The 57671-nt window shown below is 61.0% G+C and carries 53 protein-coding genes (1 of these 53 running past the window's edge); 12 read left to right on the top strand and 41 right to left on the bottom strand.

What is annotated here, in order from left to right; translation table 11 throughout:
* The 5 genes from speA to DFR38_RS12800 form a co-directional block, all read right to left on the bottom strand.
* On the bottom strand, window positions 1-385 hold the beginning of the coding sequence (speA, locus tag DFR38_RS12815; RefSeq protein WP_059285854.1) for an arginine decarboxylase. Its footprint begins 1496 nt before the window's first position; the window shows 385 of its 1881 coding nt (coding positions 1-385); it begins with the start codon at window positions 383-385; the stop codon falls past the left edge of the window.
* Window positions 386-847: 462 nt separating this feature from the next.
* Window positions 848-2137, bottom strand: coding sequence for an NAD(P)/FAD-dependent oxidoreductase (locus DFR38_RS12810; RefSeq protein WP_110313495.1), 1290 nt, complete (start codon window positions 2135-2137; stop codon window positions 848-850).
* Window positions 2138-2325: 188 nt separating this feature from the next.
* A complete protein-coding gene (locus DFR38_RS12805) occupies window positions 2326-3507 on the bottom strand; it encodes an ABC transporter ATP-binding protein (protein ID WP_110313494.1) in 1182 nt (393 codons plus the stop codon).
* A 112-nt stretch (window positions 3508-3619) separates the two neighbouring features.
* On the bottom strand, window positions 3620-3793 hold the full coding sequence (locus DFR38_RS21250) for a hypothetical protein (RefSeq protein ID WP_158527737.1): 174 nt from the start codon (window positions 3791-3793) through the stop codon (window positions 3620-3622).
* A gap of 307 nt (window positions 3794-4100) precedes the next feature.
* Entirely contained in the window at window positions 4101-5915 is a 1815-nt protein-coding gene (locus DFR38_RS12800) for a GGDEF domain-containing protein (protein ID WP_059285855.1), read from the bottom strand.
* 198 nt (window positions 5916-6113) lie between these two features.
* Here DFR38_RS12800 and DFR38_RS12795 point away from each other — a divergent pair, with 198 nt between their 5' ends.
* From DFR38_RS12795 to astE, 3 genes are all read left to right on the top strand, one after another.
* Entirely contained in the window at window positions 6114-6902 is a 789-nt protein-coding gene (locus DFR38_RS12795; protein WP_059285856.1) for an alpha/beta fold hydrolase, read from the top strand.
* Between the two features lie 43 nt (window positions 6903-6945).
* Window positions 6946-7731, top strand: a complete 786-nt coding sequence (locus DFR38_RS12790; RefSeq protein WP_059285857.1) for an enoyl-CoA hydratase-related protein — start codon at window positions 6946-6948, stop codon at window positions 7729-7731.
* A 100-nt stretch (window positions 7732-7831) separates the two neighbouring features.
* On the top strand, window positions 7832-8845 hold the full coding sequence (gene astE, locus DFR38_RS12785; protein WP_110313493.1) for a succinylglutamate desuccinylase: 1014 nt from the start codon (window positions 7832-7834) through the stop codon (window positions 8843-8845).
* Window positions 8846-8920: 75 nt separating this feature from the next.
* Here astE and flgL read toward each other — a convergent pair whose 3' ends face one another.
* From flgL to DFR38_RS12725, 12 genes are all read right to left on the bottom strand, one after another.
* Window positions 8921-9835, bottom strand: a complete 915-nt coding sequence (gene flgL, locus DFR38_RS12780) for a flagellar hook-associated protein FlgL (RefSeq protein ID WP_059285858.1) — start codon at window positions 9833-9835, stop codon at window positions 8921-8923.
* Between the two features lie 15 nt (window positions 9836-9850).
* Entirely contained in the window at window positions 9851-11650 is a 1800-nt protein-coding gene (flgK, locus tag DFR38_RS12775) for a flagellar hook-associated protein FlgK (RefSeq protein ID WP_110313492.1), read from the bottom strand.
* A 46-nt stretch (window positions 11651-11696) separates the two neighbouring features.
* On the bottom strand, window positions 11697-12656 hold the full coding sequence (flgJ, locus tag DFR38_RS12770; protein ID WP_059285859.1) for a flagellar assembly peptidoglycan hydrolase FlgJ: 960 nt from the start codon (window positions 12654-12656) through the stop codon (window positions 11697-11699).
* Between the two features lie 89 nt (window positions 12657-12745).
* On the bottom strand, window positions 12746-13843 hold the full coding sequence (locus DFR38_RS12765; RefSeq protein WP_110313491.1) for a flagellar basal body P-ring protein FlgI: 1098 nt from the start codon (window positions 13841-13843) through the stop codon (window positions 12746-12748).
* A 21-nt stretch (window positions 13844-13864) separates the two neighbouring features.
* Window positions 13865-14548, bottom strand: coding sequence for a flagellar basal body L-ring protein FlgH (locus tag DFR38_RS12760; protein ID WP_059285861.1), 684 nt, complete (start codon window positions 14546-14548; stop codon window positions 13865-13867).
* 80 nt (window positions 14549-14628) lie between these two features.
* Complete coding sequence (gene flgG, locus DFR38_RS12755) at window positions 14629-15411, bottom strand: flagellar basal-body rod protein FlgG (protein ID WP_059285862.1); 783 nt, start codon at window positions 15409-15411, stop codon at window positions 14629-14631.
* 53 nt (window positions 15412-15464) lie between these two features.
* Window positions 15465-16205 (bottom strand): flagellar basal body rod protein FlgF, encoded by a 741-nt coding sequence (locus DFR38_RS12750; protein ID WP_059285863.1) that lies wholly within the window; start codon window positions 16203-16205, stop codon window positions 15465-15467.
* 39 nt (window positions 16206-16244) lie between these two features.
* Window positions 16245-17510: a flagellar hook protein FlgE gene (flgE, locus tag DFR38_RS12745; RefSeq protein WP_059285864.1), complete on the bottom strand. Its 1266-nt coding sequence runs from the start codon at window positions 17508-17510 to the stop codon at window positions 16245-16247.
* A 41-nt stretch (window positions 17511-17551) separates the two neighbouring features.
* Window positions 17552-18256: a flagellar hook assembly protein FlgD gene (locus tag DFR38_RS12740; RefSeq protein ID WP_082693428.1), complete on the bottom strand. Its 705-nt coding sequence runs from the start codon at window positions 18254-18256 to the stop codon at window positions 17552-17554.
* A gap of 15 nt (window positions 18257-18271) precedes the next feature.
* Window positions 18272-18682 carry a flagellar basal body rod protein FlgC gene (flgC, locus tag DFR38_RS12735; RefSeq protein ID WP_059285866.1) on the bottom strand — a complete coding sequence of 137 codons (411 nt, stop codon included), beginning with the start codon at window positions 18680-18682 and terminating at the stop codon, window positions 18272-18274.
* A gap of 2 nt (window positions 18683-18684) precedes the next feature.
* Window positions 18685-19095, bottom strand: a complete 411-nt coding sequence (gene flgB / locus DFR38_RS12730; RefSeq protein WP_059285867.1) for a flagellar basal body rod protein FlgB — start codon at window positions 19093-19095, stop codon at window positions 18685-18687.
* A gap of 258 nt (window positions 19096-19353) precedes the next feature.
* Window positions 19354-19770, bottom strand: a complete 417-nt coding sequence (locus tag DFR38_RS12725; protein ID WP_059285868.1) for an OsmC family protein — start codon at window positions 19768-19770, stop codon at window positions 19354-19356.
* A 122-nt stretch (window positions 19771-19892) separates the two neighbouring features.
* Between DFR38_RS12725 and tsaD the strand changes: the two genes are divergently transcribed.
* The 3 genes from tsaD to DFR38_RS12710 all read left to right on the top strand — a co-directional run bounded on the left by tsaD (window position 19893) and on the right by DFR38_RS12710 (window position 24034).
* Entirely contained in the window at window positions 19893-20918 is a 1026-nt protein-coding gene (tsaD, locus tag DFR38_RS12720; RefSeq protein WP_059285869.1) for a tRNA (adenosine(37)-N6)-threonylcarbamoyltransferase complex transferase subunit TsaD, read from the top strand.
* Between the two features lie 43 nt (window positions 20919-20961).
* Window positions 20962-22878, top strand: a complete 1917-nt coding sequence (locus tag DFR38_RS12715) for an ATP-binding cassette domain-containing protein (RefSeq protein WP_110313490.1) — start codon at window positions 20962-20964, stop codon at window positions 22876-22878.
* Between the two features lie 430 nt (window positions 22879-23308).
* Window positions 23309-24034 carry an SDR family oxidoreductase gene (locus DFR38_RS12710; protein ID WP_059287191.1) on the top strand — a complete coding sequence of 242 codons (726 nt, stop codon included), beginning with the start codon at window positions 23309-23311 and terminating at the stop codon, window positions 24032-24034.
* 73 nt (window positions 24035-24107) lie between these two features.
* Here the strand turns inward: DFR38_RS12710 and DFR38_RS12705 are convergent, their stop codons facing one another.
* From DFR38_RS12705 to leuC, 16 genes are all read right to left on the bottom strand, one after another.
* On the bottom strand, window positions 24108-25499 hold the full coding sequence (locus tag DFR38_RS12705; RefSeq protein WP_110313489.1) for an FAD-binding oxidoreductase: 1392 nt from the start codon (window positions 25497-25499) through the stop codon (window positions 24108-24110).
* A 119-nt stretch (window positions 25500-25618) separates the two neighbouring features.
* The gene (gene accD, locus DFR38_RS12700) at window positions 25619-26488 is read right to left on the bottom strand and encodes an acetyl-CoA carboxylase, carboxyltransferase subunit beta (RefSeq protein ID WP_059287192.1); all 870 of its coding nucleotides are present in this window, start codon (window positions 26486-26488) and stop codon (window positions 25619-25621) included.
* 82 nt (window positions 26489-26570) lie between these two features.
* A complete protein-coding gene (trpA, locus tag DFR38_RS12695; RefSeq protein WP_059287193.1) occupies window positions 26571-27359 on the bottom strand; it encodes a tryptophan synthase subunit alpha in 789 nt (262 codons plus the stop codon).
* A gap of 18 nt (window positions 27360-27377) precedes the next feature.
* Window positions 27378-28580: a tryptophan synthase subunit beta gene (gene trpB, locus DFR38_RS12690; protein ID WP_110313488.1), complete on the bottom strand. Its 1203-nt coding sequence runs from the start codon at window positions 28578-28580 to the stop codon at window positions 27378-27380.
* Window positions 28567-29190 carry a phosphoribosylanthranilate isomerase gene (locus tag DFR38_RS12685; protein WP_110313487.1) on the bottom strand — a complete coding sequence of 208 codons (624 nt, stop codon included), beginning with the start codon at window positions 29188-29190 and terminating at the stop codon, window positions 28567-28569. The genes trpB and DFR38_RS12685 overlap by 14 nt, the downstream gene beginning before the upstream one ends.
* 1 nt (window position 29191) lies before the next feature.
* Window positions 29192-29980 carry a tRNA pseudouridine(38-40) synthase TruA gene (truA, locus tag DFR38_RS12680; RefSeq protein ID WP_059287194.1) on the bottom strand — a complete coding sequence of 263 codons (789 nt, stop codon included), beginning with the start codon at window positions 29978-29980 and terminating at the stop codon, window positions 29192-29194.
* 225 nt (window positions 29981-30205) lie between these two features.
* Complete coding sequence (locus DFR38_RS12675; RefSeq protein WP_146215977.1) at window positions 30206-32866, bottom strand: FimV/HubP-related protein; 2661 nt, start codon at window positions 32864-32866, stop codon at window positions 30206-30208.
* A 149-nt stretch (window positions 32867-33015) separates the two neighbouring features.
* A complete protein-coding gene (locus tag DFR38_RS12670; protein WP_110313485.1) occupies window positions 33016-35361 on the bottom strand; it encodes a motility hub landmark protein FimV in 2346 nt (781 codons plus the stop codon).
* Between the two features lie 158 nt (window positions 35362-35519).
* Complete coding sequence (locus tag DFR38_RS12665) at window positions 35520-36521, bottom strand: aspartate-semialdehyde dehydrogenase (protein ID WP_059285086.1); 1002 nt, start codon at window positions 36519-36521, stop codon at window positions 35520-35522.
* 136 nt (window positions 36522-36657) lie between these two features.
* A complete protein-coding gene (asd, locus tag DFR38_RS12660; protein ID WP_082693311.1) occupies window positions 36658-37764 on the bottom strand; it encodes an aspartate-semialdehyde dehydrogenase in 1107 nt (368 codons plus the stop codon).
* Between the two features lie 142 nt (window positions 37765-37906).
* Window positions 37907-38971, bottom strand: coding sequence for a 3-isopropylmalate dehydrogenase (leuB, locus tag DFR38_RS12655; protein WP_059285085.1), 1065 nt, complete (start codon window positions 38969-38971; stop codon window positions 37907-37909).
* Window positions 38972-39041: 70 nt separating this feature from the next.
* Window positions 39042-39326: a hypothetical protein gene (locus DFR38_RS12650; protein WP_059285084.1), complete on the bottom strand. Its 285-nt coding sequence runs from the start codon at window positions 39324-39326 to the stop codon at window positions 39042-39044.
* A 19-nt stretch (window positions 39327-39345) separates the two neighbouring features.
* Window positions 39346-39906: a pyridoxamine 5'-phosphate oxidase family protein gene (locus tag DFR38_RS12645; protein ID WP_059285083.1), complete on the bottom strand. Its 561-nt coding sequence runs from the start codon at window positions 39904-39906 to the stop codon at window positions 39346-39348.
* Between the two features lie 15 nt (window positions 39907-39921).
* The gene (leuD, locus tag DFR38_RS12640) at window positions 39922-40560 is read right to left on the bottom strand and encodes a 3-isopropylmalate dehydratase small subunit (RefSeq protein ID WP_110313483.1); all 639 of its coding nucleotides are present in this window, start codon (window positions 40558-40560) and stop codon (window positions 39922-39924) included.
* Between the two features lie 83 nt (window positions 40561-40643).
* Window positions 40644-40781 (bottom strand): entericidin A/B family lipoprotein, encoded by a 138-nt coding sequence (locus DFR38_RS12635; RefSeq protein ID WP_059285082.1) that lies wholly within the window; start codon window positions 40779-40781, stop codon window positions 40644-40646.
* 19 nt (window positions 40782-40800) lie between these two features.
* Complete coding sequence (gene leuC / locus DFR38_RS12630) at window positions 40801-42207, bottom strand: 3-isopropylmalate dehydratase large subunit (protein WP_059285081.1); 1407 nt, start codon at window positions 42205-42207, stop codon at window positions 40801-40803.
* Window positions 42208-42439: 232 nt separating this feature from the next.
* Between leuC and DFR38_RS12625 the strand changes: the two genes are divergently transcribed.
* Window positions 42440-43222 carry a helix-turn-helix transcriptional regulator gene (locus DFR38_RS12625; protein ID WP_110313482.1) on the top strand — a complete coding sequence of 261 codons (783 nt, stop codon included), beginning with the start codon at window positions 42440-42442 and terminating at the stop codon, window positions 43220-43222.
* Here DFR38_RS12625 and DFR38_RS12620 read toward each other — a convergent pair.
* From DFR38_RS12620 to DFR38_RS12610, 3 genes are read right to left on the bottom strand one after another with little or no spacing between them, the layout of a single operon-like run.
* A complete protein-coding gene (locus DFR38_RS12620; RefSeq protein WP_059285080.1) occupies window positions 43206-44396 on the bottom strand; it encodes an MFS transporter in 1191 nt (396 codons plus the stop codon). The two genes, DFR38_RS12625 and DFR38_RS12620, sit on opposite strands and share 17 nt — an antisense overlap.
* Before the next feature lie 56 nt (window positions 44397-44452).
* Window positions 44453-44860, bottom strand: a complete 408-nt coding sequence (locus tag DFR38_RS12615; RefSeq protein WP_059285079.1) for an RNA-binding S4 domain-containing protein — start codon at window positions 44858-44860, stop codon at window positions 44453-44455.
* Window positions 44857-45510 (bottom strand): fumarylacetoacetate hydrolase family protein, encoded by a 654-nt coding sequence (locus DFR38_RS12610; RefSeq protein WP_059285078.1) that lies wholly within the window; start codon window positions 45508-45510, stop codon window positions 44857-44859. Before DFR38_RS12610 ends, DFR38_RS12615 begins: the two co-directional genes overlap by 4 nt.
* Before the next feature lie 446 nt (window positions 45511-45956).
* Between DFR38_RS12610 and DFR38_RS12605 the strand changes: the two genes are divergently transcribed.
* Both DFR38_RS12605 and DFR38_RS12600 read left to right on the top strand, forming a co-directional pair.
* Entirely contained in the window at window positions 45957-47660 is a 1704-nt protein-coding gene (locus DFR38_RS12605; RefSeq protein ID WP_370540953.1) for a PHA/PHB synthase family protein, read from the top strand.
* 84 nt (window positions 47661-47744) lie between these two features.
* Window positions 47745-48926, top strand: a complete 1182-nt coding sequence (locus tag DFR38_RS12600; RefSeq protein ID WP_059285076.1) for an acetyl-CoA C-acetyltransferase — start codon at window positions 47745-47747, stop codon at window positions 48924-48926.
* 229 nt (window positions 48927-49155) lie between these two features.
* On the opposite strand, the gene DFR38_RS12595 is transcribed toward DFR38_RS12600, so the two are convergent.
* On the bottom strand, window positions 49156-49503 hold the full coding sequence (locus DFR38_RS12595) for a YkgJ family cysteine cluster protein (RefSeq protein WP_059285096.1): 348 nt from the start codon (window positions 49501-49503) through the stop codon (window positions 49156-49158).
* Between the two features lie 76 nt (window positions 49504-49579).
* Here DFR38_RS12595 and DFR38_RS12590 point away from each other — a divergent pair, with 76 nt between their 5' ends.
* Window positions 49580-50797, top strand: a complete 1218-nt coding sequence (locus DFR38_RS12590; RefSeq protein ID WP_059285075.1) for an alkaline phosphatase family protein — start codon at window positions 49580-49582, stop codon at window positions 50795-50797.
* 56 nt (window positions 50798-50853) lie between these two features.
* The gene (locus DFR38_RS12585) at window positions 50854-51234 is read left to right on the top strand and encodes a putative zinc-binding protein (protein ID WP_059285095.1); all 381 of its coding nucleotides are present in this window, start codon (window positions 50854-50856) and stop codon (window positions 51232-51234) included.
* On the opposite strand, the gene DFR38_RS12580 is transcribed toward DFR38_RS12585, so the two are convergent.
* The 4 genes from DFR38_RS12580 to DFR38_RS12565 form a co-directional block, all read right to left on the bottom strand.
* On the bottom strand, window positions 51226-52284 hold the full coding sequence (locus DFR38_RS12580) for a hypothetical protein (protein ID WP_059285074.1): 1059 nt from the start codon (window positions 52282-52284) through the stop codon (window positions 51226-51228). The genes DFR38_RS12585 and DFR38_RS12580 overlap by 9 nt on opposite strands.
* A 377-nt stretch (window positions 52285-52661) precedes the next feature.
* Entirely contained in the window at window positions 52662-53600 is a 939-nt protein-coding gene (locus tag DFR38_RS12575) for an alpha/beta fold hydrolase (protein ID WP_158527736.1), read from the bottom strand.
* Window positions 53601-53700: 100 nt separating this feature from the next.
* Window positions 53701-54429, bottom strand: a complete 729-nt coding sequence (locus tag DFR38_RS12570) for a pseudouridine synthase (RefSeq protein ID WP_059285072.1) — start codon at window positions 54427-54429, stop codon at window positions 53701-53703.
* A 459-nt stretch (window positions 54430-54888) separates the two neighbouring features.
* A complete protein-coding gene (locus tag DFR38_RS12565; protein WP_059285071.1) occupies window positions 54889-55836 on the bottom strand; it encodes a DMT family transporter in 948 nt (315 codons plus the stop codon).
* Window positions 55837-56057: 221 nt separating this feature from the next.
* Between DFR38_RS12565 and DFR38_RS12560 the strand changes: the two genes are divergently transcribed.
* On the top strand, window positions 56058-57563 hold the full coding sequence (locus DFR38_RS12560) for an amidase (RefSeq protein ID WP_110313481.1): 1506 nt from the start codon (window positions 56058-56060) through the stop codon (window positions 57561-57563).
* Window positions 57564-57671 lie beyond the last annotated feature (108 nt).

Below are 57671 nucleotides of genomic sequence, written 5' to 3'. Positions count from 1 at the left end.
TCAGTTCCGGCTTGGAGCCGGCTTCCAGGCCGATGGACACGTCGCGGGTGGCGATGATGCTTTTCACCACCGCTTCTTGCTGGTTGACCTTGATCGGATAGATGGCCGTGTAGCGGTTGCCGTAATTCTGCGTGGCAATCGCGCTGTCGAAAGCGCGGCACAGGCGTGTCACGCGGTCCTGCAGGATGTCGGGAAAACGCACCAGCAGCGGCAGGTCCAGTCCCTTGGCGCCCAGCTGGCGGCTCAATTCGTGCAAATCGATACGCGTGTCGTGGCGCACATTGGGTTGCACCTGAATGCAGCCATTGTCGCCCACGTCAAAATAACCCGCCCCCCAATGCCGGATGCCGTACAGGCTCCGGCTATCAGCCACAGTCCAAGCCATGAGATTTTCCCTCAATGATTCGATGGATAACCCCGCTCCTTAGTGCGCGGCTTTCGGGCTACAAAGCTTTTATGTGGGCCTGGGATGTCGGAGCGAAACAATTGATTGTCAGTGTTTTGCATTGCAAAACGAGCGCGGATTTTAACAACATCACGCTGCTTGACAAGTAAAAGTTTGATGACGCGGCGCTACGTGCATTTTTTTGGACAAGGCGCATGGCATGACGGCCTTTTATGGCCGGCAATAAATGGCAGATGTGCTGCTGGCAGGCCGCATGGATGGCATATCTTCCATTCTGCGCCGGCAAGCAGGCCGTGGCCGCACTGTGCAAGATTTTCAACATTCAGCGCCCTGCCGCGCAGCCTTGCCAGACGCGGCACAATGCGTCAGCAGGCCGGCAACAAGCGGCCTGGGGCAGGCAGCGGGAAGGCCAGGACAAGGCCAAGGGGCCTACCGCGCTCCTTATAGCGCATCCAGCATGCGGTAATAGGCCATGCCCAGCACCAGTGCCGGGGTGCGCAACAGCTTGCCGCCAGGAAAATCACGGTGCTGCAGCCGGGCAAACAGGTCGAGCCGCCCGGCCGTGCCGGCAATGGCTTCGGCAATCACTTTGCCGGCGATGCCGGTGACATTGACGCCGTGGCCGGAAAAGCCCTGCATATAGTAGATATTGCCATCCAGCCGGCCCAGGTCCGGCGCCCGGTTGACGGTGATGTCGCAGAAGCCGCCCCAGGCATAGTCCACTTTCACATCGGCCAGCTGCGGAAACACGCGCAGCATGTCCTGGCGCATGGCCGCCGCCAGATTGTGCGGCTGCTTGCCGGAATAGCTGACCTTGCCGCCAAACAGCAAACGGTGATCGGCCGACAGGCGATAGTAGTCGAGCACGAAATTGGTGTCGCACACCGCCATATTGTTGGCGATCAGGCTGGCCGCGCGCTCGCGCCCCAGCGCTTCGGTGGCAATGACATAGGTGCCGGCCGGCATGATCTTGCGCTCCAGCTGCGGCACCAGCTGGCCGATATAGGCATTGCAGGCCAGCACCACATGGTCGCAGCTGATGGTGCCATGCTCGGCATGCACCTTGGGGCGGCTGCCGTGCTCCAGCCGCAGGACCGGTGTCTGCTCGTAAATGCGCACTCCGGCGGCCTGGGCGGCCCGCGCCAGCCCCAGCGCATAATTCAGCGGGTGCAGATGCCCGGAGCGCGGATCATACAGACCACCCAGATAACGCTCGCTGCCCAGCTGCTGCGCCAGCCTGGCCTTGTCCCACAGTTCCATGCCGCCATAGCCGTATTCTTCCTCGGCTTCCTGCTGCCACTCTGCCAGCTCCTGCATGTGGCGTGGCTTGAGCGCGGCATTGCAAAAGCCGCGGGTCCAGTCGCAGTCTATGCCATGGCGCCGGACACGGTCGTCGATGATGTCGACCGCTTCCACCGACATATCCCACATCACCCGTGCCAGCTCAGCGCCCAGCTGCTCGCGCAGGGTATCGATGCCGCAGGCATAGCCGGCAATCACCTGCCCACCATTGCGGCCGGAAGCGCCAAAGCCGATGGCGCTGCCTTCCAGCAAGGCCACCGACAAGCCGCGTTCGGCCAGGTTGAGCGCCGCCGACAAGCCGGCCAGCCCGCCGCCCACCACGCAGACATCAACGCTGGCCGAACCCTGCAGCTCGGGGCAGGCCTGCCAGGCATGGGCAGTGGCGCAATAGTAGGAAGGTGCGTGCGGCTGTCGGGCAAAGCGGAGCATAAGGACCTCGCGAACAAGGAAAGGGAAGGATGAATCTGGCGATCTCTGGCCGGATGATGACCGGTGCGGACGGAAAAAGAGCGGACACTCTTGCGAGTCATCCGCTCCTGGCCTGTGCGGGAGCCATTGCCTCCCACTCACAACACCCCGGCAGCCGCGGTGCAGCCGCCCGGTTCAGTGGGGGCCGCTTACTGGGTCAGCACCACCGGCACATCGGCACGCCAGCTGACAAACACCGGATCACCCCAGGTCGGGGCGGTTTCATCGGCATCGTACCAGCGCGAGGACGGCACCACGCTCTTGATGATCTTGCCGCTGGCCAGCTTGACGTGGAAGATGGAATAGCTGCCCATGTAGGCGATGTTTTCCACCACACCGGCGGCCATGTTCGGGCCGGCAGTCACCGGCTTGCGATCCAGGCGGACATCTTCCGGGCGCACACTGGCCCAGACATGCATGCCCTTGGGGCCGGTAATGCCGTGGTCGATACGCACCACGCCACCCAGTTCCTGCGAGGTGATTTCCACGCGGTCGGCCTCATCCACCGTCACCGCGCCTTCGAACATATTGGTTTCACCGATGAATTCGGCGGTGAAACGACAGTTCGGGTAGTCGTAGATCTCGGTCGGCGTGCCCACTTGCAGCAGCTTGCCTTCGCTCATGATGCCGATGCGGTCGGCCATGGTCATGGCTTCTTCCTGGTCATGGGTCACCATGATGCAGGTCACGCCCACTTTTTCGATGGTGTTGGCCAGTTCCAGCTGGGTTTGCTGGCGCAGCTTCTTGTCCAGTGCGCCCAGCGGTTCATCCAGCAGCAACAGTTTCGGACGCTTGGCCAGACTGCGCGCCAGCGCCACACGCTGTTGCTGGCCGCCGGACAGCTGGTGCGGCTTGCGGTTGGCGTACTTGCGCATCTGTACCAGATCGAGCATTTCATCGACACGGGCACTGATTTCAGCCTTGGGCAGCTTGTCCTGCTTCAGACCAAAGGCGATGTTCTCGGCCACGGTCATGTGCGGAAACAGGGCATAGCTCTGGAACATCATGTTGACCGGGCGCTCATAGGGCTCCAGACCGATGATGTCTTCGCCATCCAGAACGATCTTGCCCGAGGTCGGGGAATCCATGCCCGCCAGCATGCGCAGCAGGGTGGACTTGCCGCAGCCGGAACTACCCAGCAGGGCGAAAATTTCGTGCTGTCGAATATCCAGATCGACATGGTCAACGGCAACGTTGTCGCCAAACTTCTTTACCACTCCGCTGATGCGCAGATAAGGTTTGTCATTGGCTTGCACGCTCTGAACCTGCTTGGCAGCCTGTGCGCCCGCAACTGATTGAACCGGCTTATTGGCCGCTACAGCATCCGTCATGATTTTGCTCCCTCCAACTATTCCAGCCTTGGCGGCTGATTTCGCGTGTTCGCGACCTGATTATCGGGTCAGCTTCCAGAAAGGGCAGCCGGGCTGCTCTTTCCACTCGCACCTAATCCGCTTTCAAAACAATACCAGCACCCAACCCGGATGGGCAGTAGCCAGCAAGGAAAAAAGCGGGAAAAACGATCAAATCGGAAACGATATCATTTCGAGGAGGCTGGCAGAAACAGGCGTGGCCTGTGCTGTCGTCACGGACGGCAATATCTGGTGTCGCGTATTTCATGCTGGCTCCTCCCCTACTCTCCCGTACGTGGTGGGGTGGACAGGCTTTCCCGGCCAGGGGCAAATCGCTTGCGCCCTGCAGGAGTGCCTGCACCGTCACCCAGAGCAGTCTTTGCCGCTGCTCTTTTGCTGGAGAGAAGCCTAGCTTACGTTTAATAAATTTGACAAGCCTCAAAACGAAACTTGATCAAAAGTGACACTGCAATGTGGCTTCCCAGCCTCACAGCGCCTTTGTTTTGGTAAAAAACCCGCTATGGCAAAAAATATTTGATACAAAACAGGCAAATTTCTGCTGTTTGTTTAATTGATCAAACGCCCGCTGGCCGTGAGTCGTGCGGAACAGGCAGCAGATGCCGCCGCTCGACGAACAAGGAGCTGCCGGGCTGCTTTTTGGCCTGTTTCTTGGCCTCGGCGGTGGCCGAGCCGACTTCATAGTGAGTGGGGTACTGACCCGGACTCACCCGCACCACGCCCACCGACAGGCTGGTGAGCGGAAAACTCATCTGCTCGCCGTTGCGCCCGGTCATTTCAAAACCGCCGGCGGCCAGATGCGCGGGATCAAAAAAACTGCGCACACTGTGGTCGAAAGCCTGCAGCATGCCCTGCAATTTTTCTTGCCAGTCTGCCGACTGGAATAACAGCGCAAAATCATCGCCACCGACATGGCCGACGAAATCACGGTCCGGGTCGGCGCACTCCACCAGCAAACGCCCCACCAGCTGAATCATTTCATCACCAGCCGCATAACCGTACAGGTCATTGAAGGGCTTGAAATTGTCCAGATCGGCATACGCCACCACGAAAGGCAGCCGGGCTTCCAGCAGGCGGTCGATGGCCTCGGACAAGGGCACATTGCCGGGCAGCCCGGTCAGGGGATTGGCATAGCGGGCGGCGGAAATCTGCAGCTCGGTCATCTTGCGCATCAGGGCAAAACCGGTGCCCATGCCCAGATAACGGCCGTTTTCGGTAATGATGAAGCCATCCACCAGGTAGCGCTGCTCGGAAGCCACCACCAGCGCCGACAGCTCATGCACATTGATGTCGGCACTGACGATCAGCGGCTGCTTGTCCATCATCATGGTGCAGGGCTTTTTACCGTACAACTCACGATTGAAAGGCTTGGCAAAACTTTCCAGCAGATGATGGCGGCGCAGCAGGCCGATGGGCACGCCATTCTCCACCACCGGAATGGCAAAGCGTGCCGGGTCGCTGGCAAAAATCCGGTAAGCCGCCTCATTGGGCAGCTTGGGCTCCAGATAGGGCACCTCCTGCAGCAGGTCACGCGCTACGGCAGGCACTTGCCATGGCAGCCGCGGCCGGCTGCCCGACCAGGCTACTCCCTTGACATGAATTTGCAGATCCAGTGCGGGCGCGGCATTGGGGCGGGCCAGCAGATAGCCCTGGCCGTAACGCACGCCCAGCCGCTGCAGGGTGCGCAGCTCGGCCACGGTTTCGATGCCCTCGGCCACCAGCATGGCGCCCGACTGGCGTGCGATATCCACCATGGAGCGCACGAACTGCTCCTTGAGCGGATCCAGATGCAGCTGCTGGACAAAGTGTTTGTCCAGCTTGACGAAGTCCGGCCGCAGCTCCGACCACAGTCTCAAATTGGAAAAACCTTCACCCAGATCATCCAGCGCAATACGGAAGCCGTGTTCGCGGTAATGCTCGGTGGCACAGCGCAAGGCGGTATAGCAGCCACTGGGGGTGGTTTCGGTGACTTCGATGATGATGCGCTCGGCTGCCAGTCCAATCTTTTCCAGAAAGGCCAGCGTTTCGCCATGGCGGTGCTCCGGTGCCAGCAACGTGGCGGGGCAGATATTCAGGAACAGCAAACCGGACAGCGCCAGCTCGACAAAGCGCTCCATGGTGACCTGGCGGCAGGTACGATCCAGCATCACCGTCATATTGCAACGCTCGGCCTGGTCAAACAGGCTGACCGGTGCATGCAGCGGGCTGTTGGACGGGCCACGGATCAGCCCCTCGTAACCGAGGATGACGCCGCTTTCCAGATCAACAATGGGCTGAAACACCGGCTGCAATCGCCGTTCATTGATGATCAGCTCCAGCTCCTGACAGCGGGAGGCAAATTGCTCCAGCTCCGCCACTTCCGTCTGAGACATACAGTTCATACCCGATTATCAAGCTATCCCGCCATGAGGCCAGCCAGCACTTTAAACTGCGCAAATGACAGTCTGGTTACCCGGATCACCAACGGCAACGCAAAATAACCCTGCCAACTGGCCTGCCAGACACAATGCAGCCTAGAATGAAGCAGAGTCGACGCCATCCGGCCGCACTCATGCCAGCGGGAGTCGCCCATGCCACATATCACGCTCAACGGACATTCACTGTTCTACGAACTGACCGGACAAGGCCAGCACACCCTGCTGCTGTTCAATGGCATCACCATGTCCACCCCCGGCTGGACCTTGATGACACCGGCACTGGAAAGCCAGTACCGGCTGTTGCGGCTGGATTTTCTCGGCCAGGGCCAAAGCGACAAGCCTGTGGCAGAAAAGTACACACTGACCGAGCAGGCCGACCTGGCGGCCGCCCTGCTGGATGCCTTGCAGCTGGAAAAAGTCTATCTGGTGGGCCTGTCCTATGGCGGCATGGTGGCGCAGCACTTTGCCCACCGCCATGGCCAGCGCCTGCACAAGCTGCTGCTGGCCGCCACCCTGGCCTGGTCGGACGAAGTCAACAACCGCATCAGCCAGAGCTGGATCGAGTCCAATGCCATCGGCGGCCTCGACTTGCGTTACAGCGCCAGCGTGCCCTGGCTGTTTTCCAGCCGTTTTCTGGCAGCCAATGCCGCCATGCTGGACGACATGAAGCTAATGGCCGGCATGGTGGACTGGGATGCCGTGATCCGGCTGATCAATGGCGTCAGGGAACACGATGCGCGCAACTGGTTGCAGCAGATCAGGCTGCCCTGCCACATCCTGCTGGGCGAAGAAGACCGCCTGACGCCGCTTTACCAGGCACGACTGCTGCAAGAACGCATCAGCGGTGCCACGCTGGAGCTGCTGCCGCATGCCGCCCATGTGCTGCATATCGAAGCGGCCGAAGCCTTTGTGCGCAGCATTTTCCGTTTTTGCCAGCCCTAGAGCGCCCTGCGCCACAACAACAAGAAATACCGAGGAGAACCTGATGGAAGAAGCCGTACTGCTCAAGGTCAGCCCGCAGGGCATTGCGACCGTTACCCTGAATCGCGGCGAATTGCACAATGCCCTGGATGACAAGATGGTGGAATTGCTGACCGCCACCCTGCAAACCCTGGCCGAAGACGACAGCATCCGCGCCGTCATCCTGACCGGCGAAGGCATCAGCTTTTCCGCCGGCCACGACAGTGCCTGGATGCGTCGCCTGACCGACTTCGACGAAGCCCAGCTGCGGCGTGATGCCCAGCGCCTGTCCACCCTGCTGGAAACACTGGACCACCTGCCCAAACCCACCATCGCGCGGGTACAGGGCTCGGCCTTCGGCATTGGCGCGGCACTGGTCGCCTGCTGCGATGTGTCCATCAGCGTCGCCGAGGCGCTGTTCTGCTTTTCCGACGTCAAGCTGGGCATCATTCCGGCACTGGCCGCACCCTATATCGTGCGCGCCATCGGCCCACGCGCGGCGCGGCGCTACTTTGTTACCGCCGAGCGCATCAATGCCGGCAAGGCGCGCCGGCTGGGACTCATCCACCAGACCGTGGAAAACGACGAGCTGGATGACGCGGTCGCTCACATGTGCCGCCAGCTGCTGCTGAACGGCCCGCATGCCATGATTGCCGCCAAACAGCTGATCCGTGACATCGAACACCACGACATCGGCCCGGAAGTGATCGCGCTGACAGTGGACCGCATCGTCGCCCTGCGGCGCAGCGAGGAAGGCCAGGAAGGGGTAAAGGCTTTTCTGGAAATGCGCAAACCCGGCTGGATAGACTGAGTTTGCCCAGATACGGCATCCGCGTTCAAATGCGCGGCATGCCGGCTGCAAGCCATGCGGGAATGGTTACAATCAGCCCTTCCCTCCGCACGGATAGCCCATGACCACCTCGCATTCTCGTTTTCTGCAGCATGTGCTGCAACCGGCAGCGCTGGCGGAAACCAGCTGGACTCTGGCGCACGGTGTCACCGCCTGCTGGCATGATGACAGCGCGGTCGAACTACGCCCGGCCACACCCGCTGCCAACTGCAGCTACATCCTGCTGTCCTGCGGCATACACGGCAATGAAACCGCACCGGTGGAAGTGGTGGACGGCATCCTGTCCGACATCGCCAGCGGCCGGCTGCACTTGCACCACCCCTTGCTGGTGCTGTTCGGCAATCCGCAAGCCATGCGCTGCGGTGAACGCTACCTGGATTACGATCTGAATCGCCTGTTCAATGGTGCCCATCAGCCACACGCCGGCCTGTACGAAGCGGAGCGCGCCGCACTGCTGGAACAACACGCCAGCCGCTTCTTCGCGCAGGCCGGCCCGGAGCATGGCAAATTGCATTACGACCTGCACACCGCCATTCGCGGTTCGGTCTACGAAAAATTTGCCATCTATCCCTTCCTGCATCAGCGCCCGCACCAACGCAGCCAGCTGGCCTGGCTGAAACATTGCGGTATCGAGGCGGTGTTGCTGCACAGCAAGCCGGCCAATACCTTCAGCTATTACACCAGCCAGCAACATCAGGCCGCTGCCTTCACGCTGGAGCTGGGCAAGGCCAGGCCTTTTGGCGAGAACGACCTCAGCCGCTTTGCCGGCATCGATCAGGCCCTGCGCCAGTTGCTGGACAACAGCACGCCCACCCTGCCCGACTACCGCGATGGCGACTACCCGCTATTCCGTGCCAAATATGATCTGATCAAGCACAGCGAAGCTTTCCGCCTGCATCTGGCTGCCAGCGTGGAAAACTTCACCGTGCTGCCGGATGGCATGCTGATTGCCGATGATGGCGCAGAACGCTATGTGGCCAGCGGTGGCGAGGAGCGCATTCTGTTTCCCAATCCCGGCGTCAAACCGGGCCTGCGTGCCGGCATCGTGGTGGAGCCGGCCATGCTCGACGCCTGATAGCCCATCCAGCATGAAAATGGCCGCCCAAGGGCGGCCGATTTCTCACTGAGCGATGCGACGGGGCTCAGGACATCAGGACATATAGTTGAACAGCGACAGGCTGCTCACCTTGTTGTATACCAGCTGGCTGTATTTCAATGAAGTCTGGGTCTGGGTAAAGCTGGTGATGGCACTGGGCATGTCCAGATCCTGCAAATCACTGATGCCGGTCTTGTACTGCAAGCCAAGCTGGGTGCCCATATCCTGCACACTCTGGTTTTCCTGGCGTCGTGCACCAATCGAGGCAATGCTGGTGGCCAGGTTTTTTTGCGCGGAATCCAGTGCTGAGACGATATTCCCCATATCAGTGCTATAGGTGGCCGGCTTTGGATTTTGCGCCAAGAGATCATTCAGCGACTTCAATGCATCAAACACGGCGGTGGCACTGCTGGCATTGCCAAACACATTGCTGCCGGCATCGGAAATCTGCATGCTGCGCGAGGAGCTGATGGGCACATTGCGCTGGCCGGTATCGCCTTGATACGTGGCGGTGTAAGTGGCATCCAGCACATAGGGAGGAGTATCCACCTTGTTGCCGCTAAACAGGTAATTGCCCTTGCCATCGGTCGCATTGGCATAACCGGTCATTTCGGCAATGCCTTCCTGCACCTGTTTCTGGATCATCAGCAACTGGTCCGAGGTCAGGACGGTATTTCCCGCCTGAATGGCGACCGCCTTGATGCTGGTCAGCAGGTTGGAGGCATTGGTCAGCTGGGATTCGGCCAGCGACAAGGTCGATTCCACCGCCTTGGTATTGGTGACAAACTGGGTATTCATGCCATCGGACTGGCTCAGCTGCAAAATACGCGCAGCGGCAACCGGATCATCTGCCGGAGTCACCACCCGCTTCTGGGTATCCAGCTGGGTTTGCAGGGTCTGCAACTGCGACTGCAGCGATTGCATATCGTAGGTGCCGGTCATATAGGATGTTGCGGTACTGATTCTCATGATTCAACCCTCGCCTCAGCCGCCCATTTGCAGGATCTGCTGGAAAATGGTTTGTGCAATCTGCAGCACCTTGCCAGATGCCTGATAAGCCTGTTGGTACTTGATCAGGTCTGCTGCTTCCTGATCCATGTTCACGCCACTGACATTGGAACGCGAAGTGGTGGCCTGTTGCAGCAAGGTGGTCTGCGACGAAGAGGCCAGGCTCACCGTATTGGTGGCATTGCCCACATAACTGACGGTGGTGGAGTAATAAGTCTGGAAAGACTGCAAGCCGCCATTGCTGCCGTTCTTGTTTTCATCCACGATCTTGCGGGTTTGCAACGCCATCATCTCGCCCAGATTATTACCATTACCGATGACCGCGGTGCCGACCGGCACCGGCGCGACATTGATGGTCATGCCAGCCTGTATCTGGCCGGATAACTGGAACTTGATGCCCAGATCATTGGCCTGGGCCGTGTTGTCTACCAGTTTGTAACCATTGGAGACCGTAGGATCTGGCACAACTTTGAAGGTTTGCCCCCCATCAGGACCACCGGTCAGTGTCGCGTTGATAGTCGTGGCACTCGTTGCGGTAATGGTCATACCGCTGAGGCCGGTAAGCGGATGGGTCGCGGTAGTCGGCGGCGTGGTGGTGCTGCTCCAGCCATAGGTGCCGGGCAGGCTGGCCCAGACGCCGGACAAGGTGACACCGGTGCCGGCAGGGCTAATGCCACCGGCACCCAGCTGCAAGGACGAAGATGCCGCGAGCTTGGAAGGATCGGCCAGCAGCAACTGCATATTGGCCACGGCATCTTGCGGATGCGTGGCATAGCTGGTCATGTCGGCAAAAATCTTCCCGCCCTGGTTGCCCGAAAGGTCACGCCCCAGCTGGTTCTGATAATTCATCGCCGTGGTGAAGTCGATGACCAGCGTACCCAGCTTTTGCTGGGTGGTCAGCAGGGTGCCGTCGCGGAAAGACATATAACCGGCCAATTGCCCGCCTGACAGCACCGAACTGGAAATCACCGTGGCAGTGCCATTGGGATTGGGATAGGTCACCTGCACATTCTGCGGATTGGCCGGATCGGCCTGGGTAGCCAGCTTGCTGGCCTGGTTCCCGATCACCAGTGCCTGACCATTGCCGACGAACACGCTATAGGTCCCGTCCGACTGTGGCACTGCTTTGGCAGTCACCAGCTTGTTCAGCTGCTCCATGACCTGGTCGCGCTGATCCATCAGGTCATTGGGCTGCTGCTGGGTATTACTGGCCGCCGCCGCTGCGATCTGATGGTTCAGATCAGCGATGTTCTGGGTCAGCGCATTGATGCTGGTGACAGTGCTGGTAATCTGCGAATTGGCCCCGGCCTGCATCTGGGACAGATTGTTGCCGATGGCAGTGAAGTTGGACACCAGCGCCTGCGACATGTTGACCACGGTCTGCCGGCTGGGAATCGACGACGGATCCTGCGACAGCGTCTGCAGGCTGCTGTAAAAACTCTGGAAAGAATTATTCAGCCCGACGGTCGGATCAGCCAGCAGATTGTTGATCTGGTTCAGCTGCGACAACTGGCTGGAATAGAAGTTACTGCCGGCCTGCGCACTCAATACTTGCGAATCGAGATACTTGTCATAAATACGGCTGACACCGGTGATGTCCACCCCCTGCCCCAGGTAGCCGAAGCCTTCCTGCTGCGGCATGCGCGCCGCCTGACTCAGCACCTGGCGGTTGTAGCCCGGAGTATTGGCATTGGAAATATTCTGGCCGACAACAGAAAGCGCAGTTTGTGCTGCATTCAGGCCGCTTAGGCCAATGGAAAAAATGTTTGAGCCCATTATCGCCTCTCTGCTGTTTTATCGACCGCAACTGCTGAAACTTTAATCAAGAGCGCACCGCCTGCTGTGCCAGCGTAGCCGCCACATCCACCAGTTTGCGCGCATAGCGCGGATCGGTGGCATAGCCGCCGTTTTGCAAGCCCTGGGCGAAACCCAGCACATTGCGGCCCTGATTCAATGCGGCCTGGTAGCGCGGCGAATTCTTCAGCATGCTGGCGTAATCGCTGAAGGCATCGGCATACGAATCATAAGAGCGGAATTTCTCCACCTTTTTCTGCGCACTACCGTTCACATATTCGGTGGTGGTGATGCTGGTGGACTTGCCTTGCCAGTCACCGGTGGCCTTGATGCCGAACAGGTTGTGTGAATTGCTGCCATCCGCATTGCGAATGGCACGCTTGCCCCAACCGCTTTCCAGCGCGGCATGGGCCACCACGAACTCCGGTGCCACCCCAAGCTGGGACGCTGCATTGCGGGCATGCGGCAACATGCCCTGGATGAAGCTCTTGCCATCGCTGACGACGGTGCTGTCTGCCTGCGCCGTGGCCAGGCCGGCGCTGGCTGCCTCGCTCTGTGCGGCCTGATAGGCTTTCACCCCGCTCGACTGGCTAAAACGGGTGGGCAGTACCGGGCTGCTGGCCGCCGGACGCAGCTTGCTGGCATCGCTGCCGGCATCAAAACCGGATTGCTTGGCGATCTGCTTGTACACCAGATCGGCAATTCCCATGCCGCCGGCACGGCTCAGCGACTGCACCATCTGCTGGTCCAGCATGCCGCGGTAGGTATCCATGGCGGAGTCGCCCTCGTCGTCAAACTTGGTTTCACGCATGGTTTTCAGCATGGTTCCCATCAGCAGGGCTTCGAACTGCGACGCCGCTTCCTTGGCCGCCCCCTTGGGGTCCTTGGCCATGCGCGAACGCAGGCTGGACATCTGGGTGGGATCCACCGCCAGCTGCTGGTTCAGGGCATCGTTTGCTGTATAGGTACTGGAAAACTGCGTCGTCATTCTTCACTCCTCCACCCGGCTAAAAGCAAGAAGCGGGCCAACGCAAAAGGCCCCGTCGACGGGGCCTTTTTCAGCAAGAAAAACCGGGCTCAGATGATTTGCAAATCGGCCTTGAGCGATCCGGCAGCCTTCATTGCCTGCAAGATGGAAATCAGGTCTTGCGGCGTGGCACCCAGTGCATTCAGTGCCGAGACAACCTGGTTGAGATTGGCGCTCTTGGCCACTTTCAGCACCTTGCCGACATCGCTGGTGACGCTGACATTGGCCTGATTGGTGGCCACCGTCTGCCCTCCAGACAGCGCAGGGGGCTGACTGACCTGCGGGTTGTTGCTGATGGTGACGGTAAGGTTGCCGTGGGCGATGGCGCAGGGTTCCAGCTGTACCGCCTGGTTCATCACGATGGAGCCGGTCCGGGCGTTGATGATGACCAGAGGGGAAACTTCTGCCGGGTCGACGGCAAGATTTTCCATCCGCGACAGAAACTGCACGCGCTGGTTGGAATCGAAGGGCGCACGTACTTCCACCAGGCCACCGTCCACCGCACGGGCGGTGCCACTGCCAAATGCCTTGTTGATGGCCTGGACCACCCGGTTGGCCATGGTGAAATTGGCTTCCTGCAATTCCAGATTGATGAATTCGCCACTCCCCAGCGCCGTGGGCACTTCACGCTCCACCGTGGCACCACCGGCAATCCGCCCCACACTCAGCTGGTTGATCTGCGCCTTGCTGCCACCGGCCGCTGCGCCTGCACCGCCCACCAGCACATTACCCTGCGCCATGCCGTAAATCTGCCCGTCAGCCCCCTTGAGTGGCGACAGCAGCAAGGTCCCCCCGCGCAGACTCTTGGCATCGCCAATCGAGGAGACGGTGACATCCAGCGCCTGGCCTTTACGGGCGAAGGGCGGCAAGGTGGCGGTGAGGCTGACTGCCGCCACATTCTTGGGGTCGACCTTGGTTCCGGGCGGAATCTGCACGCCCAGCTGGGTCAGCATGTTCGACAGCGACTGACCGGTAAACGGCGAGGAAGTCACCTTGTCGCCGCTGCCATCCAGCCCCACCACCAGGCCGTAACCCAGCAATTGGTTGGAGCGCACGCCGGCAATATTGGTAATGTCCTTGAGCCGGTCGGCCGCCAGCACTTGCGCCCCCAGCAGCAGGCAAGTCAGTGCAAGCAGGAATTTTTTCATGATGTCATCCAGTCCTGGTCATCAAATGGGCATGATGCTCAGGAAAAATTTGGCCAGCCAGCCCGGCTCGTTGTACAGACGGTTATTACCCTTGGTTTCCTGCTCGATGCGGGCATCGGCCACCTTGAGCGAGGAGACCGAACGGTCGGCCGCGATATCACGCGGATTGACCACTCCGGACAGGCGGATGGATTCGGTATCGCCATTGATTCGCACCACTTTTTCACCGCTGACCACCAGATTGCCATTGGCCAGCACTTCGATCACGGTGACGGTAATGGAGCTGACAAAGGTGGTGGCCACCTGATTGGTGCCCTTGCCGGTATTGTTGGCCGAGCCGCTGCCGGTTATGGAAGCGCCGACACCCTTGCCCAGACTGCTAGGCACAAACGGCAGCTGGATGCCGCTGGACAGGCTTTCATTGAGCGCGGAAGAACGGGTGGCCGTGGTTTGTTCCGACTGCGAGGTGGAGGACTTTTCCTGAATCGAGATGGTCAGCGTGTCGCCCACCAGTGCCGGCATCTTGTCTTCGAACATGGCACGGTAACTGCCCGCCTGGAAGATGGAACCATTGGCCGGCAGGGTATTGGCTTGCGGTTGCGGCCGCGCAGTCATGGGCAGGGTCACCAGCGGCGGCTCCTGCGCCGCACAAGCGGCCAGCAGCAATGCCAGCATCCCCGGCATCATCCATTTCAGCATTTTCATTCCGCCCTCCTCACACCGCCAGCCGGCCATCAAGCAAAAACTGATTTTAGCGTTTAAATACCACCAGCAGAACCGGCAGCTTACATCTGCGTCAGCTTCTGCAGCATCTGGTCGGCCGTGGTGATCGCCTTGGAGTTCATTTCAAACGAACGCTGGGCGGTAATCATGTTGACCAGTTCCTCGGTCACATTGACGTTGGAGCCTTCCAGAAAACCCTGCATGACCAGACCACGGCTGTCCGTACCCGGATCGCCATCCTGCGGATCGCCGGAGGAGGCACTTTGCAGGTACAGATTATTGCCGACACTTTCCAGACCTTGCGGATTGATGAAGGTCGTCAGCTGGATGGTGCCGGCGGTTTGCGGTGCCGGATTGTTGGGCAGGAAGTACTGCACCACACCGGCGGTGGAAACGGTAATTTGCGAAGCCGTGCTGGGGATATTGATATTGGGGTTGAGCTGATAGCCATCCGAGGTGACGATGTCACCGCTGGAGTTGCGCTTGAACTCACCATCACGGGTATAAGCCGTGGTGCCATCCGGGCGCAGGATACGGAAAAAGCCGTCGCCGGTAATCGCCCAGTCCAGTGGCTGGCTGCTCTGCGTCATATTGCCCTGGGTGAAGTTCTTGGCGGTAGCCACTGCCGTGGCACCAGTACCAACCTGCAAACCGGTGGGCGTGGTGCTGCCATCTGCCAGCTGCGCACCCGGCTGGCGCAGGGTCTGATAGTAAAGATCTTCGAACACAGCGCGCCCGCGCTTGAAACCCACGGTGTTGACGTTGGCCAGGTTGTTGGAAATGACATCCAGATTGAACTGGCTGGAGTCCATCCCGGTCTTGGCAACATAAAGCGCACGCATCATGGCGGTGTTTCCTCAGAATTCTTGATTTGTTATGAGTATGGGAGCAGCTGGGCTTAGCCCATGGCCAGCAGCTGGGTGGCTTTCTGATCGTTCTGATCAGCATTGGTCATCAGCTTGATATTCATGTCGTACTGGCGACCGTGGGAGATCATCTGCACCAGGCTTTCCACCGCGTTGACATTGCTGGCTTCCAGCGTTTCCGGCACCAGTTTGACCGAGGTGTCGGCCGTGGCGGTATCGCCACTATTCATGCGGAACAGGCCGTCCGGCCCCTTGTACACTTCCTTGGCACCGGGATTGACCAGCTTGATCTGCCCCAGCAGTTGCGGGGTACGGTCCTTGCCGTTTTGCGGCACGCCGATAACCGAACCATCCTGACCCAGCTGCACCTGATAGCCGGTCGGCACGGTAATCGGGCCGCCATCCCCGGTGATGGGCAGGCCACTGCGGGTGCGCATCATGCCATTGGCGTCCAGCACGTAGCCGCCATCGCGGGTATAGGCTTCACTGCCATCCGCGGCCTGCACGGCGAAGAAACCGGGCGAACCCAGGGCAAAGTCACTGGGGCTGCCGGTATGCATCAGGCTGCCCTGGCTCATGTCATGGCCAATGGTGTTGTCCACCACATAAGTACGGGTCGGCGCACCGGGGCCCACTACCGGCAGCGCACGGAAGGAGGCCAGATCGGCCTTGAAGGCATTGGTATTGGCATTGGACAGATTATTGGCCGTGGTGGCTTGCTGCAAATCGATGTGTTTGGCACCGGTCATGGCCAGGTACAGCATCTTATCCATTGTTTCCCCGCTTCCTTAGGCTGATCTGGCTGACATCAATCACAGATTGATGATGGTCTGCATCAAGGTGTCTTCGGTCTTGATGGTTTGGGCATTCGCCTGGTAGAAGCGCTGCGCGGTAATCATGTTGACCAGTTCCGCAGTCAGGTCGACGTTGGAATCTTCCAGTGCCTGCGACTGCACGGTACCGGCATTGCCGGAACCCGGGGCATTGTAGGCTGGCACGCCGGATTGCAGGGTCTGCTGCCAGCGGTTGCCGCCTTCATTTTGCAGGCCTTGCGAGTTGGTGAAGGTGGCCAGCGCCACTTGCCCGATGACTTTGTTCTGACCATTGGAAAAGCTGGCCATGATATTGCCGTGGGTGTCGATATTCATGCTGCTCAGCGTACCCGGGGCATAGCCATCCACTGTTTCGGTCGGGGTACCGGAAGCCTGCGCCACCTGGGTGGAACCGGTGTAATCCACGGTAAAGGTTACCGGTGCCGAAGAACCATTCACCGGCGTCGGGGAGAAGGTGACACTGAACGGTGCGATAGGCGTGGGAGGTGTGGTAGATGTAGTAGTGATCAGATTACCGGAGGTATCGTAGTTCATCGTGTAGGTATTGGTGCCGCTAGCCGGACTGCCATCGACATAGGCGGTTACCGTCCACGGCGTGCCGGTGGCGGTCGGCGTGCCCTTGACGTAGTACAGGGTCAGGTTGTGCTGATTACCCAGGCTGTCATACACCTGTGCGGCATTCGACCAGTTGAAACTATTGGTATTGGTCGGATTCAGCGGCGTCACCGTAGGGGCACTCAGGCGAGAGTCCAGATTGACCCCCATGGAGACCTTGGTAGTCGCTGCCGGCGAAATCAGGTTGGTTTGCAGTTTCAGGTCGGTGACCGGGCCCTGGGTCACCACGCCATTATTGGCCATCCAGCCTTGCAGGCGGTCGTTGCCATTGACGATGTAACCATCCTTGTCCACCTGGAACTGGCCATTACGGGTATAGGCCAGCGAGCCGGTGCTGGAGGTCGGATTCTGCCGTACGATGAAAAAGCCGTTGTTATTGATGGCAAGGTCCAGGCTGCGACCGGTCGGGGTAATGTTGCCCGCACTAAAGGACTGGGTGACCCCACTCACCTGCGAGCCGATACCGGCGCTGGTATTGGCCACACCATAAAAGCTGGTGGAGAACAGATCGCCAAACTCGGTGCGCGAACTCTTGAAACCGACGGTGCTGGCGTTGGATACGTTGTTACCGATGGTATCCAGCTGTGCAGACGCCGAATTCAGACCGCTCAAACCTTGTTGAAAACCCATGACACTACTCCCCGAAACCTGTTTGCGCTAATGACTTTTGATTAAGACAACTGGGCAATGCTGGCCAGACCGACGCTGCTGCCGTCTTTCATGATCAGCTGCGGCGTACCGCTGGCCCAGCTGACGGCAGTGACCGCCTGGTTGGCATACGGCGTGGCCGTTACCGCAGTACTGCTGGCACTGGTGGCCTTGGCGCTGAACGTGTATTTGCCGCTGGGCAGCTGGTTGCCGTTGGCATCCTTGCCGTCCCAGTTAAAGGAATTCAGACCGCTGCTGGGGCTTTTCACCGTCAGGGTATCCACCACATTGCCATTGGCGTCGGCAATGCTGACGGTGTAGTCGGTGGCAGCGCCACTCAGATTGACCGCACCTTGCACATTGGAACCGCTGGTCAGGCTCAGCGCATTGCCCGGTACCAGTGCCTGCTTGCCAATCATGGTGGCGGCCATCAATGACTGGTTGGCGGCTTGCGACTGCACCAGGCTCTGCATGGCGGTGTTAAGCGTCTGCATGCCGGATACCTGGCTGATCTGCGCCATCTGGCTGGTGATCTGGCTGTTATCCATCGGATTCATCGGGTCCTGCGCCTGCAACTGCGTCACCAGCAGCTTGAGGAAGCGATCCTGGATACCCTGTGCGCTGGTATCGGTATTGGCATTGGTCGAGCTGGTGCTGCTGCCAGATGTACTGGAGCTGCCGTTCAGCATCGCATACGGATTGGTCGAGGAATTAACCGAGCTGGTCATGGCTGCTGCCTTTCATCACTGTCCAAGCTGCAGGGTCTTCTGCAGCAAGGTTTTGGCGGTATTCATCATTTCCACATTGGTCTGATACGAGCGCGAGGCGGAAATCATGTCGGACATTTCCTCGACCGGATTGACATTGGGCATGTTGACGTAGCCCTTTTCGTCCGCCAGAGGGTTGCTGGGGTCGTATTTCAGCCGCGGCGGGGTCTGGTCTTCCACGATGGAAGTCACCCGCACCCCAGCCACTTGCGGCTGATCGGCGGTGACCGGCAGCGCGGTAAACACCACGTGACGGCCCTTGTAAGGCTGACCGGTGGAGCTGGTGGCGCTTTCCGCGTTGGCGATATTGCTGGCCACCACGTTGAGACGCATGGACTGGGCTGTCAGTGCCGAACCGGAAATGGCAAAAATATTAGCGAGCGACATGTTTACTGACCTCCACCGGTGATGGCGCTATTCAGACTGGAAATACGCTTGCTCAGAAAGGTGAGCGTGGACTGGTACTGCAAGGCGTTATCGGCAAAGGCAGCGCGCTCCACATCCATGTCCACCGTGTTACCGTCCAGGCTTTGCTGTACCGCATTGCGATACTGCACAGCCGGTTTGCCGGCACTGCCGCCTGCGTTTCCCGCCAGATGACGCGCATCAGTCACATTCATCGCCAGCTTGCCTTGTCCATCCTGCGCAGACTGCAAGGCCTGCTTGAAATCGAAATCCACTGCCTTGTAATTGGGGGTATCGGCGTTGGCAATATTGCTGGCAATGACTTCCTGGCGGTATGCGCGCAAATTGAGCGCCCGCTGCTGAAAATCGAATTCCTTGCCAATCTTGTCCAACATGACCTTGCCTCCCTGGATACGTCCCCATCATTAGCAGGAACCGTGCCAGGCAAAACCATCCATTCAGAGCATTGATTTTATTGGTTTCACCCCATCACCCCACCAGCAGACAGGTCGCGGCAAGCGGCAGGAGCGGCAAGTTTTGCCGCCGTGTCACCGCCACTGCCGCCAGCGGCAAAAACAAGACCGCCGCTACCCGATGGCAGCGGCGGTCTTGTTGACTACTGACAGGGGCAGCCAGGCTACCCGCTGAGGACATCAGCCCTCACGCACCTCGAAATCGTGGGTGATGTCGGCAGTCTTGCCCAGCATGATGGAGGCCGAGCAATATTTCTCGGCCGACAGCTTGATGGCCCGCTCCACCACTTCCGGCTTCAGCTCCCGCCCGGTCACCACAAAATGGAAATGGATTTTGGTGAAGACCTTGGGTTCGGTCTCGGCACGCTCGGCCTCCATTTCCACCCAGCAGTCGGTCACTTGCTGGCGCGACTTTTTCAGGATGGAAATCACGTCATAGCTGGTACAACCGGCCGTGCCCAGCAACAGCAGCTCCATCGGGCGCGGCCCCAGATTACGGCCACCACCCTCCGGCGCGCCATCCATCACCACCGCGTGGCCGCTACCGCTCTCGCCCATGAAGCACACGCCATCCACCCATTTCAGTCTTGCTTTCACTGCTCCACCCTTCCGCTTTTGTTCAGCGCAAATCCGCTTGATCGCCACAGACTATCATTCCCGATTTGGGCAGACAAAGATTCACCGGTAAAATGGAAAGATTACCCTGTTATAAAGCCATCATGCTGGTACTTGGAATCGAATCATCGTGCGACGAAACCGGCGTTGCACTGTACGACCTGAAGGCGGGCCTCATCGCCCACCATCTGCATACGCAAATGGCCATGCACGCCGAATACGGTGGCGTGGTGCCCGAACTGGCCAGCCGCGACCACATCCGCCGGGTCATCCCGCTCACCGAAGCCTGTCTGGCCGAAGTCGGCAAGACCCTGGCCGATGTGGACGCCATCGCCTACACCCAGGGTCCCGGCCTTGGCGGGGCGCTGCTGGTGGGGGCCAGCGTGGCCAATGCACTGGCCTTTGGCCTGAACATTCCGGTGATCGGCGTTCATCATCTGGAAGGCCATCTGCTGTCGCCACTGCTGGCAGAGCCACGGCCAGACTTTCCCTTTATCGCCCTGCTGGTTTCTGGCGGCCACACCCAGCTGATGGCGGTGCGCGGCATCGGCCAGTACGAGGTACTGGGTGAAACGCTGGACGACGCGGCCGGCGAAGCCTTCGACAAAACCGCCAAACTGCTGGGCCTGCCCTACCCTGGCGGCCCCTTGCTGTCGAAACTGGCAGAAGAAGGCGACCCGGCACGCTTTAGCCTGCCACGCCCCATGCTGCACAGTGACAACCTGGACATGAGCTTTTCCGGCCTGAAAACCGCCGTGCTGACACTCAGCAAACAGGTGGAAGCCGAGCATGGCGAGATTGACGAGCCAACCCGCAAGGACATCTGCCGCGCCTTTCAGGAGGCCATTGTCGAAGTGCTGGTCAGCAAATCGCTCAAGGCGCTGAAACAGACCGGCATGAAAAAACTGGTGGTGGCCGGTGGCGTGGGGGCCAACAAGCAGCTGCGCGCCGCGCTGGATCAGGCCGCCCTGCGGCGCAAGCTGCAGGTGTACTACCCGCCACTGGCGCTGTGTACCGACAACGGCGCCATGATTGCCTTTGCCGGCGCCATGCGGCTGCAATACGCCACGGCACCGGGTAGCTATTCGATCAAACCGCGCTGGGACCTGTCCACCCTGCCCGCCGCCTGAACCAACCACGCCGGGTGCCACGCATCCGGCCAGCCTGCCTAACATGATCCAACTGAAAAACCTCAGCCTGCGTCGCGGCCTGAAAGAATTGCTGGTCAACGCCAGCCTTACCCTGAATCCCGGCTACAAGACCGGCCTGGTCGGTGCCAATGGCGTGGGCAAATCCAGCCTGTTTGCCCTGCTCAAGGGCGAGCTGCATGCCGATGGCGGTGACGCCGACATCCCCAGGCAATGGGTGATGGCCCATGTGGCACAGGAAACGCCGGCACTGGATACCGCTGCCATCGATTACGTGCTGGATGGCGACCACGAACTGCGCCAGCTGGAAGCCGAACTGGCGGCCGCCGAGGCGCGTGACGATGGCAGCGCCATCGGCCATCTGCACGGCGAACTGGCCCGCATCGAGGCCTACTCTGCCCCGGCCCGCGCCGCCAAGCTGCTGACTGGCCTGGGCTTTGCCACCGAAGCACACCAGCAGCCGGTCAAGAGCTTTTCCGGTGGCTGGCGCATGCGGCTGAACCTGGCGCAGGCGCTGATGTGCCGCTCCGACCTGCTGCTGCTGGACGAACCCACCAACCACCTGGATCTGGAAACCGTGCTGTGGCTGGAAGACTGGCTGCAAAGCTATCCGGGCACCTTGCTGATCATCTCGCACGACCGTGACTTCCTCGACAGTATTTGCAGTCATATCGCCGAAGTAGCCAACCAGACCCTGACGCTGTACACCGGCAATTACAGCCAGTTTGAAACCATGCGTGCGGAAAAGCTGGCGCGCCAGCAGGGCGAGTTTGACAAGCAGCAACGCCAGATTGCCCATCTGGAGTCCTTCATCACCCGCTTCAAGGCCAAGGCGACCAAGGCCAAGCAGGCACAAAGCCGGGTGAAGGCGCTGGAAAAGCTGGAGCGCATCGCCCCGGCCCATGTCGCCTCGCCCTTCGATTTTCACTTCGACAGCCCGGACAATCTGCCCAATCCACTACTGCGGCTGGACAAGGTGGATATCGGCTACGGCAGCACCACCATTCTGCGCGGCCTGTCGCTGTCGGTGGAAGCCGGCAGCCGCATCGGCCTGCTGGGGGTGAATGGTGCCGGCAAATCGACGCTGGTGAAGCTGCTGGCGGGCGATCTGCCGGCACAGGCAGGCGAACTGATCAAGGCACAAACGCTGAAGATAGGCTATTTCGCCCAGCACCAGCTGGAAACCCTGCGCGTGGATGAGTCGCCGCTGCAGCATATGCAGCGACTGGCACCTGGCGCCCGCGAGCTGGAGTTGCGCAGCTTCCTCGGCGGCTTCAATTTCCGTGGCGACAATGCCACCGATCTGGTCGGCCCGATGTCCGGCGGCGAAAAGGCCCGGCTGGCCCTGGCCATGATCGTCTGGCAAAAGCCCAATCTCTTGCTGCTGGACGAACCCACCAACCACCTGGACCTGGAAATGCGCCATGCGCTGACGCTGGCCTTGCAGGACTTCTCCGGCGCGCTGATCGTGGTATCCCACGACCGCAGCCTGCTGGAGTCCACCACCGACCTGTTCTGGCTGGTCAGCGGCGGCACCGTCACGCCCTTTGATGGCGATCTGGAAGACTATCGCCAATGGCGGCTGGCCCAGCTGGCGGAAAGCGGCAAACCCTCCACGGGTGACGCCCAAAGCGTCAACCGCAAGGAGCAGAAACGCCAGGAGGCCGAAGCCCGCCAGAAGCTGGCCCAGCTGAAAAAGCCGCTACTGAGCCAGCTCGCCAAGCTGGAAAAGCAGCTGGAACAGCTCAGCAGCGAAAAAAACCAGCTGGATGCCTTTATGTCCGGCGAGGACGCCTATAGCGAGGCCAACAAGGGCAGGCTGGCCGAGGCGGTCAAACGGCTGGGCGTGGTCAGCAGTGAACTGGCTCAAGTAGAAGAAGACTGGATGCTGCTGCAAGAACAGCTGGAGGCACTGGAAAACGGCATGGACAGCCCGGACTGACCACCCGCACAGCGAGAGCGGGCCGGCAAACACCGCCCCGCCTCTTGCTGCCGGCTGCAATTATCCACAGCAATCAGAGGATAAAGCTGTGGATAAGCTTTGAACAAAGCAAAAAACCCTTTGCCGTAGAAATACTTGCAGTCATCGCTCAGAAAAGGGGCAAATGCGCTGTCGCAAAGGCATGCGACGCACGGCAGGCTGCCAGACCCTCGGCCAGCTCACACCGACCACGACAGCCTGCCCTGGCGCGGCTCTCCGGTCAATACTGCCGCCGCCGGCCAGCGCAGGATAGGCCACGGCTCGGTCAGCGCCCCCCCTGCCGGGCGGCAGGCGATAGCCCCGGATATTGCCACGGCAGTTAAGGAAATATCTGGTTTCACCCAGGCCAACTCCGCTCTAGCATCGCTCTTTTAGCCAATTCGGAGGGCGTATGCGCACCAGGCACAGCTTGCAGGACCAAACAGTCGTGATCATCGGCGGCAGCTCCGGACTGGGACTGGCCAGTGCGCAAGCAGCCATCCATGCCGGTGCCAGGGTCATCATCGGCTCCTCCAGCACAGACAAGCTGCAACAGGCAGTGCACAGCCTGGGACAACAGGCCAGCGGCCACCCCGTCGACGTACTGGACGCCGCTTCCATTCAAGCCTTTTTCGCCGCCATCCCGGCGCTGGATCACTTGCTGATCACCGCCGCCGTGATCCGCCCCGGCTTGTTGCTGGAGGCAGACATCACCGCACTGCAAACCAATCTGGACAGCCGCTTCTGGGGTAGCGTGCACAGCATCCGCGCCGCAACACCCCGGCTGGCCGCCAGCGGCTCCATCACCCTGACCTCCGGCATGGTCACACAGCGGCCACAGCCGGGCAAGGCACTGGCCGCCGTGGCCGCCGGTGCGGTGGAAACGCTGGCGCACAGCCTGGTGGCGGAGCTGGCACCCCGCCGCATCAATGTGATCAGCCCCGGCCCCATGCATACGCCGCTGCTGAGCGGGGCGCTGGGTAACGATGCCACGCGACTGCAAGCCCTGGCCCATACCCTGCCCTTGAAACGGCTGGGCGAGGCCAGCGAGTTTGCCGAGGCGGCACTGTTCCTGATGGCCAACCCGGGGATGAATGGCGAGGTGCTGCATCTGAATGGCGGCGCCGCCTGGGCCTGAGCCTGGCGCAGCCGGCACTTCACCAGTGTGCCTGCCACCCGCCGCTGGCGGGCGGTGGCAGGCAAAACCGTGCTCAAGCCAGCAGCTTGCCCGGATTCATGATGTTATTGGGATCGAAAACCGCCTTGACCCCGCGCATCAGCGCCCTATCTGCCGCGCTACGTGTCACGCCCAGATAATCGCGCTTGAGCAAGCCCACACCGTGCTCGGCCGACATGCTGCCGGCAAACTCGGCCACCAGGGCAAATACCTGCTCGTTGACCGCCTCGCAGGCGCGCCGGAAATCTGCGAGCGCCCAACTGACCGGCTTCAGCACATTGATATGCAGATTGCCATCGCCGATATGGCCATACCACAGCACCTCGAAATCCGGATAGTCGTGCTCCAGCAAGGCCTGCAAGCGCTCCACGAAGGCGGGCAGCCGGCTGATCACCACCGAGATGTCGTTCTTGTAAGGGGTATAGGGGGTGATGGCGGCACTGATACCCTCGCGCAAGCGCCATAGCGCACCGGCCTGCTGCGCGGACTGGGCCAGCACGCCATCGGCCACCCAGCCTTGTTGCAGGCAATGTTCAAATGCCTGCAAGACCAGCGCATCGTCAGCCGATGGCGGCAATTCGCACTCCAGCAGCACATAAAAAGGCTGGCGCTGTGCCAGTGGCGGCCTGGCCTGCTCGGCCGCCAGCACATGGCTCAAGGCCTGGTCGGAGAAAAACTCGAAGGCTTGCAAGGTGAGCCGGCTGCGAAAGGCATGGAACACCGCCATGATGTCGGCTAATTGCGGCACGGCCAGCAACAGCACTGCGCTTGGCGGTGCCGGATCACACAAGCGCACCGTCGCCTCCACCACCAGCCCCAGCGTGCCCTCGGAGCCGATGAACAGGTGACGGAAGTCATAGCCGCTATTGTTCTTGTTCAACCCCAGATTGCACTGCAGCAACTCGCCACTGCCGGTCACCACCGTCAGTCCGGCGATCCAGTCACGGGTCATGCCATAGCGCACCACGCGGATGCCACCAGCGTTGGTGGCGATATTGCCGCCGATCTGGCTGGAGCCGCTGGCGGCAAAGTCCACCGGATACAGCAGCCCCTGCTCGCGGGCAAAGGCCTGCAGCGCCGCGGTGACCACGCCCGCCTGGCAACGTACGGTGCGCGCCAGCGGGTCGAACTGATCGATACGGTTCATCCGCTCGAAGGACACCACCACTTCGCCCTGCGCCGCCACGGCGCCGCCGGACAGGCCGGTGCGGCCACCGGATGGCACGATGGCCACGGCATGTGCATTGGCCCAGCGCACCACGGCCTGCACCTCCTCGATACTGCGTGGAAACACCACCGCCGCCGCTTGCGGCTTGGTATAGCGCGTCCAGTCCTGGCCGTAGCGCTCCAGCGTAGCGGCATCGTCATGAATGCGTTCGGCCGGGATGAGGGTTTGCAAGGCAGCGAGTTGGGATGGGGTGAGCACGGCAGGATCCAGGCAATAAAGAGGGCAGCGACTACCTTAGCACGTGGCCAGGCAAATAAAAAAGCCGCTTACCTTAGCAAGGGAAGCGGCCTGCATCACATCGTGACGGTCAGCAAGAATCAGGCAACAGCCGCCTGCTTTTGCAGCATGGACACCAGCTCGGCAATCTTGCGCTTGAGTTCGCGGCGATCGACGATCATGTCGATGGCACCCTTTTCCAGCAGGAATTCCGAACGCTGGAAGCCTTCCGGCAGGGTTTCGCGCACGGTCTGCTCGATCACGCGCGGGCCGGCAAAGCCGATCAGCGCACCCGGCTCGCCAATCACCACATCGCCCAGGAAGGCGAAGGAGGCAGACACGCCGCCCATGGTGGGATCGGTCAGTACCGAGATGAACGGCAGCTGGTGATCGGTCAGCAATTGCAGCGCGGCACTGGTCTTGGCCATCTGCATCAGTGAGTTCAGGCCCTCCTGCATGCGCGCACCACCGGATGCCGCCACGCAGATGAACGGTGCCTTGGCTTCGATGGCAGCCTGTACACCACGCACGAAACGCTCACCCACCACCGAACCCATGGAGCCGCCGATAAAGCGGAACTCAAAGGCGGCGACGACAGCCGGCATGGAATGGATGCTGCCTTGCATCACCACCAGCGCATCATCTTCGCCGGTGCTGCTTTGCGCCGCTGCCAGGCGGTCGGGATAGCGCTTGCCATCCTTGAACTTGAGAATATCCACCGGCTTGACCTCGGCACCGATTTCACGGCGGCCTTCGTCATCCAGCAACATATGCAGCCGCTGACGGGCATTCAGCGGGTGGTGGTGATTACATTTGGGACATACCTGCAGATTGCTCTCCAGGTCGGTGTAATACAGTACGGCTTCACATGCCGGGCACTTGCTCCACAGCCCCTCCGGTACCGCTGAAGGCTTGTCAGCGCGGGAATCGCGCTTGATCTTCGGCGGCAGGAGCTTGTTCAACCAGCTCATGCTGACTCCTTGCTCAACGCAGTCCGGCAGGCTATGCCGGACTGACAATAAAACGGGGTGTTGTCACCCCGTTTGCGTGTCCTTAAAGAATGGCAGCTTTCAATTCTGCTACCAGACCGGTCAACCGCTCTTTGGCGGTTTGTTCTGTAGCCGCCTCGATTTCCTGCACCAGTCGGCTCCCCACCACCACGGCATCGGCCGTCACTGAGATGGCCTTGGCGGTGGCGGCATCGCGAATGCCGAAGCCAACGCCGATGGGAACCTGAATATGTGCTCTAAGGGCGGCAATTTTACGCGCTACATCGTCAATGTCCAGATTTCCTGCACCGGTGACGCCTTTCAGCGACACATAGTAGACATAACCACGGGCGTGACGGGCGATTTCACGCACCCGTGCCTCTGGCGTGGTCGGGGCAATCAGGAATACCGGGTCCAGATCCGCCGCGATCAGCGCAGCAGACAGTTCCGCCGCCTCTTCCGGCGGGCAATCCACCGTCAGGACGCCATCCACGCCGGCTTCGCGCGCTTGCGCGGCGAAGCTGGCATAACCCATGACGAATACCGGATTGAGATAGCCCATCAGCACCACCGGCGTGGTGGTATTGGTCTGGCGGAACTGGGCCACCATGGCCAGTACATCGCGCAGACCCACCTTGTGCAGCAGTGCGCGCTCGGAGGCACGCTGGATGACCGGGCCATCGGCCATCGGATCGGAAAACGGCACGCCCAGTTCGATGATGTCGGCACCGCCATCCACCAGGCCGTGCATCAGCTCCACCGTAAGCGCAGGGTGCGGGTCGCCGGCGGTGATAAAGGGAATCAGCGCCTTCTTGCCATCCAGCCGGGCAAAACATGCAGCAATACGTGACATAAGCCTTCCTTAGCCTGGTTAGAGCGTGATACCGGCAAGACCGGCCACGGTATTGATGTCCTTGTCGCCACGACCGGACAGGTTGACCAGAATCACCTTGTCCTTGCCCATGGTCGGCGCCACCTTGGCGGCCCAGGCCAGCGCATGGCTGGATTCCAGTGCCGGGATGATGCCTTCCAGATGACAGCAGTCGTGGAAGGCGCTCAGGGCTTCCTGGTCGTCGATGGCGACATATTCGGCGCGGCCGATGTCTTTCAGGTAGCTATGCTCCGGGCCGACGCCAGGGTAATCCAGGCCAGCCGACACCGAGTGGGTTTCCACTACCTGGCCGTTGGCATCCTGCATCAGATAGCTCTTGGCACCGTGCAGCACCCCCACGCCGGCACCACCGGACAGCGGAGCGGCATGCATGCCGCTGGCAATGCCATGGCCACCGGCCTCGACACCCACCATGCGCACACCGTCCACATTGATATAGGGATAGAACATGCCGATGGCGTTGGAACCGCCACCGACGCAGGCCACCACCACATCCGGCTGACGACCGGCTACTTCCGGCATCTGTTCTTTGGATTCCTCGCCGATCACCGACAGGAAGTCGCGCACCATCATCGGATACGGGTGCGGACCGGCCGCCGTGCCCAGAATGTAGAAGGTGCTGTCGACATTGGTCACCCAGTCGCGCATGGCTTCGTTCAGCGCGTCTTTCAGGGTCTTGGAGCCGGACTCCACCGGCACCACGGTGGCACCCAGCAGTTTCATGCGGAAGACATTGGGCGACTGGCGCTTGATGTCCTCTGCCCCCATGTAGACAAAGCATTCCATGCCGTAGCGGGCAGCCACGGTGGCGGTGGCTACGCCATGCTGGCCGGCACCGGTCTCCGCAATCACCCGCTTCTTGCCCATGCGGCGGGCCAGCAGGGCCTGGCCGATGGCATTGCTGATCTTGTGCGCACCAGTGTGGTTGAGGTCTTCACGCTTGAAGAAAATCTGTGCACCACCCAGTTGCTCCGACCAGCGCCTGGCGTGGTAGATGGGGCTGGGGCGGCCCACATAGTGTTTCAGCTCGTGGCGAAACTCTTCCCAGAAAGTCGGATCGGCCTTGACGCGCTCGTATTCGTTCTTGAGTTCGTCCAGTGCCGCCATCAAGGTTTCGGCAACATAGACGCCACCATACGGTCCGAAGTGGCCGTTTGCATCCGGAAGATCATACCGCTCCATGCCTTGCTCCTGATATGAACGCTGCCATTCTGGCAGCATCTTTGATTCCCTTGGCTGCTTCCACACCGCTGGAAACATCCACTGCCGCCGGCCGCACAGCGGCCACGGCTTGCTTGATATTCTGGTCGTCCAGCCCGCCGGACAAAATCAGCGGCAGGGGCAGGTCTGCTGGCAACAAGGTCCAGTCAAAGGTGGTCCCGGTGCCACCGTGCGCGCCTTCGACAAAGGCGTCGGTCAGCAGGCCGCGGGCGTCCGGGTATCGGGTGGCGGCGGCTGTCAGGTCCAGTCCGGGCTTCACCCGTACCGCCTTGAGATAGGGACGGCGGAAGGAGCGGCAGAATTCCGCGCTTTCTTCACCGTGGAATTGCAGCATGTCGATGCTGCACGCCGCCAGCACTTCTTCCACCAATTCGCGCTCCGGATTGACGAACAGCGCCACCACGCTGACAAAGGGCGGCAAGGCGGCAATCACCGCCTGCGCCTGCGCCAGGCTGACATTGCGCGGGCTTTTCGGGTAAAACACCAGGCCGATGGCATCGGCGCCCAGGCGGGCGGCTTCCGCGCCATCCTCCGGCCGGGTAATGCCGCAAATCTTGATTCTGATGCTCACATCATCTCCACAGCGCCAGGCGGGCCGGTGCGGCCTGCGATGGCAATTGATACTGTGCCGGATAACCGACTCCGGTCAGGTACAGCCCGTCCGGCATGAAAGTTGGCGGTGCACGGGTACGATCCTGTGCGGCAAGCAGCGCCTCAAGATCAGCCGCATCCAGGCTGCCCTTGCCCACATACACCAGTGCACCAACGATATTGCGCACCATGTGGTGCAGGAAGGCATCGGCCAGCAGATCGAAACGGATCAGCCCGCCCGCCTCGCTGATCTCCAGTTGCTGCAGGTGTTTGACCGGGCTTTTCGCCTGGCATTCTGCCGCACGAAAACTGGAAAAATCATGCTGCCCCAGCAAGATGGTGGCAGCCTGGCGCATGGCCTCGACATCCAGCGGCTGGTGATACCAGCCCACCTTGCCGGCCAGCAGACAGGGGCGCACCGGATGCGTCAGCAGGAAGTAGCTGTAGGCGCGGGAAAAGGCGGAGAAACGGGCATGGAAATCCTCGTCCACCTCGCGTGCCCACACCACGGCCACCTCGGGCGGCAGATGGGCATTCACCCCGCGTACCCAGGCATTGAGCGGGCGCGCAATCGGGCTGTCGAAGTGCACCACCTGCATGGCCGCATGCACACCGGCATCGGTACGGCCGGCGGCCAGGGTTGTAATGTCTTGTCCGGCGATCTGGCTCAGGGCCTGGTTCAATCTGTCCTGGACGGTATTGCCATGCGGCTGAGTCTGCCAGCCGGAAAAAGCCCGGCCGTCATACTCGATGCCGAGCGCTATTCTCATGCCCACACCTTGCTTGCAACATCCTCCGCTGCCGCAGCCTTGGCCGACAACAACGGACGCTAAAACAACAACTCTACCCTATCCGGCGGGGTTTACGCCATGCCGTCTTGCATGATAAGCCTGCCGCCACGCGGCGACAGCAGCACAAAATAATCCCCGTGGCAGTGGGCCATGCAAAACGGGGGAGCATTGGCTCCCCCGTTTTGCATGGCCTGGCCGTCCGCACTACACGGTTTGGCCGGCTTCCTTCATCAAGGCTGCTGCCGTTTCCTTGTCACCCATTTCCAGGTAAAGCTTGGCCAGTTCCATCTTGTCATTGGCCTCGGACTGCGCCTTGCCTTGGGCTGCGGCCGGCGCTGGCGATGCCGGCGGCGGCGGCGGTGGATCCACCTTGACCGATTCCGGCAGGTCAGACAGGAAGTCCATGCTCAACATGGGCTCGGGCGCCTGCTTTACCGCGTTTTCCAGCTCCTGCTCACCCAGCGAGGCAAAGGCATCCAGGCCGCTCAAGGCCGGATTGGGCTCGGCAGCCGGCGGCAGCGGCGCGGGCCCGGCGGATGGTTTGTCGAGGAAATCCATGGCCAATGGCGTTTCCGGCTCGGGCTCAAGCGCCCCCAGCTCGGCAGCCAGATCCAGCGGTGGCACATGCTGCGGCAGCGCCTCGGCCATCGCGGCCGGGGCCGCGGCCGTGGAATTGACGCGCACCGGCTCCAGGTCGAGCGGCGAGGCGGCCGGGACCGGCTTGGCATCAAACAGCGGATGCTCCGGTGCCAGCGTGCGGCCCAGTTCGCACACCCGCATCCACAGGGTGCTGTCCTTGCCGAAAATACCCCGCGCCGTGGTCGCTTCGGCGATGAAGCCGTCCTTGTCCGGCTGCATGGCCAATACTTCCAGCAGCTTGTAGCGCAGATCCTGGCGCATCGGTTCGCGCACCAGACCTTCGCGCAGGATTTCCAGCGCCTGGTCGATGCGACCGTAGGCAAGGTAAACCTCCGCCTCGGCAATCAGGTCGACCGAAGCCAGATCAATCCCTTCCCCGCGCTTGATGCCACTCATCAGCGTGGTCAACGGCCCCATGGTCAGCATGGAGGCATTATCCGCAGCCGCCTTGCTCGCAGGCTTGCCCGCCGATTCGGCGGCCTTGCGCTGGCGCAGGCGCTGTGCCACCAGCAGCGCACCCAGGCCGACAGCGGCGGCGGCACCGCCATACATCAGCGCACCGCTATTGCGCAGGCTGTCCAGCACATCATCCACCATGGATGGCGCTGGCGCAGCCTCGACTGCGGGCTTGGGCGGCGCTGCCTTGACCGGCGGATGAGCCGGCTCGGCCGGTTTCACCGGCTGCGCTGCCGGTGCCGATGCCACGGCAGCGACCGGCTGGCTGGCGACGGCCACTACGGCGACGGCTGGCTGACTGGCAACAGCAGCCACCGCGGGCTGGCTGGCCGCAGCGTGGGTTTCGCCAGCAGCCGTGCTGGCTGCTGCGGCTTTGGCAATTTGCAGATTGCGGATTTTCTGCTCCAGCTCCAGCGCCTTTTGCTGGGCCTGCAGCAAGGCCTGATCCTGTTTTTGCAGAATGGTCTTCAGGCGATCTTCCTGCGCGGCTTCAGCCCCACCGGCGGCCACGGCCTTGACCGCAGTCACCTGGGGTGCCGAGGCTGCCGGCTTGGCCGCTGCATGCGCTGCTTCGGCCACCGGCTTGCTCATGGGTTTGAGGGTGGCGACGGCATCCGGTTTGGCCGGGGCCTTGACTGCCGGCGCCGGCGGTTCCGGGGCTGCAGCAGGCTGCGCGACACTGCTCTGGGCATTATCCGCAGCCAGACGCCAGTCGGCCGGATATTTCAGGGCCGCCCCCGCGCGCAGGCGATTGACATCCCCCGCGATGAACGCATCCGGATTACTCCGATACAAGCGTCTGGCGACATCGGCCTGACTGCCGGCACCCTTTACCCTGGCGGCAATCAGCGACAAGGTATCGCCATGCAGAACCCGGTACACCTTCAGCGGTTGCACCTTGTCTGCGCCATGCACGCTCTTGCGCACGCCAACAGAGTCGACGGCACGCTCTTCAACGGTGTAGCCATTGGGATCCAGCAACAGATTGTAATGTTTCTGCGCATGGACATTGCCGGCACCGACTTCCAGGCGGAAAGCCAGCACCGGGTCGTTCATCGGCTGGCTGCTGCGCAGCAACAGCATGGATTTGCCGGCTGGCGACTTGCTGATCTGGTGCGAGATGGAGGCAATCAGCTGCAACTGCTCGCCGCTGGGCGCACCCTGCAGGCTATCTGCAGACAGCGCCACCCTGACATTGTCTGTCTGCTTGACTGCCGTACCGAACAATTCCAGCTCGGCCACCAGTGGCTCGCCCAGTTTGGATTTAACCTTGAGTTCACCCAGGCCCAGGCTGCTCAGACGGGGCATCTGGTCTGGCGAGACGACGTTTTTCTTGACCGTGTCGTCATGAACCGGCTGTTTGTCCTTGCGCGGCGGGCCATCCCGCAGGTAATCGACCTCGAACTCCCGCACCAGGCGGCCGGCTGGCCAGCTCATTTCCACCGCGAAACGCAGCAAGGGCTCATCGAAATGGCTGGGCCCCTTGACCAGGATCTTCTGGATACCGCCATCCGGCTTGCGGATGGCGGAAAACTTCAGCACCGGCGCCGACTGGCTATATGTCGACACCAGCGGATATTTGTTGCGATCAGCCAGGCTGACCAGCACATTCCCTTGCGGCTCTTCGTCCACCACGGGAATTTCCGCTTCAAAAGGCTGACCTTCCGAAGACAGGACATGAATCGGCCCCAGGCCGGCGAAGGCCGATCCTGCAGAGCCCATGCCGGCCAACAAGATGGCGAGCAAGGTCATGCTATGTTTTGAAGCCATGATCTGGACTTCCCCGATTCCTGCTAAGGCAGGTTTTATTGCTAATGAACTACCCGGCTAAAACGTGTGCCATTCAATAGTAAAACCGACAATATTGCAAAACAGCGCGGCTGGCACCACAAAACTGGACCTGATCGACAAGCTCGGCATCAGCTGCTGATTTTGGTAAGCAAAGCCTGGGCTTCCTCTTTCAAACTTCCGTGTGCTTCTCCAACCAGATCCTGCAACACTTCCCGGGCACCATCACGGTCGCCCATGTCCAGATAGACCTTGGCCAGATCAAGCTTGGTGGACAAAGGATCATCCAGCAGGGTCATGCCTTCGGCCACTACCGGAGCGGGTTCGGCTGCAGGCGCGGCCACGGCGGCAGCACTGGCTGCCGGTGCAGCGGCCGGTGTGGCCGCCACCATGTCTTCATACAGCGATTCAAAACCATCCGTGCTGGCCGCAGAGGCCGGCAGCTCGAGGGTGCCGGTTTCCGGCTGGCCATGATTGTCGGCAGCCATTTCAGCCGCCAGACCATCCAGGTTGAAATCGAAATCCAGCAAATTGCTCTCCGCCGCGGCCGGTTCGGCCGGGCTTGGCGTGGCAACCGGCTCGGCCAGCGGCGCGGCAGCCAGTTCGGCATCCAGATCAAAATCCAGCATATTGGCTTCGGCCAGGGCCGGCTCGGCTGCGGGGGCTTCTTCTTCGAACAAGGCTGCGCGCAAGGGATCTGCCGCCGGTTCCGGCTCAAGCGTAGCGGGCGCCTGGGCTGGCTCTGCCTGCAGATCGCCAAACAACTCACGATCCAGATCGATGATGCCGTCGTCAACGGCGGCAGGACTTTCCACAGGGGCGGCGTCTTCCGGCAGCTGGTACAGCGCATTGGTCGGGTCAATGCCCAGGCCCATGGCGGCCACTCTGGCCCAGGCCTGGCCCTTCCCATCAGTCGTGGCATGGAACTCGCGTGCCAGCTTTTCGAAATTGGCCGCATCCGGGCGTGCCGCATACAGTTCAAGCAATTTCTGGCGCACTTCCTGCCGTGACGGATCCTTGGCCAGGGCATCCTTGAGGATTTCTTCGGCCTGTGCGTCGCGCCCGTAGGCCATGTATACCTCGGCCTCGGCCACCGGATCGACTTCGGCAGCATCGATATCACCCGATGCCTGGGTGAAATTGGTCATGAAGGAATGACCGCCACTGACGGTGTGCGGGCCACTGCCGACTGCGTTCCGGCCCAGCACGGCGTTATTGGTCTGGGTGGACAGCTGTAGCGAAGTGGCGGTGCCCGCCTTGCGGCGGCGGGCAATCAATGCGCCGAGCAGCCCCAGCAGGCCGACACCGGCCACGCCGCCACCAACCAGCGGCAGATTGTCGATGAGCCGGTCCAGCAGTGAAGGCTCTGGCGGGGGCGGTGGAGGCGGAGGTGCCAGCGGCTTGTGTACCACGGCAGGTTTTGCTGCAGGGGCCGCTTCGGCAAGCGGCATGCTGGCCGGCTGCGGCGGTGCAGCGGTGGCCGGACTCGAAGCGGCAGCAAGGGGTTCGGCCTGCGGCTGGGAGGCCTGCGGCTTGCCGCTTTGCATGGCCTTGAGCTGCTGCTCGAGGGCCGAGATGCGGGCCTCGGCGTCCTTCAGGGATTGTTCACGCGCGGAAACCTGTTGTTCCAGTACGGAAAGCTTGGCGCTGGACTGGCTGGCCGGGGCATCCGGCGGCAGCACCTTGAGCACATCCTCACCCTGGCCGTGCGCTGGCGACTTGGCCTCTGCCGCTGCGCCGTCGGGATGCAGGATGGCATTGACCCGTGCTGCAGATAGCGACTTGATCTTGGCGGCGGGCGGAATTTTCAGGGTTACGCCCGACTTCAGGGTATTGGGATTGCCATCGCTGAAAGCATGCGGATTGGCCTGTACCAGTGCGGCCATGGTCTGCTCCAGCGTGGCACCCGGCGGGACGGCCTTGGCGGCCATGCCGCGCAGGGTAGAGCCGGCACGGGTCTGCAGTACGCCACGGCCGGCATTGCGGCTGGCCTTGCCCGTCTTGCCCTGGTAACGGCTGGACAGGTTTTCATCGGCATATTGCGGTACATCCTGCACGATGGATTTGGATGGCGGCGCATTATAGCTGGCCGGATCGAGCAGCACGGTATATTCGCGCACCGAGCGGCCGGAGCTGGTTTTGGCCTCTACCACAAAGCGCAAATAGGGATCATTGATGGGTACGGCAGAGCTGACGCGAACAATGGCACCATGTGCCGAGGGCGCCAGCTGAAAGCGCAGTGCCGACATGGTGCTGGCATAATCGACATTCAGGTCACGGAAGGTATCGGGACTGGCCAGGCCGACGCGGGCGCCTTCCAGTTCGTTCGAGCGCACCCCGGTCAGCTCGATGTCCGCGTGAAAGGTTTCCCCCAGGAAGGATCGCACATTGATCCTGCCAAGTCCGGCCCATACATTTGCCGAGCAAACCACCGCTACCGCCAGCACGCTCAGCTTGAATTTTGCCTGATTATTCACAGTCTACCTTCCGGCACTTATTTATCTTGATCTTATTCGCTCGGTTTGCCCTCGCAGGCAAAGAGCTGGCAACTAGTGCCATCTTAGGCCCTAGCCAAGCTTTTAGCTAGATTACATAACAACAAAACCCCGGATGAACCGGGGCTTTACATTTATTCTTATTCAAACACGCCTGCTTTATACATGGCCTCGGCAACCAGCACGCAATTCAATGCGGCACCGACACGGACATTATCTGCCGCCAGCCAGAACTGAATGGTATTTGCGGTTTTGCGCAGGCGGCTGATCCATATGCCGTCATTACCGGTTGCTTCCATTGGCGTAATATAACCGCCGTGCTGCTCGGCGGTGACGCATTGCAATCCTGCCGCCACCAGACGGTTTCTGACTTGCACCAGATCAATATCGGCAGCGACTTCCAGGCTGACCGCCCAGGCGTGTCCGAAGAAAACCGGCACACGCACTGCGCTGGCCTCAATCGGCAATTGCGGCTGTTGCAACAGGCGACGCAATTCCAGCACGATCGAACGCTCTTCTTCGGCCATACCGTCTTCATCCAGTGCACCAATCTGCGGCAGCACATTAAAGGCGATACGTTTTTCAAATACGACATTTTCCGATTCGCGTTGCGAGAACAAGGCGGTGGTTTGCTCGGCCAGTTCTTCCAGCGCCTTTTGACCCGCGCCGGAAACCGACTGGTACGTTGCCACGGTCAGACGCTTGGGCTGCAAGGGCAGCAAGGGACGCAGCGCCATGGCCAGCGGCGTGACGGTGCAGTTGGGCGCAGCCACCAGCGCACCGGCTTCCAGATCTTGCAGCTGGTCGCCATTGACAGACGGCACCACCAGCGGCACTTCCGCATCCAGCCGGTAGGCATCGCTGAAGTCAATCACGGTCACACCGGCGGCGCGGGCTTGCGGAACATATTCGCGCGCCACATCGCTGCCGGCGACAAAGATGGCCAGCGCCACATTCTCGAAACCGAATTCATCCAGCTGACGGATATCCAGTTCCAGATTGCCATAGCTGACGGTAGACGCTTCATGCTCCGGGCCATCCACGGCAAATACCCGCTCCGCCGGGAACTGGCGCTGGGCCAGCAGTTCGAGAACAGATTGGCCGACCAGGCCAGCGGCACCTACCACAGCAAGCTGCATCATCCGAATAAATCCTTACATTCTTGGAAAAGGCTGATTGTACCTCAGCCAAAAGCAAAGGGCGCGTTAAGGCGCCCTTTGCAGTGTAGTCGATTCCGGCGACAGTCCAGTTAAAGCCTTAAGTCTATTTCAAGCTGAATCAGCGCTCGATCAGGATGCGCAGCATGCGGCGCAGCGGTTCGGCCGCACCCCACAGCAGCTGGTCACCGATGACGAAGGCCGACAGGTATTCGCCACCCATGTTCAGCTTGCGCACGCGACCGACACCGACTTCCAGCCCACCGGTGATGGCGGCCGGGGTCAGTTCCTTGACGCTGATTTCGCGGTCGTTCGGCACCCACTTCACCCAGTCGTTGCCGGACTTGATGATGGCTTCGATTTCTGCCAGCGGCAGGTCTTTTTTCAGCTTCACGGTCAGTGCCAGGCTATGGCAACGCATGGCGCCGATGCGCACGCACAGGCCGTCCACCGGAATGGTGGCGTCGGTACCCAGGATCTTGTTGACCTCGGCCTGGCCCTTCCATTCTTCCTTGGACTGGCCGTTATCCAGCTGCTTGTCGATCCACGGGATCAGACCACCAGCCAGCGGTGCGCCAAAGAATTCGGTCGGCACGTCTTCGCGGATGGCGGCAGCCACCTTGCGGTCGATTTCCAGAATGGCGGAAGACGGGGTGGCCAGCTCGTCGGCCACGGCAGCGTGTACCACGCCCATGCCCTTGATCAGCTCGCGCATGTGGTTGGCACCACCGCCGGAAGCAGCCTGGTAGGTCATGGAGGAAACCCATTCCACCAGACCTTCGCGGAACAGACCGCCCATACCCATCAGCATGATGGAGTTGGTACAGTTGCCGCCGATATAATCTTTCACGCCCTTGGCCAGTGCGCTGTCAATCACGTTGCGGTTGACCGGGTCCAGCACGATGACGGCATCGTCAGCCATGCGCAGGGTGGAAGCGGCGTCGATCCAGTAGCCATTCCAGCCGGCAGCACGCAGTTTCGGATAGATGTCGCTGGTGTAGTCGCCGCCCTGACAGGTGACGATGGCATCCATGGCCTTCAGTTCGTCGATGTTCTTGGCGTCTTTCAATGCCGGTACGTCACGGCCGATGTCCGGGCCCTTGCCGCCGACATTGGAAGTGGTGAAGAACACCGGTTCGTTGATGACAGCGAAATCGTTCTCTTCACGCATACGTTGCATCAGCACGGAACCAACCATGCCACGCCAGCCTACAAAGCCTACTTTCACGGGTTTCTCCTGGGATCTGTCTCTAAAGTTGCGATTGGCCCGTCAACGCAAGCGTTAGCGGGCCAAGTATTTTTATTACTCCATTGTGCAGCGCGATAGCGCAGGAGGCAATGGGGTCAACCCTATCCGGGTGAAGTTTTTTTTACAGCGCCGCCACCACAGCATCGCCCATGCCGGAGCAGCTGACTTTCTCGCAGCCGGCCTCGAAGATGTCACCGGTACGGTAGCCCTGGGCCAGTACGGTCTTGACGGCATTTTCCACCCGCTGGGCGGCTTCTTCCTGGGCAAAGGTGTAGCGCAGCATCATGGCGGCCGACAGGATGGTGGCCAGCGGATTGGCCAGGTTCTTGCCGGCGATGTCCGGGGCGGAACCATGCGAAGGCTCGTACAGGCCCTTGTTGTTCTGGTCGAGCGAGGCCGATGGCAGCATGCCGATGGAGCCGGTGAGCATGGAAGCTTCGTCGGACAGGATGTCGCCAAAGATATTGCCGGTCACCATCACGTCGAATTGCTTGGGATTGCGCACCAGCTGCATGGCGGCATTGTCCACATACATATGGCTCAGCTCCACCTGCGGGTAGTCGCGCGCCACGTCGATCATGATTTCTTTCCAGAACTCGGTGGTTTCCAGCACATTGGCCTTGTCTACCGAACACAGCTTCTTGTTGCGCTTCATGGCGATGCCAAAGGCCACATGGGCGATGCGGCGGATTTCGCTCTCGCTGTAGCGCATGGTGTTGTAGGCTTCGCGCTCGCCCAGTTCATTGACGGCAATGCCGCGCGGCTGGCCGAAGTAGATGTCACCGGTGAGTTCGCGCACGATCATGATGTCCAGGCCCGACACCACTTCCGGCTTCAACGTTGAGGCATTGGCCAGCTCCGGATACAGGATGGCCGGGCGCAGGTTGGCAAACAGGTTCAGGTCCTTGCGGATGGCCAGCAGGCCGCGCTCCGGGCGCAGCGGGCGATCCAGCTTGTCATATTGCGGGCCGCCCACGGCGCCCAGCAATACGGCGTCGGCTGCGCGGCACAGATTCTGGGTGAATTCCGGATACGGCACGCCATAGGCATCGTAGCCGGCACCGCCCAGCGGGGCTTCTTCCAGCTCGATGGGCAGGCCATCCTGACGCAGCACGTCCAGCACGCGGCGTGCCTGGGCAATGATTTCCGGACCAATGCCGTCACCCGGCAATACGGCGATTTTCATGATGATTCCTTCTTTATCCCTGGATTATTGACGGACAAGTCCGGGGGCGGCCCGGCACTGCCCACTCCGTCTAATTGTCATGCCGCCGGGTGAGGCTCTCCACCAGCACCCGCTCACAGCATTTGAACACGATATACATCAGCATGGCGGCATACCCCAGCCCCAGCAGTTGCAATAACTGGCTCAGGGCCCCATCCATGGCAGCCTGCCAGCCTACATCCAGCCACAAATGGATGTTCAGGTTCAGCAAGATGGCCAGATTGACGGTGGCTGCGCCAAACATTAAAAAACTCAGGCCCAGCAGGACAAAGGTGAGCAGCAGATGGCGATACAGAAACCCCATATTGGCTCGCATTTTGTGCTCCCCCTCCCCGTCAGCGCTGCTGGCGACTCTTTTCCACAATTCCGCTGGCCACGCCATCCAGACTGGTCTGGTTGCGGTCCTGCCAGTACTGCCGAATGCCTTCCGGGCCTTTGGCTTTCGCCCAGTCATTCAGCTGTTCGCGCTCGCCCTGGTAATCCATGAATGGCACCGACATGCCGCAGGATGACTGCACCAGCTCCACGGTCAGGTCAAATAGCTGGCGCGCACCGGGCAAGGCGGGGAGGAAGGCCGCCAGCGCCTCCCACTCGGCATCGCCCTGGTGAATGGCCCTGGCCTGACCATACAGGCGGAGGATCAACGGCTTGCCAGCAAAGGCGCAGAACATCAGGGTCATGCGTGGGTTGTGTTGCAGGTGTGTCGCCGTTTCATTACCGCTGCCGGTGACATTCAGCCACAGCACCCGCTCCGGTGACAGTACCCGCAAGGCGTCCATGCCCTTGGGGGACAGGTTGACCCGACCGTCAGCCATGGCTGTCGCCACGAAAAACAGGTGCTGCTCTTCGATGAAACGGACATGGCCATCATTCAGTGCCGGGTAACGCTGTCCCATTAGGCGGTCCTCTTGTCAGGCAAACAACCAGGGCTGTGCTTGACGGCGCGCCGCCTCGTAGGCCTTGATCTGCTCGGCATGCTGCAAGGTGAGGCCGATTTCATCCAGGCCACCCAGCAAACAGTGCTTGCGGTGCTCGGTGATATCGAAGCTGAACACCTGCCCTGCCGGGGTAGTGATGGTTTGCGCCGCCAGATCCACGGTCAGGGTATAGCCTTCCTGCGCTTCACATTCGCGGAACAACTGATCCACCACCTCGGCTGGCTGAACAATCGGCAGCAGGCCGTTCTTGTAGCAGTTATTGAAGAAGATGTCGGCAAAGCTGGGGGCGATCACCACGCGGAAGCCCTGGTCATCCAGCGCCCACGGTGCATGTTCGCGACTGGAACCACAGCCGAAGTTCTCACGCGCCAACAGCACTTGTGCGCCCTGGTAGCGCGGGAAGTTCAGCACGAAATCCGGATTGAGCGGGCGCACGCTGTTGTCCATGCCCGGTTCGCCGTGGTCCAGATAGCGCCACTCGTCGAACAGGTTGGGGCCAAAGCCGGAACGCTTGATCGATTTCAGAAACTGCTTGGGGATGATCGCGTCGGTATCAACATTGGCGCGGTCAAGCGGACAAACCAGTCCGCTCAGGGTAGTAAATGCTTTCATCGCTATGCCATTTCACGGGCAGCAAAGCCCATCGCTTGTATTCGGCAAGGCGGAGCAACGGTTTGCCCCGCGCTTTGGCCAATCTACATTTTATTGGAAACATCCTTGGCGGCGTTTTCAATCGCCTGCCCACCCTTGGAAACATCCTGGCCTATGCCACGCATGGTATTGCAGGCAGTGAGGGCCAATGTCGCCAGTACAATCAGCAACCACTGTTTCATATCGGAACTCCTCTCGTACTTACAGGCTACGGATATCAACAAAATGACCGGCAATGCCCGCCGCGGCAGCCATGGCCGGGCTCACCAGATGGGTACGTCCACCCTGGCCCTGACGGCCTTCGAAGTTGCGGTTCGAGGTAGAGGCGCAACGCTCGCCCGGTTGCAGGCGGTCGGCATTCATCGCCAGACACATGGAGCAACCCGGCTCACGCCATTCGAAACCGGCCTCGATGAAAATCTTGTCCAGCCCCTCGGCCTCGGCCTGGGCCTTGACCAGGCCGGAACCCGGTACCACCAGCACCTGCTTCACACTGGCGGCCTTTTTACGGCCACGGGCTACCGCAGCAGCTTCGCGCAGGTCTTCGATACGGGAATTGGTACAGGAGCCGATAAACACGATGTCGACCGGAATGTCTTTCACCGGGGTATTGGCGGTCAGGCCCATATAGGACAGTGCGCGTTCAATACTGCCCTTCTTGACCGGATCGGCTTCGGCGGCCGGGTCCGGCACGCTGCCATCGATGTCGGTGACCATTTCCGGCGAGGTGCCCCAGGTGACTTGCGGCTTGATTTCACTGGCATCCAGCTCGACAACAGCGTCGAAATGCGCGCCCTCATCCGAGTGCAGGGTTTTCCAGTAGGCCACGGCGGCATCCCAGTCGGCCACGCCAGGGGCAAACGGGCGGCCCTTGACGTAGTCGATGGTCTTGTCATCCACCGCCACCATGCCGGAGCGGGCGCCGGCTTCGATGGCCATATTGCACAAGGTCATGCGGCCTTCCATCGACAGGCTGCGAATGGCTTCGCCACCGAATTCGATGGCATAGCCGGTGCCGCCAGCAGTACCGATCTTGCCGATGATGGCCAGCGCCACATCCTTGCCGGTGATGCCGGCTGCCAGCGGGCCATTCACTTTCACCAGCATGTTCTTGGATTTCTTGGCTACCAGACACTGGGTGGCCATGACGTGCTCCACTTCCGAGGTGCCGATGCCGTGCGCCAGTGCGCCGAAAGCACCATGGGTGGAGGTATGGCTGTCGCCACAGACCACGGTCATGCCCGGCAGGGTGGCACCTTGCTCCGGCCCCATCACATGCACGATGCCCTGCCCCTTGTCCTTGAACGGGAAGTAAGCCAGCGCGCCAAAGGACTTGATATTGGCGTCCAGGGTTTCTACCTGCTGGCGCGAGATCGGGTCCTTGATGCCTTCGTCCCAATGGTCGGTCGGGGTATTGTGGTCGGCAGTGGACACCACCGAATCGACCCGCCACAGGCCGCGCCCGGCCAGTTTCAGCCCTTCAAAGGCTTGCGGACTGGTGACTTCATGCACCAGGTGGCGATCGATATACAGAAGTACGGTGCCGTCGGCCTCTTCCCGCACTACATGGCTGGACCAGAGCTTGTCGTAAAGAGTTTGTGCTGTCATGGCTTCCTGCTCGTTGATGGCGGCAGCGCCGCCGGTTTGCCGGATTTGCAGTCATTCTGTCACGCTGCCAGCGCGCACTACAAGGCGGATGAGCCCGGCCTCATGCATCTGGCAGCCGTGATGATGCTTGCTGTTGCCTGACATCATGTCTCAGCTTTTTTCCTAGTACAAGATAAGCATTTATACTAGTACTGGCACTACCACGTTGAGCTTGTCTTCAAGGGGAAACCGCATGAGCAGCAGCAAGACCAGCAGCCCGCTGGGTGAATTCATCCGCGCCCACCGCGAGCGCCTCAGCCCGCAACAAGCCGGCCTGCCCGCCGGGGTGCGCCGTCGCGCCAAGGGTTTGCGGCGCGAGGAAGTGGCCGCCCTGTGCGGCATCAGCCCCACCTGGCTGACCTGGATCGAACAAGGCCGCAGCCAGTCGGTATCGGCACCCACGCTGTCGCGGCTGGCCGATGCCCTGCTGCTGACCCATGCCGAGCGCGATTACCTGTTCAAGCTGGCCGGGCTGAAAAACCCGCAGGAACGCCCGGCCGAGCGCAATCCGCAGGCACGCGAGGCACTGGCTGCAGCCGTCACCGTGATCACCAGCCCCGCCTATGTGCTGGATGGCCACTGGAATGCCCTGGCCTGGAATGCCCTGGCGCAGGATTTGTTCTGTGGCTGGCTGGACCAGCCGCTGGCGCGGCACAATCTGCTGGATTTCATGTTCCTGCAGCCGGCCTCGCGCCTGCTGGTGGAAGACTGGCCGACCCGGGCCCGGCGCATGGTGGCGGAATTTCGCGCGGATGCCGGCGAGCGGCTGGAGGAAAGCACCATCCAGCAATGGGTGGACACGCTGCGCCTGGGCAGCGCCGAGTTCGACAGCTTGTGGCAACAACACGATGTGCAAGGCCGCGAAGGCGGCGAGCGCGCCTTCAACCATCCGCAGCGTGGCCGGCTGGTCTACCAGCAACTGACACTCAATCTGGCGGCCTCGCCCGAATTGAAGCTCATCATGCTGCTGCAGTAAGCCTTGCCGGCTGGGGCCGCAAATAGCGCCAGCACAGCAGCACACCCAGCGCCGCCGCCAGCACCGACATGCCAAAGGTGGGCAGCATGCCGCCATGCGGCCACAACACGCCGCCCACCAGCCCGCCGGTGCTGCCACCAATGCCGAAGGAGGCAATGATGTACAGCCCCTGCGCCCGGCCCTGGTGCTGTTCGGCAAACAAGCGGTGAATCAGCCCGACCGAGGTGGCGTGATGCAGGCCAAAAGTCAGCGCATGCATGCTTTGCGCCAGAACCGCCCATGCCGGATGCCCGACCACCGTGGCAATCAGCAGGAAGCGCAACACCGCGGTGAGCAAGGACACCAGCATCAGCCGCTCCAGCGAAAAGCGGCCCATGATGCGCGGCATCAACAGGAATACCAGGATTTCGCTGATCACCCCCACCGACCACAACAGGCCGATGGCCCCCTTGTCGTAGCCGGCATGGCGCAGACCGATGGAGTAAAAGGTGTAATAAGGCCCGTGCGCATACGCCATCAGGAAGCAACACCCGAAGAGCGCCAGCACCCTGGGCTGGCGCAGCGTGTGCCAGATGGGCGCGACAGCCGCCTGCTCGCGCTGCGCAGCCACATCGGGCACCAGCCAGCCGGCCAGCACAATCAGCACCAGCAAGCACAGCAGCGCCCACGGCAGATTGGCCAGATGAATCAGGTCCAGCACATAGCCGCCCACCATGGACAGGCAGACAAAGCCGATCGACCCCCATACCCGCACCCGGCTGTAACGCCCAGGCTGTGCCCGTGTCAGGTAGGCGGTACTGGCCTCAACCAGCGGCAAGGCGCCGGCCCAGAAAAAGTGCGACACCGCCAGGCTGATGAAAATCCACCAGAAGCCCTGCCCCAGTCCGACAAAGGCAAAAGCCAGTGCCGAGCACAGCGAAGTGCTGATGATGATGGCGCGGCGACGTCCCTGGCGGTCGGCCAGCCAGCCCCAGAAACCGGGTGCGGCAATACGCGCCAGGGTGGACAGCGCCATCAGCACGGAAATCTGCAATGCCGAGAAGGACAGGGACTCCAGATACAGGCCCCAGAACGGCCCGAACAGGCCCTGAAAGGCGAAATAGGCAAAATAGAACAGCGCAAACGGTCGCAGCGAAGGGGTGGCAACACCGGAAACAGCAGATGGAGCGGACATCAGAGCACAATCAGACAGGCAACACACCATGCCGGCCCGGCATGGTGTACTCGCGATTACAGGGTGCCCTTGAAGCGCGTGATATCGCGCCGGGCTTTCTTGGTGGGTCGGCCGTCGCCATGCGGAAAACTGGCATGTTCGGCCTTGAGCAGCAGCATGCGCTCCTCGCGTGCCTGCCGCCCCGCCTCGTCTTCACGGTAGAGCAACACCGCCTCTTTGGCTGGCCGGCGCTGGGTGGCCAGCTGCAACACGGTGACATGGTATTCCAGCTGGTTGATACGCAGCAGCAAGGCATCGCCTTCACGCACGATGCGCGAAGCCTTGACCCGCTCGCCATTCACCAGCACCCGCCCCAGCTCCAGCGCCTCGTGCGCCAGCTGGCGGGTTTTGTAAAAACGGGCAGCCCACAGCCACTTGTCCAGCCGCACCTTGTCATCGTCTTCTGCCTGGGTTGGCCGGCTCATGCTGCCACCGTCCACTCTGCAGTCACCAGGCCATCCAGCTGCGCCCGCACGGCATCGCCCGGCCGCAGCGCTGCCACGCCCTGCGGGGTACCGGTATAGATCAGGTCACCATCGGACAAGCCATAAATCCGTGACAGATAGCTGATGATGGTGGCCAGCGGAAACAGCATCAGGCTGGTATCGCCGCGCTGGCGGACGGTGCCGTTCACTTCCAGGCTGAAGGTGAAGGGCTGGCCGGCCTCGACGGCCGCCGCCGCGACAAAATCCGACACGCAGGCCGCATGGCGAAAACCCTTGGCCTTGGTCCACGGCTTGCCACCTTTTTTGGCCTCGCTCTGTACATCGCGCGCCGTCAGGTCCAGGCCAATACCGAGGCCGGCAATGTGGGACAAGGCGTCTACTTCGGGAATGTCATTGCCACCCTTGCCAATCAGCAGCACCAGCTCACACTCATGGTGAACATCTGCAGAATAGGCTGGCAGCACGATGTCCTGCCCGCTCAGCGTAAGAGCGGAAGTGGGCTTGAGAAACACCAGCGGTTCTTCTTCCTGCTGATTGCCCAGTTCGGCCACATGGGCGGCGTAATTGCGTCCGATGCAGAAAATATTGCCGACACCTTGCTCGACGCCATTGAGTCTGACCACTGCCATAGTGAAATCCTCCCGGTTCAGGACCGCAATTATCCCAGATGTAGCCCCGCTTGGGCTAATGCGCAATTTATCCTTTTGTCATTTAGCGCGCGTATTCTGTTAGCATGCAGCACCTTGGCGTTTCTGCCGGTACTGTCGCCAGCTGTAAGCAGGGCCCATGCTTTGGGGCAATTGGGTTAAGGACATAGACATGATTTGTGCATCGCCGCAACAGCCCTTCCCCTGCTGTGGATTTTTTCCATCCGGCCTACCTTCACCCGGTGAAAATGTCATACAGTCCTGTTACAGTCAGCGAGTACCCCCCGGCGGCGGCACCCCCGACCAGCCAGGGCAGGACGTATCCATCCACCTCTCACGGCATGTTAAGGAGATTTACCTTGACTCAGGACACGACCACTTCCCTGGAGAGCTTCTTCTCCAGCCTCTCCGAGGCCAATCAGCAGTGGATGCAGCAGTTTGTCAATTCGATGACCGCAGGCATGCCGCTGGATGCGGCAGCCAATCCGATTTCCGGCGCCTGGAACCAGATGGTGAACAACACCAATCAGCTGCTGGCCATGCAAACCAATCTGTACCAGCAGCAGATGAATATGTGGATGCAGTTTCTGGGCCAGAAGGCTCCTGCCGCCGGCGCTGCCCCGGCCGCAGCGGCCGGTGACCGTCGCTTCGCGGCGCCGGAATGGAACGAGCATCCCTTCTACAGCTTCCTCAAGCAAAGCTATCTGCAGACTTCCAAATGGATGACCGAGCTGGTCGACCAGGCGCAATTGGAAGAGGAATCCAAGGAAAAACTGGCTTTTGCCACCCGTCAGTACCTGGATGCCATGGCCCCCACCAACTTCATGCTGACCAACCCGGAAGTCATCAAGCGGGCGCTGGAAACCAAGGGCGAAAGCCTGGTGGAAGGCATGAAGAACATGGCCGAGGACTTCCAGAAGGGCCATATCTCGATGTCGGACGAAAGCAAGTTCGAGATCGGCAAGAATATCGCCACCACCCCGGGCGAAGTCATTTTCCGCAACGACCTGATCGAACTGATCCAGTACACGCCGACCACCGCCGAAGTGTACGAAAAGCCGCTGCTGATCGTGCCGCCCTGCATCAACAAGTACTACCTGATGGACCTGCAGCCGGACAACTCCATGGTGCGCCACTTTGTCGCCCAGGGTTACAAGGTGTTCCTGATCAGCTGGCGCTCGGCCGTACCGGAAATGAAGCATTTCACCTGGGAAAGCTATATCGAGCAGGGCGTGATCGCCGCGGCCGAGACCGTGAAGAAGATCACCAAACAGCCCAGCATGAATGCACTGGGCTTCTGCGTGGGCGGCGTCATCCTCAACACCTCGCTGTGCGTGATGCAGGCCAAGGGCATCAAGCTGATCGACAGCGCCACCTTCATGACCTCGCTGATCGATCACGAAGATCCGGGCGAAATCAAGGTGTTCATCGACGAAAACCTGGTCAAGAGCCGTGAGGCCAAGCTGGCTCATGGCGGCATCATCAGCGGCAAGGAAATCGGCCGTACCTTTGCCAGCCTGCGCGCCAACGACCTGGTATGGAACTACGTGGTCAACAACTACCTGATGGGCAAGACCCCGGCACCGTTCGACCTCTTGTACTGGAACAACGACGCCGTCGACCTGCCGCTGCCGATGCATACCTTCTTCCTGCGCCAGTTCTACCTGAACAATGCACTGGTGAAGAAAAACGCCATCACCCTGTGTGGTGTGCCCATCGACATCAGCAAGCTGGACATTCCGCTGTACGTGTTTGCCGCGCGCGAAGACCACATCGTACCGTGGAAGTCTGCCTTCTCCGGCATCAAGTACCTGACCGGTGCCCCGTCGCGCCGCTTCGTGCTGGGTGCGTCCGGCCACATCGCCGGCTCCATCAACCCGGTGACCAAGGACAAGCGCAACTACTGGGTGAATGAAAACCTGCCGGAAGATCCGGAAGCCTGGCTGGAAGGTGCGGAAAGCCGCCCGGGCAGCTGGTGGAAAGACTGGGACAGCTGGCTGGCCCCGCAATCCGGCAAAAAGGTTGCCGCCCCCAAGACCGCCGGCAGCAAGGAGTTCCCGGCGCTGGTGGCCGCACCTGGCACTTACGTCCTGGCCAAAGCCATGCCCAGCACGGTAGCCAGCCTGCAATAATCACCTGATGCCCGGCGCATGGACGCCGGGCACTGGCTCCAGACAGGGGCCACCCCACCCCAAAACCATAACGGAGAATTAACTATGCAAGATGTCGTAATTGTTGCAGCCCTGCGTACTGCCGTAGGCAGCTTTGGTGGTGCACTGGCCAAGGTTCCGGCTCCGGAACTGGGCGCGACCGTCATCAAGGGCCTGCTGGCCCAGACCGGCGTCAAGCCGGAAGACGTCAGCGAAGTGATTCTGGGTCAGGTGCTCACCGCCGGTGTCGGCCAGAACCCGGCCCGCCAGGCCCTGATCAAGGCTGGCCTGCCCATCTCCACCCCGGCCACCACCCTCAATGTGGTATGCGGCTCCGGCCTGCGCGCCGTGCATCTGGCTGCCCAGGCCATTGCCATTGGTGATGCCGAAATCGTGATTGCCGGTGGTCAGGAAAGCATGTCGCTGTCGCCGCACATCCTGCCGGGCTCGCGTGATGGCTTCCGCATGGGCAATGCCCAGCTGGTGGACACCATGGTGGCCGACGGCCTGACCGATGTGTACAACCAGTACCACATGGGCATCACTGCCGAAAACGTGGCAGAGAAATACGGCATCAGCCGCGAAGAGCAGGACGCGCTGGCCCTGGCATCGCAAAATCGTGCCGAAGCCGCCCAGAAGGCTGGCAAGTTCAAGGATGAGATCGTTCCGGTACTGGTACCGCAGCGCAAGGGTGATCCGGTGGCCGTCGATACCGACGAATACATCAAGGCCGGCACCACCGCCGAAACCCTGGCCAAGCTGCGCCCGGCCTTCAAGAAAGACGGTACTGTCACTGCCGGCAACGCTTCCGGCATCAATGACGGCGCTGCTGCCGTGATGCTGATGACGGCCGCCAAGGCTGATCAGCTGGGGCTGAAGCCGCTGGCCGTGATCCGTGGCTATGCCCTGACCGGCTGCGCTCCGGAAATCATGGGTATCGGCCCGGTTGCCGCCACCCGCAAGGCGGTGGAAAAAGCTGGCTGGACCGTGGAAGAGCTGGACCTGGTGGAAGCCAACGAAGCCTTTGCCGCACAAGCATTGGGTGTGGCACGCGAACTGGGCTGGTCTGCCGACAAGGTCAACGTCAATGGTGGCGCCATTGCCCTGGGTCACCCGATTGGCGCATCCGGCTGCCGCGTACTGGTTACCCTGCTGCACGAAATGCAGCGTCGTGATGCCAAGAAAGGCCTGGCTACCCTGTGTATCGGTGGCGGCATGGGTGTTGCACTGGCAGTGGAACGTCCGTAAACAGCTGTCTTGTCTGCACTGCAAACCGGGCCTTCCGCCCGGTTTTTTCATTGTGGCGCATCACAAAAAAGCCCCGACGCGCTGGCCGGGGCAGGTTCGGTCAACCGCCCTGCTGGCTGACCGAGGTGGAGACTTCGCACCACCAGACAATCCGCTCTGCAATACTGCCTGGAAGGTTTCTTCAGCATAGATGCGGTCGGGAAATTTCCTAGTGCGACATGACCGGCCTTCAGTCCAGTTGCAATGGCGGCAAGCCATGCTGGGCACGCGCCCGGTTACATGCTGTTTCGTAGATTCCGATGCTGGCCCGCGCACCGAATTCGCGACAGGGAGACGGCCGCTCGCTATAGATGCCACAGCTGACCGACTCCCCCACCCGGCCGATCAGGGCGATGCAGCGCGGGCGGGCATAATCGGTTCCACGCATGCGCACCGTGCTGGCGGTTTCCTCATCGGCCAGACGCGCCGGCACCCGGCCACCCGGTTCACTATCCAGCTCGGAATGATGAAAACTGACGCGAAATGCAGCGCAACAAGCGCCGCAGCGTTGACAGATGTTTTGCTCGGATGAGGACATGGCGGAAAACAGAAAATGCAAGAGGCCACAGTATGCCTGTAAGCTGGGGGAAATTCAGCAGCCTTGCGAACCTTGCATGCCCTCCTTGCTTTCCACTCTCTGCCCCGGCAGCTACTGGCCTGATTTTCAGGGTGGTAGTCTGCTCAACCTGTGCGCCAGCCTGAGTGCCGGACTGGGCGGCCCACAAACCGGCATGCCGGAACTCAGCCCACCATGGCTGGCCGGTATTGGCCGGCATCGCCATGTGGTAGTGATCCTGATCGACGGGCTGGGCAGTCAGCAGCTGGCCAGACTGGGGCCGCACAGCCAGCTGTACCAACATCAGCTTGCCACGCTGACTTCAGTCTTTCCGGCCACCACCGCAGCAGCGATTACCAGCCTGATGACCGGGCAGTCGCCCGCCAGCCATGGCCTGGTGGGTTGGCATTTGTATAGCGACAGTGGCAGCAATGCACCAGCTGAAATCGTCGCCCCGCTGCCGCTCACCGTGCGCCACCCGGCCGACAGCAGCAGCACCCCGCAGCAACTGGCCAGTCGCCTGCTGGTTTGTCCGCCCCTGCTGCCGCAGCTTGGCCGCCAGGTGCAGATACTGCAGCCACACTACATTGCCGATTCCCCCTACAGCCTGCACCATGCCGGCTCGGCCGACCGTCACAGCTACCGCAGCATGGACGAGGCTTTCCAGTGGCTGGCCAGCTGCCTGCAAACAGCAGGCAGGCCAGGCTTCCACTATCTGTATCTGCCGCAACTGGACAGCCTGATGCACCGCCAAGGCACGCAAAGCCAGGCGGTCCGCACGCTGTTCGCGCAGATTGACCAGGGATTTGCCAGCCTGGCAGCCATTGCCGACCAGGCGGATTGCGCCTTGCTGGCCACGGCTGATCATGGTTTTGTCGATACGCCAGTTGAGCGGCAGATCAGCCTGGACGAGGCGTTCCCCGCGCTCTATGCCATGCTGGCCCAACCTTTGTCCGGCGAACGCCGCGCGGTGTTTTGCCATCTCCGGCCCGGCCTGCAGGAGCGCTTCATCAGCCTGGCACAACAGCAAATAGGCCACGCCTGCTGGGTGATCGAAAGTGAAAGGCTGCTGGCTGGCGGCGCCTTCGGCCCTGGCGCGCAGCATCCGCAACTGGCGCAGCGGATTGGTGAGGTCTGCCTGCTGGCCAAGGAGGACTGGAGCATTCGCGATACGCTGCCCCAGGAGAAACCGCTCTATCTGCCCGGTCAGCATGGCGGCGTGACCGCAGCGGAAATGAGCGTGCCGCTCATCCTGCGTCTACCCCGGAAGGATTAGGGCGCATTCTGCCTGCGGCGAATGGCACAGGCAGAATGGCCAACGCACAATGGGGCATGACAAAGCCGAACCTTCCCCTGGTCTATGCCTGCTCCGGCTGCTCCAGTGCCGCGCAGATGGCCAATGATCTGGCCCTGCGACTGGACCGCGCAGGATTGGCCGAGATGTCCTGCATCGCCGGTGTCGGCGGCGGTGTGCCCGCACTGGTCAGGCTGGCACAATCCGGCCGCCCGGTGCTGGCCCTGGATGGTTGCCGACTGGCCTGCGTCCAGGCCTGCCTGCAACAGGTCGACGTCACGGCAGACCACACGCTGTTGCTGTCAGAACTGGGCGTGATCAAACGCAAGCATCAGGCTTATGAAGAGCAACAGGCTGGTGAAATCTGGCCCTTGCTCAGCGCCCTTGCCATCAGTCTGGCCCAGACACCATCAGAATAGGCCGCTTTGTTGCTGTTGCTGCTGCAGGCTGGCCAGTTCGTCGGCAAACTGCTGTTCCAGCTCGCGCAATTGCTGGCGATTGACATGTACCGGCATGATGGCACGGGAGACCGGCTGCAACTGCCCCAGTACCACGTGTTCGAAGCTGAGCGCGGTCACATCGTCGGCGTCCGGCCGCTCATGGCGTACGCCCATGCGGTTCAGATAGATGGTTTCCGCCTCGATGCGGAAAAACGTGGCCGGCTGTTCCAGCACCTGGCACACCACATCCAGTATGCCCCCCAGTTCGGCCAGGCTGGCCAGCGGCTGCAACTGCTGCTGCAGCGCGGCCTCCCGCTGGCGCAAGCCTGCTTCATCCGCAGGCAGGCTGGCCGCACCGGAGGAGACATTGCCGGTCGCATCAATCACCTTGCCGCCGCCACGCGAAAGCGTCAGCAGTTTCAGTTGCACCTGCTCCAGCTCGCTTTGCAAGTCCAGCCGCATCTGCTGCATCAGCCGCAGACGTCGGCCAATGACGGCCACCAGCACCGCCAGCCCGCGCTGAATGACATTCTGTTGCAGGTCGTCCTGATTGGCCGCGGGGTCCATCAAGCGGTGCTGATCAAAGCTGACCACCAGCTGTGCCACATCGCTGCGTATTTCGCCATTGTGCTCGGTCATGCCAAAACGGGCCGTTTCGCTGCGGCTCATGCTCATCATGGCCCAGGCATCGTCCCCCTTGCTGGCGGACAGGAAGAAGTCTGCCAGTGCGGCACTACTCTTGAGAAACAACAACAGGCTGAGCGGGCTGGAAAACAGCAGGCCCAGCCGCCGGTCAGTCGCAAAGCCACGCAAGGACAGTTCGAGTGGTTCGATGCGCTGCCAGGGCAGGCTCTCCAGATAAGCCAGCGAACACTGCATCCCGGGCAACATGCGTTGCTGATAGCCAGACAACAGGCGCAACCGGGCATCACTGCCATCCACTACGGTTTCAATGGCCTGCAATAAAGTGGCCTTGCGCTGGCGGGACGCCGGATCCAGCGCCAGTTTTTGCCATAGCCAATCAAACATCAGCAGACTCCCTTCACAACGGATTGCAGGCCGGATCAGCGCCTGCAGTACCGGATTAACATCATGCTCCCGCACCTGGAGGATTGCTGGCGGCCTGGCGCCGGCTCAAGGTCGCGCCAGCTAGCCTGGGACAAGGCGAAACCGGCCGCCAACAAGTGGGAAAGCGAGGTTGACATCGGACAAATGGGTATTCCACGGGCGTTTTTAACGCAGCACCCCCATGGCGACCCAATCCAGCAGCCAGGGAAAAGGTGCTTAGGCAAAGGGGGGAAGAAACGGCAATGGCAAGCGGAAAACCAGCCAGCCCCAGAGCGCAGGCCGAGCGGAACACCCTGATACAGCATGCCCGGATTTTACCGTTCCGCGGTAGCGCAGCATCAAACTTGTGGCGAATTGCCTTGCAAAATGTCTTGCAAAGCCGCCAGCGTCTGCACCGCAAACACCACCGGCAGCACATGGGTGCCGCCGTCGATGGTAATCAGCGGCGCATCCAGCAAGAGCGCCAGGCGCTGACCAATATCCAGCGGGAAAATCTCGTCCTGCGAACCCCAGATCACGGCAACCGGCATCGCCAATGGCTGGGAAAAGCGCTCAAGATGCTGCTCCTGCCGGGTGGCCAGTTCCTGCATCAGCGCCCGCAGCTGTGGTGCGCGGTCACGGTAATAGAATTGCCAGACGTCCTTCAGCAAAAACTGCGGTGCACGGGCCAGCGGGCTGCCCACCATCGCCATCATGCGTGCCACGCCTTGCGGATCGGCCGGAACGAACAGCTGCTCGGCCGACGCCACCCGCGCACGGGCCAGCAAGTCCTGCTGGTCTTCCGGGGTATACACCATGCCGGGCGAGGCCATGATCACCAGCTGTGATACCTGCTGCGGCAAGCGCCGCGCCAGCTCCAGCGCGACAAAGCCGCCATAGGACAAACCCACCAGCTGCACCGGACCGGCAATGCGCGCGCGGATCAGCGCCTCCAGTGCATCGGCCTGCGCCATCAGCGAAGGTGCGCTGGCCGCATGGCTGCGACCGAACCACAGCAAGTCCGGCACCAGCACATGGTGACGCCGGATCAAGCCGGCCATGACCCGCCCCCAACTGGCCGGACCATCGCCGCCAAAACCATGAATCAGCAACACATTGCTGCCCTGCCCGCCCTCCAGGAAGGCCAGCTCGCCCTGCTCCAGCCGCAATCGGCGGCTGCGAAAACCGGCCAGCCGCAAATAGGCCCGGACCATGTACTGACCGGTAGCCGAAGGGAAACAGCAGGCCAGCAGCACAGCGGCCAGCACCAATAGCAAGGGAATGAGATAGGCGTTCATGGCAGTGATCATGTCACGCCCGCCTTACAAAACCAAGTCAGCCACCACCATGCAAAACGGCGACCATCGGTCGCCGTGTTCGTCCGCCACAGGCTGCCGCTCAGAACATCTCGTCGTCGCGCAGGTAACGCCATTGCCCGGTCGGCAGATTGCCCAGCTTGATGGTGCCGATGCGGATACGCTTCAGCCCCACCACGCGCAAACCCACCAGCTCGCACATGCGGCGAATCTGCCGCTTCTTGCCTTCGCGCAGGATGAAGCGCAGCTGGTCTTCGTTCTGCCAGCTCACCTCCGCCGGCTTCAGCGCTTCGCCATCCAGCGACAGGCCATGATTGAGCAGGGCCAGGCCACGCTCGTCCAGCTCCCCGGTCACACGCACCAGGTATTCCTTTTCCACCGTCGAATTCTCGCCGATGATGTGCTTGGCAACACGACCATCCTGCGTCAGCACCAACAGGCCGACCGAATCGATATCCAGCCGCCCAGCCGGCGCCAGTCCACGCAAATGCGCCGGAATGAAACGTTTCTTGCTCGGGTCTTCCGCCCAGTGATTGTCGGGCTTCACCAGCGTCACCGCCGGTTGATAACCCTTTTCTGCCTGGCCGGAGACATAGCCCATCGGCTTGTTCAGCAGAATGGTGACACGGGAAGATTGCGCATCCTGCGCCTTCTTCAGTACTTCGATGGTGTTGTGCGGCAGCACTTTCTGGCCAAGCACGGCCACTTCGCCGTCTACCTTGACCCAGCCTTGCTCGATATAGCTGTCCGCCTCGCGACGGGAACAGATGCCCAGCTCGGCCATACGCTTGGAAAGGCGCACGGGTTCCATTGGATAATCCTGTAATAAAAAAAGCGGGTAGCGCCGGGTGCCATGCCGCCACGGGCCAGTCCCGTCCGCTGCATGCCGCCATCGGCACAGCCGCTGTTGATCTGCCGCCATTGTAGGGGATAGACCGCCGACTGACCATGATTTACGCGGATTCAGACTGCCACAGCCGTGACAGCACCCTGGTGGCGAGCGCATTGCAACAGCAATGCATGCTGAACAACAGAACAAGCGGGAATGGTGGCAGGCAAGAAAATGCCCGGTGAGTCGGGGAGGATTCACCGGGCCGAGCTATAGCCAATACTGAAGAGGAACAAAAGCCAGAGGTACTTCAACAACAAACAAAAAGAAGGTTGGCAGGTACTGCAGGAGATCCAATAAGTACGGGCACTGCCAACAAAGCTAACTTTAGTCGCTGGCTACACTTTTAACCATCCGTAAAAATCCGTAGTCAAAACCACATCACTTGGCGACCGACAGTGTTGTCGGCTGACGAGCCGCAGCCGCACCACGGCTGAGCGAACCCAGCAAAATGCCGGAAAAAATGGCGGCCAGCCCCGCCACATGATACCAACGCAAATCCTCGCCCAACAGCAGGATGGACTGCAGCGCACCAAAAGCCGGCATCAGATAGAGAAAACCAGCCGCCTTGGCAGCCCCGACCTGGGCAATGGCGCGGTTATACATCAGGAAAGCCAGCACCGACGGGAAAATGCCCAGATACAGCAAGCAGCCCATGGTCGGAGCAGACAGCAGGTGAAAGCCGCCGGCCTGCCAGGTTTCCATCACAAAAGCCGGCAGCAGCAGCACTTCGCCCACCAGCAACAGCACCATCATCATCACCAGCGGGTCCAGTCCTGGCAGCAGAGTGCGCAGGCCCAGCGTATACACCGCCCAGCACAGCCCGGCGGCCAGTACCAGCAAATCACCACTGCTGAACTGGAAATGGCTCATGCCCAGCAGCTTGCCTTTCAGTACGATAAGCAAGGCCCCGGCCAGCGCCAGCCCCATGCCGGCCCACTGACGCCGGCGCAAACGCTGGCGGAAATACAGGGATCCCAGCACCAACACCATCATCGGTGTGGCACTATTGAGAATGACGGCATTGGTGGCGGTGGTGCTACGCACGGCAACGTAGACCAGTGTATTGGTCAGCCCGATACCGAATACGCCCAGTAACAGCAGCTTTTGCCACTGCTGCCGCAGCAGCGGCCAAGCGCGGGCCAGCCGTGGCAGCCCGACAGGCAGCAGACACAGCAAGGCAATGGCCCAGCGGCCGAAGGCCAAGCCGAAAGGACCGATCTGGCCATGAATGGCACGGGCAATGACAAAGTTGGTGGACCACAGCAGCATGGTCAGCACCAGCAGCAGATAGGCGGTGCGGGAAGACGGGGAGCCGGAACTGGACATGATGAGGCAGCGCAATGAGTGAAGTCAGAAATTTTACCCAAACCCACTCACACACAATTGCCAATTAAGTATGAAATAAAACAAATCACGCCTAATTTATCATCAATACTGGTTTTTTATTTCACTTAATCAAACAAACACGCAATCAGCAAGCAGCGGGCTGCTTTGAAACATCCATCAGAGCTGATTATGCTGAGCAAATTGCATGACAGGTCATCGCCATGGCTTTTTTTCCTGAATACGAAAACCACGATGGCATCGCGCTGGCCGCCCTGCTGGCCAGGGGCGAGATCAGCCAGGCCGATCTGCTGCGCGCCGCTCAGGAAGGAATGGACCGGTACAATCCGGCGCTCAATGCCGTGCTGCTGCGCCTGGACGCACAAGCCGCTTGTCAGCCGCTACGCGCAGGCGCCAGCCCCCTGGCCGGCCTGCCGATACTGATCAAGGACCTGCAGGCAGACATCGAGGGCTGCCCTACCCGCAGTGGCAGCAGACTGTTTCAGCACCATGTCGCCACACAAGATAGCGAACTGATCCGCCGATATCGCCAGGCCGGGCTGATTTTCGCCGGCAAGACCACCACGCCGGAGTTTGGTCTTTACCCCTATACCGAATCCAGGCTCAGCGGTGCCACCCGCAACCCCTGGGATACCAGCCGGACCTGCGGCGGCTCCAGTGGCGGTTCGGCCGCTGCGGTGGCCAGTGGCATGGTGGCGATTGCCCATGGTGGCGACGGCGGGGGCTCCATCCGCATCCCCGCCTCCAATTGCGGCCTGTTCGGCCTGAAACCCAGCCGCGGTCGCTCCCCCTGCGGCCCGCATACTTCCGAACTGTGGCAAGGCTATGCCAGTGAACACGCCTTGACCCGCAGCGTGCGCGATAGTGCAGCCATGCTGGACATCCTCTGCCAGGGCTTTGACGCGGGCGATGCCTATCACTGCCCGCCGCCAGCCACCTCTTTTCTGGCCAGCCTGCAACAGCCTGTCGGCAAACTGCGCATTGCCTTTACCCGCCAGCCGTTTCTGGGCGGCACACTGCATGCAGATGGTGAAGCCGCACTCAGTCATAGCTTGCACTTGCTGCACGGGCTGGGCCATGAGGTGGAAGAAGCCCACCCGCCACTGGGCAGTGCCGATGAAATGTGTCACGCCATGCTGGTGATGATTTGCGGCGAGCTGGCCTGCCTGATTCGCAACAGCCAGCGGCTATGCGGACGCAGGGCGGATTTCCGCCTGATGGAGGCTGACAGCTGGACCCTGGCCCGCTACGGCGAACTGCTGTCGGCAGGGGAATTTGCCTGGATGCGAGACTTTGCCTTGCGCCAGGGCCGCATCATGCAGGCATTCCATCAACGCTACGATGTGCTGGTGACGCCGGTACTGAACCAGCCACCGGCCGCCATCGGCGCACTGGCCACCTCGCGCTTTGAACAATGCCTGTCCACCCTGTTGCTGGGTCATCTGGGCTGGGACTGGACCTTGAAACTGAGCCGTCTGGTGCCCGAGCATTCACGCAAGCTGATGGAGTACATCGGCTGGACCATTCCCTTCAATATGAGCGGCCAGCCAGCGATGAGCGTGCCCCTGTTCTGGAATGAGGCCAAACTGCCCATCGGCACCCAGATGGTGGCAGCTTATGGCAAGGAGGCGCTGCTGCTGCAGCTGGCAGCGCAACTGGAACAGGCGCAGCCCTGGTTCCAGCGCCGCCCGCCCTTGAGCCAGGGCTAGCCTGCGGCCGGGAGCAACCACGCCGGCTGCGCCGCCAGCGCCGCCGCTATCTCGCGGCTCAAGCCATCCAGCAAGTCCTGCTGCGCCGCCACCAATCCCGCCTGCCCA

The sequence above is a fragment of the Aquitalea magnusonii genome, from assembly GCF_003202035.1.
Lineage (GTDB): Bacteria > Pseudomonadota > Gammaproteobacteria > Burkholderiales > Chromobacteriaceae > Aquitalea > Aquitalea magnusonii.
This window is presented reverse-complemented; position numbering and strand designations above follow the sequence as displayed.

What these genes read in the sequence shown, in the direction of transcription:
- DFR38_RS12810 (WP_110313495.1), bottom strand. Translation starts at nt 2,137, where the DNA reads ATGCTCCGCTTTGCCCGACAGCCGCACGCACCTTCCTACTATTGCGCC.
- DFR38_RS12805 (WP_110313494.1), bottom strand. Translation starts at nt 3,507, where the DNA reads ATGACGGATGCTGTAGCGGCCAATAAGCCGGTTCAATCAGTTGCGGGC.
- DFR38_RS21250 (WP_158527737.1), bottom strand. Translation starts at nt 3,793, where the DNA reads ATGAAATACGCGACACCAGATATTGCCGTCCGTGACGACAGCACAGGC.
- DFR38_RS12800 (WP_059285855.1), bottom strand. Translation starts at nt 5,915, where the DNA reads ATGTCTCAGACGGAAGTGGCGGAGCTGGAGCAATTTGCCTCCCGCTGT.
- DFR38_RS12795 (WP_059285856.1), top strand. Translation starts at nt 6,114, where the DNA reads ATGCCACATATCACGCTCAACGGACATTCACTGTTCTACGAACTGACC.
- DFR38_RS12790 (WP_059285857.1), top strand. Translation starts at nt 6,946, where the DNA reads ATGGAAGAAGCCGTACTGCTCAAGGTCAGCCCGCAGGGCATTGCGACC.
- astE (WP_110313493.1), top strand. Translation starts at nt 7,832, where the DNA reads ATGACCACCTCGCATTCTCGTTTTCTGCAGCATGTGCTGCAACCGGCA.
- flgL (WP_059285858.1), bottom strand. Translation starts at nt 9,835, where the DNA reads ATGAGAATCAGTACCGCAACATCCTATATGACCGGCACCTACGATATG.
- flgK (WP_110313492.1), bottom strand. Translation starts at nt 11,650, where the DNA reads ATGGGCTCAAACATTTTTTCCATTGGCCTAAGCGGCCTGAATGCAGCA.
- flgJ (WP_059285859.1), bottom strand. Translation starts at nt 12,656, where the DNA reads ATGACGACGCAGTTTTCCAGTACCTATACAGCAAACGATGCCCTGAAC.
- DFR38_RS12765 (WP_110313491.1), bottom strand. Translation starts at nt 13,843, where the DNA reads ATGAAAAAATTCCTGCTTGCACTGACTTGCCTGCTGCTGGGGGCGCAA.
- DFR38_RS12760 (WP_059285861.1), bottom strand. Translation starts at nt 14,548, where the DNA reads ATGAAAATGCTGAAATGGATGATGCCGGGGATGCTGGCATTGCTGCTG.
- flgG (WP_059285862.1), bottom strand. Translation starts at nt 15,411, where the DNA reads ATGATGCGTGCGCTTTATGTTGCCAAGACCGGGATGGACTCCAGCCAG.
- DFR38_RS12750 (WP_059285863.1), bottom strand. Translation starts at nt 16,205, where the DNA reads ATGGATAAGATGCTGTACCTGGCCATGACCGGTGCCAAACACATCGAT.
- flgE (WP_059285864.1), bottom strand. Translation starts at nt 17,510, where the DNA reads ATGGGTTTTCAACAAGGTTTGAGCGGTCTGAATTCGGCGTCTGCACAG.
- DFR38_RS12740 (WP_082693428.1), bottom strand. Translation starts at nt 18,256, where the DNA reads ATGACCAGCTCGGTTAATTCCTCGACCAATCCGTATGCGATGCTGAAC.
- flgC (WP_059285866.1), bottom strand. Translation starts at nt 18,682, where the DNA reads ATGTCGCTCGCTAATATTTTTGCCATTTCCGGTTCGGCACTGACAGCC.
- flgB (WP_059285867.1), bottom strand. Translation starts at nt 19,095, where the DNA reads ATGTTGGACAAGATTGGCAAGGAATTCGATTTTCAGCAGCGGGCGCTC.
- tsaD (WP_059285869.1), top strand. Translation starts at nt 19,893, where the DNA reads ATGCTGGTACTTGGAATCGAATCATCGTGCGACGAAACCGGCGTTGCA.
- DFR38_RS12715 (WP_110313490.1), top strand. Translation starts at nt 20,962, where the DNA reads ATGATCCAACTGAAAAACCTCAGCCTGCGTCGCGGCCTGAAAGAATTG.
- DFR38_RS12710 (WP_059287191.1), top strand. Translation starts at nt 23,309, where the DNA reads ATGCGCACCAGGCACAGCTTGCAGGACCAAACAGTCGTGATCATCGGC.
- accD (WP_059287192.1), bottom strand. Translation starts at nt 26,488, where the DNA reads ATGAGCTGGTTGAACAAGCTCCTGCCGCCGAAGATCAAGCGCGATTCC.
- trpA (WP_059287193.1), bottom strand. Translation starts at nt 27,359, where the DNA reads ATGTCACGTATTGCTGCATGTTTTGCCCGGCTGGATGGCAAGAAGGCG.
- trpB (WP_110313488.1), bottom strand. Translation starts at nt 28,580, where the DNA reads ATGGAGCGGTATGATCTTCCGGATGCAAACGGCCACTTCGGACCGTAT.
- truA (WP_059287194.1), bottom strand. Translation starts at nt 29,980, where the DNA reads ATGAGAATAGCGCTCGGCATCGAGTATGACGGCCGGGCTTTTTCCGGC.
- DFR38_RS12675 (WP_146215977.1), bottom strand. Translation starts at nt 32,866, where the DNA reads ATGGCTTCAAAACATAGCATGACCTTGCTCGCCATCTTGTTGGCCGGC.
- DFR38_RS12665 (WP_059285086.1), bottom strand. Translation starts at nt 36,521, where the DNA reads ATGATGCAGCTTGCTGTGGTAGGTGCCGCTGGCCTGGTCGGCCAATCT.
- leuB (WP_059285085.1), bottom strand. Translation starts at nt 38,971, where the DNA reads ATGAAAATCGCCGTATTGCCGGGTGACGGCATTGGTCCGGAAATCATT.
- DFR38_RS12650 (WP_059285084.1), bottom strand. Translation starts at nt 39,326, where the DNA reads ATGCGAGCCAATATGGGGTTTCTGTATCGCCATCTGCTGCTCACCTTT.
- DFR38_RS12645 (WP_059285083.1), bottom strand. Translation starts at nt 39,906, where the DNA reads ATGGGACAGCGTTACCCGGCACTGAATGATGGCCATGTCCGTTTCATC.
- leuD (WP_110313483.1), bottom strand. Translation starts at nt 40,560, where the DNA reads ATGAAAGCATTTACTACCCTGAGCGGACTGGTTTGTCCGCTTGACCGC.
- DFR38_RS12635 (WP_059285082.1), bottom strand. Translation starts at nt 40,781, where the DNA reads ATGAAACAGTGGTTGCTGATTGTACTGGCGACATTGGCCCTCACTGCC.
- leuC (WP_059285081.1), bottom strand. Translation starts at nt 42,207, where the DNA reads ATGACAGCACAAACTCTTTACGACAAGCTCTGGTCCAGCCATGTAGTG.
- DFR38_RS12625 (WP_110313482.1), top strand. Translation starts at nt 42,440, where the DNA reads ATGAGCAGCAGCAAGACCAGCAGCCCGCTGGGTGAATTCATCCGCGCC.
- DFR38_RS12620 (WP_059285080.1), bottom strand. Translation starts at nt 44,396, where the DNA reads ATGTCCGCTCCATCTGCTGTTTCCGGTGTTGCCACCCCTTCGCTGCGA.
- DFR38_RS12615 (WP_059285079.1), bottom strand. Translation starts at nt 44,860, where the DNA reads ATGAGCCGGCCAACCCAGGCAGAAGACGATGACAAGGTGCGGCTGGAC.
- DFR38_RS12610 (WP_059285078.1), bottom strand. Translation starts at nt 45,510, where the DNA reads ATGGCAGTGGTCAGACTCAATGGCGTCGAGCAAGGTGTCGGCAATATT.
- DFR38_RS12605 (WP_370540953.1), top strand. Translation starts at nt 45,957, where the DNA reads ATGCAGCAGTTTGTCAATTCGATGACCGCAGGCATGCCGCTGGATGCG.
- DFR38_RS12600 (WP_059285076.1), top strand. Translation starts at nt 47,745, where the DNA reads ATGCAAGATGTCGTAATTGTTGCAGCCCTGCGTACTGCCGTAGGCAGC.
- DFR38_RS12595 (WP_059285096.1), bottom strand. Translation starts at nt 49,503, where the DNA reads ATGTCCTCATCCGAGCAAAACATCTGTCAACGCTGCGGCGCTTGTTGC.
- DFR38_RS12590 (WP_059285075.1), top strand. Translation starts at nt 49,580, where the DNA reads ATGCCCTCCTTGCTTTCCACTCTCTGCCCCGGCAGCTACTGGCCTGAT.
- DFR38_RS12585 (WP_059285095.1), top strand. Translation starts at nt 50,854, where the DNA reads ATGACAAAGCCGAACCTTCCCCTGGTCTATGCCTGCTCCGGCTGCTCC.
- DFR38_RS12580 (WP_059285074.1), bottom strand. Translation starts at nt 52,284, where the DNA reads ATGTTTGATTGGCTATGGCAAAAACTGGCGCTGGATCCGGCGTCCCGC.
- DFR38_RS12575 (WP_158527736.1), bottom strand. Translation starts at nt 53,600, where the DNA reads ATGAACGCCTATCTCATTCCCTTGCTATTGGTGCTGGCCGCTGTGCTG.
- DFR38_RS12570 (WP_059285072.1), bottom strand. Translation starts at nt 54,429, where the DNA reads ATGGAACCCGTGCGCCTTTCCAAGCGTATGGCCGAGCTGGGCATCTGT.
- DFR38_RS12565 (WP_059285071.1), bottom strand. Translation starts at nt 55,836, where the DNA reads ATGTCCAGTTCCGGCTCCCCGTCTTCCCGCACCGCCTATCTGCTGCTG.
- DFR38_RS12560 (WP_110313481.1), top strand. Translation starts at nt 56,058, where the DNA reads ATGGCTTTTTTTCCTGAATACGAAAACCACGATGGCATCGCGCTGGCC.